The sequence below is a fragment of the Gordonia sp. NPDC127522 genome (assembly GCF_042672305.1).
In the GTDB taxonomy this organism is placed as follows: domain Bacteria; phylum Actinomycetota; class Actinomycetes; order Mycobacteriales; family Mycobacteriaceae; genus Gordonia; species Gordonia hongkongensis.
Map to the genome: position 1 here is coordinate 724,040 of NZ_JBHXVK010000001.1, position 56,714 is coordinate 780,753.

At 67.3% G+C, this 56,714-nt stretch carries 51 protein-coding genes and 4 tRNA genes (1 of these 55 cut by a window edge); 24 read left to right on the forward strand and 31 right to left on the reverse strand.

The annotated features are described in order from the left end of the window. The 5 genes from ACFVHY_RS03290 to ACFVHY_RS03310 all read right to left on the reverse strand — a co-directional run. Positions 1-794: the 5' portion of an SGNH/GDSL hydrolase family protein gene (locus ACFVHY_RS03290; RefSeq protein ID WP_390268299.1), read on the reverse strand. It extends 70 nt beyond the left edge of the window; the window shows 794 of its 864 coding nt (coding positions 1-794); its start codon is at positions 792-794; the stop codon falls past the left edge of the window. Between the two features lie 48 nt (positions 795-842). Next, on the reverse strand, positions 843-2,477 hold the full coding sequence (locus tag ACFVHY_RS03295; RefSeq protein ID WP_390268302.1) for a VWA domain-containing protein: 1,635 nt from the start codon (positions 2,475-2,477) through the stop codon (positions 843-845). A gap of 194 nt (positions 2,478-2,671) precedes the next feature. After that, positions 2,672-3,274, reverse strand: a complete 603-nt coding sequence (locus ACFVHY_RS03300; RefSeq protein WP_388055081.1) for a PadR family transcriptional regulator — start codon at positions 3,272-3,274, stop codon at positions 2,672-2,674. 30 nt (positions 3,275-3,304) lie between these two features. Continuing rightward, positions 3,305-4,756 (reverse strand): hypothetical protein, encoded by a 1,452-nt coding sequence (locus ACFVHY_RS03305; RefSeq protein ID WP_390268305.1) that lies wholly within the window; start codon positions 4,754-4,756, stop codon positions 3,305-3,307. Positions 4,757-5,237: 481 nt separating this feature from the next. After that, positions 5,238-5,313 (reverse strand) — tRNA-Lys (locus ACFVHY_RS03310). A 182-nt stretch (positions 5,314-5,495) separates the two neighbouring features. Here ACFVHY_RS03310 and ACFVHY_RS03315 point away from each other — a divergent pair. The 3 genes from ACFVHY_RS03315 to ACFVHY_RS03325 all read left to right on the forward strand — a co-directional run bounded on the left by ACFVHY_RS03315 (position 5,496) and on the right by ACFVHY_RS03325 (position 5,802). Then, positions 5,496-5,568 (forward strand) — tRNA-Glu (locus ACFVHY_RS03315). A gap of 47 nt (positions 5,569-5,615) precedes the next feature. After that, positions 5,616-5,692, forward strand: a tRNA-Asp gene (locus ACFVHY_RS03320). Between the two features lie 33 nt (positions 5,693-5,725). Next, positions 5,726-5,802: transfer RNA gene (locus ACFVHY_RS03325), tRNA-Phe, on the forward strand. 604 nt (positions 5,803-6,406) lie between these two features. Here ACFVHY_RS03325 and ACFVHY_RS03330 read toward each other — a convergent pair. Beyond that, on the reverse strand, positions 6,407-7,930 hold the full coding sequence (locus ACFVHY_RS03330) for a PE-PPE domain-containing protein (RefSeq protein WP_390268308.1): 1,524 nt from the start codon (positions 7,928-7,930) through the stop codon (positions 6,407-6,409). Positions 7,931-8,127: 197 nt separating this feature from the next. Next, positions 8,128-9,798 (reverse strand): DUF222 domain-containing protein, encoded by a 1,671-nt coding sequence (locus tag ACFVHY_RS03335; RefSeq protein ID WP_390268311.1) that lies wholly within the window; start codon positions 9,796-9,798, stop codon positions 8,128-8,130. A 755-nt stretch (positions 9,799-10,553) separates the two neighbouring features. Between ACFVHY_RS03335 and ACFVHY_RS03340 the strand changes: the two genes are divergently transcribed. After that, positions 10,554-11,600 carry a hypothetical protein gene (locus ACFVHY_RS03340; protein WP_390268819.1) on the forward strand — a complete coding sequence of 349 codons (1,047 nt, stop codon included), beginning with the start codon at positions 10,554-10,556 and terminating at the stop codon, positions 11,598-11,600. Next, positions 11,597-12,199: an NUDIX hydrolase gene (locus ACFVHY_RS03345; RefSeq protein ID WP_390268314.1), complete on the forward strand. Its 603-nt coding sequence runs from the start codon at positions 11,597-11,599 to the stop codon at positions 12,197-12,199. Before ACFVHY_RS03340 ends, ACFVHY_RS03345 begins: the two co-directional genes overlap by 4 nt. Positions 12,200-12,203: 4 nt before the next feature. On the opposite strand, the gene ACFVHY_RS03350 is transcribed toward ACFVHY_RS03345, so the two are convergent. Further along, on the reverse strand, positions 12,204-15,428 hold the full coding sequence (locus ACFVHY_RS03350; RefSeq protein WP_390268317.1) for a BTAD domain-containing putative transcriptional regulator: 3,225 nt from the start codon (positions 15,426-15,428) through the stop codon (positions 12,204-12,206). 74 nt (positions 15,429-15,502) lie between these two features. Here ACFVHY_RS03350 and ACFVHY_RS03355 point away from each other — a divergent pair, with 74 nt between their 5' ends. From ACFVHY_RS03355 to ACFVHY_RS03380, 6 genes are all read left to right on the forward strand, one after another. Next, entirely contained in the window at positions 15,503-16,198 is a 696-nt protein-coding gene (locus tag ACFVHY_RS03355) for a hypothetical protein (RefSeq protein ID WP_390268320.1), read from the forward strand. 125 nt (positions 16,199-16,323) lie between these two features. Next, positions 16,324-16,875 carry a YceI family protein gene (locus ACFVHY_RS03360; RefSeq protein ID WP_390268323.1) on the forward strand — a complete coding sequence of 184 codons (552 nt, stop codon included), beginning with the start codon at positions 16,324-16,326 and terminating at the stop codon, positions 16,873-16,875. Positions 16,876-17,037: 162 nt separating this feature from the next. Further along, positions 17,038-18,753, forward strand: a complete 1,716-nt coding sequence (locus ACFVHY_RS03365) for an adenylate/guanylate cyclase domain-containing protein (protein WP_390268326.1) — start codon at positions 17,038-17,040, stop codon at positions 18,751-18,753. 120 nt (positions 18,754-18,873) lie between these two features. Next, a complete protein-coding gene (locus ACFVHY_RS03370) occupies positions 18,874-19,764 on the forward strand; it encodes an oxidoreductase (RefSeq protein ID WP_390268329.1) in 891 nt (296 codons plus the stop codon). 91 nt (positions 19,765-19,855) lie between these two features. Next, the gene (locus ACFVHY_RS03375) at positions 19,856-20,194 is read left to right on the forward strand and encodes a hypothetical protein (RefSeq protein ID WP_390268332.1); all 339 of its coding nucleotides are present in this window, start codon (positions 19,856-19,858) and stop codon (positions 20,192-20,194) included. Between the two features lie 19 nt (positions 20,195-20,213). Continuing rightward, positions 20,214-20,531: a hypothetical protein gene (locus tag ACFVHY_RS03380; RefSeq protein WP_390268335.1), complete on the forward strand. Its 318-nt coding sequence runs from the start codon at positions 20,214-20,216 to the stop codon at positions 20,529-20,531. A 5-nt stretch (positions 20,532-20,536) separates the two neighbouring features. Here ACFVHY_RS03380 and ACFVHY_RS03385 read toward each other — a convergent pair whose 3' ends face one another. Together ACFVHY_RS03385 and ACFVHY_RS03390 are read right to left on the reverse strand one after the other, a co-directional pair. Then, positions 20,537-21,055, reverse strand: coding sequence for a hypothetical protein (locus ACFVHY_RS03385; protein ID WP_259936702.1), 519 nt, complete (start codon positions 21,053-21,055; stop codon positions 20,537-20,539). Between the two features lie 312 nt (positions 21,056-21,367). After that, entirely contained in the window at positions 21,368-22,753 is a 1,386-nt protein-coding gene (locus ACFVHY_RS03390) for an IS256 family transposase (RefSeq protein ID WP_390268338.1), read from the reverse strand. 153 nt (positions 22,754-22,906) lie between these two features. Between ACFVHY_RS03390 and ACFVHY_RS03395 the strand changes: the two genes are divergently transcribed. Both ACFVHY_RS03395 and ACFVHY_RS03400 read left to right on the forward strand, forming a co-directional pair. Further along, positions 22,907-23,191, forward strand: a complete 285-nt coding sequence (locus tag ACFVHY_RS03395; RefSeq protein WP_390268341.1) for a GIY-YIG nuclease family protein — start codon at positions 22,907-22,909, stop codon at positions 23,189-23,191. 41 nt (positions 23,192-23,232) lie between these two features. Continuing rightward, positions 23,233-23,862, forward strand: coding sequence for an alpha-ketoglutarate-dependent dioxygenase AlkB (locus ACFVHY_RS03400; RefSeq protein ID WP_390268344.1), 630 nt, complete (start codon positions 23,233-23,235; stop codon positions 23,860-23,862). A gap of 244 nt (positions 23,863-24,106) precedes the next feature. Here ACFVHY_RS03400 and ACFVHY_RS03405 read toward each other — a convergent pair whose 3' ends face one another. Genes ACFVHY_RS03405 through ACFVHY_RS03415 form a run of 3 tightly spaced genes read right to left on the reverse strand, consistent with a single transcriptional unit; the run spans position 24,107 to position 27,982 of the window. Beyond that, on the reverse strand, positions 24,107-25,825 hold the full coding sequence (locus tag ACFVHY_RS03405; protein WP_390268347.1) for a GMC family oxidoreductase N-terminal domain-containing protein: 1,719 nt from the start codon (positions 25,823-25,825) through the stop codon (positions 24,107-24,109). Next, entirely contained in the window at positions 25,822-27,408 is a 1,587-nt protein-coding gene (locus ACFVHY_RS03410; protein WP_390268350.1) for a flavin-containing monooxygenase, read from the reverse strand. The genes ACFVHY_RS03405 and ACFVHY_RS03410 overlap by 4 nt, the downstream gene beginning before the upstream one ends. After that, positions 27,401-27,982, reverse strand: coding sequence for a TetR/AcrR family transcriptional regulator (locus ACFVHY_RS03415; RefSeq protein WP_058251656.1), 582 nt, complete (start codon positions 27,980-27,982; stop codon positions 27,401-27,403). Before ACFVHY_RS03415 ends, ACFVHY_RS03410 begins: the two co-directional genes overlap by 8 nt. Positions 27,983-28,056: 74 nt before the next feature. Here ACFVHY_RS03415 and ACFVHY_RS03420 point away from each other — a divergent pair, with 74 nt between their 5' ends. Next, positions 28,057-29,040, forward strand: coding sequence for an LLM class F420-dependent oxidoreductase (locus tag ACFVHY_RS03420; protein WP_390268353.1), 984 nt, complete (start codon positions 28,057-28,059; stop codon positions 29,038-29,040). A 222-nt stretch (positions 29,041-29,262) separates the two neighbouring features. Here the strand turns inward: ACFVHY_RS03420 and ACFVHY_RS03425 are convergent, their stop codons facing one another. Next, positions 29,263-30,429, reverse strand: a complete 1,167-nt coding sequence (locus ACFVHY_RS03425; RefSeq protein ID WP_390268356.1) for a pyridoxal phosphate-dependent aminotransferase — start codon at positions 30,427-30,429, stop codon at positions 29,263-29,265. Positions 30,430-30,526: 97 nt separating this feature from the next. Between ACFVHY_RS03425 and ACFVHY_RS03430 the strand changes: the two genes are divergently transcribed. From ACFVHY_RS03430 to ACFVHY_RS03440, 3 genes are all read left to right on the forward strand, one after another. Continuing rightward, on the forward strand, positions 30,527-32,206 hold the full coding sequence (locus ACFVHY_RS03430; protein ID WP_390268359.1) for a protein kinase: 1,680 nt from the start codon (positions 30,527-30,529) through the stop codon (positions 32,204-32,206). 126 nt (positions 32,207-32,332) lie between these two features. After that, positions 32,333-32,605, forward strand: coding sequence for a type II toxin-antitoxin system Phd/YefM family antitoxin (locus ACFVHY_RS03435; RefSeq protein ID WP_065631750.1), 273 nt, complete (start codon positions 32,333-32,335; stop codon positions 32,603-32,605). Next, the gene (locus ACFVHY_RS03440) at positions 32,602-33,006 is read left to right on the forward strand and encodes a type II toxin-antitoxin system VapC family toxin (protein ID WP_374612718.1); all 405 of its coding nucleotides are present in this window, start codon (positions 32,602-32,604) and stop codon (positions 33,004-33,006) included. The genes ACFVHY_RS03435 and ACFVHY_RS03440 overlap by 4 nt, the downstream gene beginning before the upstream one ends. Position 33,007: 1 nt before the next feature. Here the strand turns inward: ACFVHY_RS03440 and ACFVHY_RS03445 are convergent, their stop codons facing one another. The 4 genes from ACFVHY_RS03445 to allB all read right to left on the reverse strand — a co-directional run bounded on the left by ACFVHY_RS03445 (position 33,008) and on the right by allB (position 39,480). After that, on the reverse strand, positions 33,008-34,675 hold the full coding sequence (locus ACFVHY_RS03445; protein WP_321179980.1) for a DNA repair helicase XPB: 1,668 nt from the start codon (positions 34,673-34,675) through the stop codon (positions 33,008-33,010). A gap of 75 nt (positions 34,676-34,750) precedes the next feature. After that, a complete protein-coding gene (locus ACFVHY_RS03450) occupies positions 34,751-35,680 on the reverse strand; it encodes an oxygenase MpaB family protein (protein ID WP_390268363.1) in 930 nt (309 codons plus the stop codon). A 55-nt stretch (positions 35,681-35,735) separates the two neighbouring features. Then, entirely contained in the window at positions 35,736-38,084 is a 2,349-nt protein-coding gene (locus ACFVHY_RS03455; protein ID WP_390268366.1) for a helicase-associated domain-containing protein, read from the reverse strand. A 22-nt stretch (positions 38,085-38,106) separates the two neighbouring features. Next, positions 38,107-39,480, reverse strand: a complete 1,374-nt coding sequence (gene allB / locus ACFVHY_RS03460) for an allantoinase AllB (RefSeq protein ID WP_065631755.1) — start codon at positions 39,478-39,480, stop codon at positions 38,107-38,109. 246 nt (positions 39,481-39,726) lie between these two features. Here allB and ACFVHY_RS03465 point away from each other — a divergent pair, with 246 nt between their 5' ends. Both ACFVHY_RS03465 and ACFVHY_RS03470 read left to right on the forward strand, forming a co-directional pair. Beyond that, entirely contained in the window at positions 39,727-41,238 is a 1,512-nt protein-coding gene (locus tag ACFVHY_RS03465; RefSeq protein WP_068970590.1) for an NCS1 family nucleobase:cation symporter-1, read from the forward strand. An 18-nt stretch (positions 41,239-41,256) separates the two neighbouring features. Continuing rightward, a complete protein-coding gene (locus tag ACFVHY_RS03470) occupies positions 41,257-41,979 on the forward strand; it encodes an aspartate/glutamate racemase family protein (protein WP_390268370.1) in 723 nt (240 codons plus the stop codon). Here the strand turns inward: ACFVHY_RS03470 and ACFVHY_RS03475 are convergent. Continuing rightward, positions 41,976-42,173: a maleylpyruvate isomerase N-terminal domain-containing protein gene (locus tag ACFVHY_RS03475; RefSeq protein ID WP_390268373.1), complete on the reverse strand. Its 198-nt coding sequence runs from the start codon at positions 42,171-42,173 to the stop codon at positions 41,976-41,978. The genes ACFVHY_RS03470 and ACFVHY_RS03475 overlap by 4 nt on opposite strands. Positions 42,174-42,267: 94 nt before the next feature. On the opposite strand from ACFVHY_RS03475, the gene ACFVHY_RS03480 reads away from it, so the two are divergent. Next, the gene (locus tag ACFVHY_RS03480) at positions 42,268-43,032 is read left to right on the forward strand and encodes an alpha/beta fold hydrolase (protein WP_390268376.1); all 765 of its coding nucleotides are present in this window, start codon (positions 42,268-42,270) and stop codon (positions 43,030-43,032) included. Positions 43,033-43,042: 10 nt separating this feature from the next. Here ACFVHY_RS03480 and ACFVHY_RS03485 read toward each other — a convergent pair whose 3' ends face one another. The 5 genes from ACFVHY_RS03485 to ACFVHY_RS03505 all read right to left on the reverse strand — a co-directional run bounded on the left by ACFVHY_RS03485 (position 43,043) and on the right by ACFVHY_RS03505 (position 46,423). Continuing rightward, positions 43,043-43,453, reverse strand: a complete 411-nt coding sequence (locus tag ACFVHY_RS03485; protein ID WP_390268379.1) for an STAS domain-containing protein — start codon at positions 43,451-43,453, stop codon at positions 43,043-43,045. 181 nt (positions 43,454-43,634) lie between these two features. Further along, the gene (locus ACFVHY_RS03490; protein ID WP_390268382.1) at positions 43,635-44,054 is read right to left on the reverse strand and encodes a helix-turn-helix domain-containing protein; all 420 of its coding nucleotides are present in this window, start codon (positions 44,052-44,054) and stop codon (positions 43,635-43,637) included. Beyond that, entirely contained in the window at positions 44,055-44,669 is a 615-nt protein-coding gene (locus ACFVHY_RS03495; RefSeq protein WP_390268385.1) for a hypothetical protein, read from the reverse strand. Continuing rightward, positions 44,662-45,615 carry an AraC family transcriptional regulator gene (locus ACFVHY_RS03500; protein WP_390268388.1) on the reverse strand — a complete coding sequence of 318 codons (954 nt, stop codon included), beginning with the start codon at positions 45,613-45,615 and terminating at the stop codon, positions 44,662-44,664. Before ACFVHY_RS03500 ends, ACFVHY_RS03495 begins: the two co-directional genes overlap by 8 nt. A 370-nt stretch (positions 45,616-45,985) precedes the next feature. Further along, positions 45,986-46,423, reverse strand: a complete 438-nt coding sequence (locus tag ACFVHY_RS03505; protein WP_390268391.1) for a hypothetical protein — start codon at positions 46,421-46,423, stop codon at positions 45,986-45,988. A gap of 95 nt (positions 46,424-46,518) precedes the next feature. On the opposite strand from ACFVHY_RS03505, the gene ACFVHY_RS03510 reads away from it, so the two are divergent. Both ACFVHY_RS03510 and ACFVHY_RS03515 read left to right on the forward strand, forming a co-directional pair. Beyond that, positions 46,519-46,911 (forward strand): winged helix-turn-helix transcriptional regulator, encoded by a 393-nt coding sequence (locus tag ACFVHY_RS03510; RefSeq protein ID WP_390268394.1) that lies wholly within the window; start codon positions 46,519-46,521, stop codon positions 46,909-46,911. Positions 46,912-47,071: 160 nt separating this feature from the next. Next, the gene (locus tag ACFVHY_RS03515; protein ID WP_390268397.1) at positions 47,072-48,478 is read left to right on the forward strand and encodes an HNH endonuclease; all 1,407 of its coding nucleotides are present in this window, start codon (positions 47,072-47,074) and stop codon (positions 48,476-48,478) included. Here the strand turns inward: ACFVHY_RS03515 and ACFVHY_RS03520 are convergent, their stop codons facing one another. The 7 genes from ACFVHY_RS03520 to ACFVHY_RS03550 all read right to left on the reverse strand — a co-directional run bounded on the left by ACFVHY_RS03520 (position 48,479) and on the right by ACFVHY_RS03550 (position 54,471). After that, positions 48,479-48,925 (reverse strand): alpha/beta hydrolase family protein, encoded by a 447-nt coding sequence (locus ACFVHY_RS03520; RefSeq protein ID WP_390268400.1) that lies wholly within the window; start codon positions 48,923-48,925, stop codon positions 48,479-48,481. Positions 48,926-48,946: 21 nt separating this feature from the next. Continuing rightward, a complete protein-coding gene (locus ACFVHY_RS03525) occupies positions 48,947-49,174 on the reverse strand; it encodes a hypothetical protein (RefSeq protein ID WP_390268403.1) in 228 nt (75 codons plus the stop codon). 3 nt (positions 49,175-49,177) lie between these two features. Continuing rightward, positions 49,178-49,834 carry an LGFP repeat-containing protein gene (locus tag ACFVHY_RS03530; protein ID WP_390268406.1) on the reverse strand — a complete coding sequence of 219 codons (657 nt, stop codon included), beginning with the start codon at positions 49,832-49,834 and terminating at the stop codon, positions 49,178-49,180. Positions 49,835-49,907: 73 nt separating this feature from the next. Then, entirely contained in the window at positions 49,908-50,846 is a 939-nt protein-coding gene (locus ACFVHY_RS03535) for a TAXI family TRAP transporter solute-binding subunit (protein WP_390268409.1), read from the reverse strand. Positions 50,847-50,855: 9 nt separating this feature from the next. After that, positions 50,856-52,247: an MFS transporter gene (locus ACFVHY_RS03540; protein WP_390268412.1), complete on the reverse strand. Its 1,392-nt coding sequence runs from the start codon at positions 52,245-52,247 to the stop codon at positions 50,856-50,858. Positions 52,248-52,362: 115 nt separating this feature from the next. Continuing rightward, a complete protein-coding gene (locus tag ACFVHY_RS03545; protein WP_390268415.1) occupies positions 52,363-53,805 on the reverse strand; it encodes a sensor histidine kinase in 1,443 nt (480 codons plus the stop codon). A gap of 3 nt (positions 53,806-53,808) precedes the next feature. Further along, entirely contained in the window at positions 53,809-54,471 is a 663-nt protein-coding gene (locus ACFVHY_RS03550; RefSeq protein WP_390268418.1) for a response regulator transcription factor, read from the reverse strand. A gap of 127 nt (positions 54,472-54,598) precedes the next feature. On the opposite strand from ACFVHY_RS03550, the gene ACFVHY_RS03555 reads away from it, so the two are divergent. Continuing rightward, positions 54,599-54,973 carry an ArsR/SmtB family transcription factor gene (locus ACFVHY_RS03555; protein ID WP_390268421.1) on the forward strand — a complete coding sequence of 125 codons (375 nt, stop codon included), beginning with the start codon at positions 54,599-54,601 and terminating at the stop codon, positions 54,971-54,973. A gap of 48 nt (positions 54,974-55,021) precedes the next feature. After that, a complete protein-coding gene (locus ACFVHY_RS03560; RefSeq protein WP_390268424.1) occupies positions 55,022-56,407 on the forward strand; it encodes an ABC transporter substrate-binding protein in 1,386 nt (461 codons plus the stop codon). Positions 56,408-56,714 lie beyond the last annotated feature (307 nt).

Here is a 56,714-nt window from a genome sequence, read left to right on the forward strand (position 1 = left end):
GCCGACCGCGAGATATTTCCCTCGAACCATCGAGCTGAACCTGCGCATGCGTCATGTCCGGCGGCACGCCCGGCCACGTCGACGAAAACAACCGAGTGTGCTCGAGCGGAGTCTCGGAGCACTGCGTTGAAGCGCTCGAAGAACCGTAGGACGAATGCAGCGTCAGCGGTGCTGATGTTCGCCTGACCGGGGCAGCCGTTCTGTCCGAAGTAACCGCCGTGACCGACGAGTACGACGCGTGCGTTCGGAGCGCGTCGGCCGACCTGGGTCAGTGTGGCGTCGATCTTGGGTGCGAGTGAGGCCAGACCGGAGTTGATTCGTCTTGTCACCGAGGCGTTGTCGCGGCAACGTGCGTCGGGGCCAAACGTCTTGGTGAAACAGGACGACACCAGCGACCACCACTGCAGATCGATACCGCCGATCGACAGAGTGACCAGCCGCGTCGACCGCGACAGCGCGTGTGTTTGAACGAGGCGCGGACCGTACAGCGTCAGCTGTGGCGTCGTCGTGACATTGGCGGTGGTGGCATTGACACAGGCGACGGACCGTAGGCTCAGTCCGAGGCGCGCGGCCACATGTACGGGGTAGCCGTCATCTGTGCGCCCGCATCCGTCTGGGCGCAGGCTGGATCCGTTCGTTGGCGCGGCAGCGCGCGAGTCGCCCAACGCGACGTATTCGGGGCCACTCGGGGTCGCTGTCGCGGGCACCGCCAGGACGGTGCTGAGCAGACAGACGAGGGCTGCGAAAGTCGCGGCTCGGACGCGGGACATCAGGGAGCTGTGGCCGTCGATCATGTTGGTATTCCGGTTCTTCTGTGGGCTGATCTGGAGTGGCGCAGTACCTCAGGCCCGGCAAAAGGCCTTCAGGTTCTGCTGCGAGGTGAAGGCGGAGATACTCACCGATCCGTTGGCCGCGAGCTCCGCCAGGTATGTGCCCTCGTACTGAACGGCTTCGTCCGGGTACCTCGTGGCGAGGTCGCCAAGTTCGGCAATAGCTTCGAGGCCACCTGCAGGACCACGGGAGTTGATCAGAGTCCTGGTTCGGTACAGGTCCGAGACTTTCTGCCACGCATCGCAGACGTCCTGCTTCGTCGGGGCCGTGTTCTCCGTCGAAGCGCCTCTGGGTTCCTCGACCGTGACCTGTGCGCCGTCGGGTCGGGTGCACCGGATGACCGGCTCGCCCGCCTCGGTTTCCGCGGCGCCGAGGATGTTGCATCCCCACGAATCGAGTTGCGCGCCGCGATCACCGCGTTGGGTGCGGGGATCGTCGACGTAGCGTTCGACGAGACGGAGGGCGCTCTGGCAGTCAACGCCCCTGGCGACGACCCGAAGCTTCGGGAAATCGGCTGTGGGCCCGCAGTTGTCGGCCTCGTCCTGTGAAGCCGGGTTCGGCAGGCACGTGCACAGGGTGAGAGTCTTGACGGTACCGCTGGCGACATCGCCGTCGTAGGAAACCTTGAGCGCGATGCCGCGGGGTTCATCTGCTGCGAAATATGCTGTGGACGTGGCCTTGTCGTCACGAACCGGCTTGCCGAACAGTTCGACGACGCGACTCATCGGAGTGCCGACCGTCACCCCGTCGACTGTCGTGACCGCCGATCCGAGCGGGCGGATCTCGACCAGTACGCCCTCGGCGAATACCCACTCGCAGTCGCGCCAGCGCACGACCACGCGGTCGCCGTCCACAGTTCCCGTGGACAGTTCCGGGAAGCCTGGCGTCCTGGCTCTGATCTCGTCGGCCCGAGACCCCAGGTTCACCCCGGCCAGTCCGGTATTGGTCAGCTTCGTCGACGCCGAGTCGGCGTCACGGGCGGCGGCGATCCGTGCGGCGAGCTGTTGCGAGTTGTCTGCCGTGATGTACACACCGCTGCCCTCGCGGGCGATGCACTCCAGCTGGGTGTTCGTCGCACGAAAGCCGATGGTGCTGATCGTGACGTCGGGGTAGCGAGCGCGCAGCTGCTGGGCCGTGTCGCAGGGATCGGGCGGGCAGTTTGCCTCTCCGTCGGAGACCAGAACGACGGACCCTCCGCTGCCCGCCAGCAGCTCGACACCTTGGGTGAGAGCCTTCGACAGTGGGGTCCATCCCTGGGCCTCGACACCGGCGATGGCTTCGGTTGCTGCCCCCTTGTCTATGGGCGCCAGATCCATGATCGTCGTGACGTCCTGGCAGCCGGCCGCCTGGCGCGTCGTCTTCGCGCTGAGCGTGTTCCCGTAGGCGACGAGTCCGAACGGTGTGCCGTCGGGGAGGCCCGTCGCAAAATCCGTCACGGCGGCGCGTGCAGCGTCGATGCGGGGGCCGGGAGCGTCGGCAGTCAGCATCGACTCTGATCCGTCGAGCACGACCACGACAGGGGAGGTGTCGGCGGACGCGGTCGTGCTCTCCGACGGGGAGCTCGGACTGCCGTCGCCCGACGTGCTACATGCGGCCACAAGGAGACAGAGGATGGCCAGAGAGCCCAACCGGGCGGATAGCGTCACCAGCGGATAGTAGGTAGTCGACGACCTCGCCGGAACCTTCACCGGCCGAGTTCACCCGATCGGGTGACACTCGGTTCTGTTGTGCCGCAGAGGATCATGTCCGTGCAGGATCACAAACTCGTTTTCGTCATGGGTTTATTACGTACCGGGGCCTCGATGGTCCCCCCGCGTCACGGGTCGCTTCAACCCGGTGCTTATTCGTCGACCTGTGCGACGGTGCGTCGACCCTCGGCGGTGAGGGCGAAGTACTTACGGCGCCGATCTGAGCCCGGACCCGGCTGCGAAGGCGCCACAAGACCCTCATTGAAGAGGTCGCCCAAGGCACGCGATATCTCGTCAAGGCGAACGTCAGTGCCGTTGTCGGCGATCCGCTTCTTCAACTCTGAAGGTGAGAGAGTTTCATCGACGGCGACGTTGCTCAGAACGAGTGCCCTGATCTGGCCGCGACGAGTAAGGCCCCCCGAGATGAACGCGGTTCCGAGCTGTTCCAGCCGAACGGTCATGAGCTCGTTGATCGCCCACAAGGCCCCGGCGAGGTATGCCTGTCGTTCTTTTCCGAGCAGAGCTTTCTCCGGGGTATTGATGGCGTGATCGCCGACCTCGAGCTGCTCCCGCGCTCCCGCGACAGCGGCCTGGGCCAGCCGAATGTCGGCCTCCGCTCCAGCGGCGACAAGCCGGCCGAGGTCGTAGACCAAGCCGATCGCGGGCCGCAGGTCAGGTTCCTTGCTTTGGTCTCTTGTGCGTTCTGCGAGGTCGTTCAGAAGCGACACGAGTGAAGCAGCGGCGACTGACGGCATTGACACAACCTAGCACGGGCGCAACTATTGTCAATCATTGTCTCCCGTTCGGCGGACGAGTCGCTCATCGAAGGAGAAGGTCCACAGGCCCGGCTCTCGCCCGGGCGTGCTGTTGTTGTTCTCCGACACGGCCCAGTAGCGATCTGGCTGTTCGGCGTACGGACCGGCGAAAACGGCTTCTGCCCTGCTGACTGCCGTCGCCTGCGATGCGTCGACCGGTGACTTGTCGTCAGCCCAGTGCGCAGGGCCGTTGGCGATGACGACGAAAGCTTGGCTTCGGCGACACAGTGAGGCGGCAGTGTCGGTCAGCGAGGCTGTTTTAGGGCTCATGGCGGGAACCAGGAGGAGATTCACTCCGATCGCCGCCAGCTGACTCAAAACTGCGTCGTCCATCCCGTCACGGCAGATCAACACACACAGCGTCCACCGTTCACTGGCGAAGACGCGAACCTCGGTGCCAGACCGTATTTGTTCGATTGCATCGCCGATGTATGCGGGATGCAGCTTGCGAGGCGTCGACACAGAATGATCCCGGGCGAAATCGGGAGTATGCACTACGAGTCTGCCCTCGTTGGTCATGAACCCTTCGTCGTCAGGGCCGCTTCCGAGACCAGTGCACACCACTGTGGGCCGCGGCTCCCGCGGCTCACGGGCGAGAAGAGCGGTGTGGACCGCCTCGGTGAGCGTGTACTCCGGCATGACAAGAATATCGGCGCCACGTCCCGCTGCGCGCGAGCTCAATCGTGCGATTCGGTCAGCCTGGGCTGCAACATCTTTCGGGCCAAAGTTTGCGAAAGTGCGACGCGGCAGATCATCGAACGCGATATCGAACTCGGTGAGGTCACTGTTGGGTTGACCAACCGCCACCGTCAATCGGCCTGATGCCCCCACGGGGCTCAGCCGATTCCAGCTGTCGAAATCGATGACGTAGATGTACGGTGCCGCGCCGGCAATCCGTAGGCGCCGCGTTTGTGCCAGATCACGGTCGGGAAGATTGGCCGGCTTTGTGTTGGCGGCATGTGGTCCCAGCCAGCGTCGGGGGTCATGCCGGCATACCGGGTATGGTTCGCCCGGCGACAGGACCACTTCACCACGTGCTCGAAACCAGTGGAGGTACGTATCGCCGGCAAGTTCGTCAAGACACTCGGCCATCCCGCGCGCGACCGCGAGCGCGTGCATGCGACGCGTATTCGAGCTCTTTTGGCCGACCGCGTGTCTACCGAACTCACACAGAGCTTTTCGAGATGCGCGAGACATGAAGGACAATGGACGGACGTCACCCGAGTCCTGTGTGGCCAGCACTCGCAACGTGGGATCGGCGGCAAACATTGCGGCGAGGGCTCCCGCGTGGATCGAAGCGATTGTGTCGAAGGGTTCGCCGGGATCGAGGTTCGCCCACGTATCGGAGCCCGCCGTGTTGTCGCTGCAGTACTTCAACAGTTCGACTGCGACGTTGAGCCACGTCGCGTCGAGGTCGGGCATTGCGAGGATGCGATCGATCGTTGCATCAAACGAATCTGTGTCGTTTGGTGACATTCGTGCGGCCTCCGAATCGGAACCAGGCTGGAACGCTCCGCAATGCCATATCCGGCCATGTTTCCCGGCAGCGAGCTCTGCACAGTGTAGTCAGGTTCGGCGGCTCGGTGTCGCAATTCTGTTGCGCGGCTGTGTTCGTCCGAGCTCTGGTGTTCCTTGCCAAGTTGCCCCGCCGAAAAGTCACTACAAGAGCTTGGGTGGTCTCAGGGGGCGACTCGATGACGGGCGCAGTGCCGCCACCCGGTCTGCCGATTGGCCCGAGAAGATTCGTAGAAACCGGAGGAAGGTCCCGCGCTCAAGAGCTGATGCGGGCCGGTTCCACGACGGCTCTGTTGACTCCGATGAACGCCTGGCTCGATCACCCGCCGTGTCGTCCGCGATGAGAGCGCGGGGGAGTATGCGGCCACCCGCAAGCGAACAGTCGCGATGGTGCCCCCACCAGGGCTCGAACCTGGGACCTGCGGATTAAAAGTCCGTAGCTCTACCAACTGAGCTATAGGGGCAGGGCCCCGGCGAGCCGGGGCGTCGATGAGTTTACAACGTGTGCAAACGGTGCGAACGTGACCCTCGGTGTGCGTGTCGTCGAGCTGGTCGCGATGCTTCGTTTATGGGTCTGACCAGTCGATTTGTGGTTTGCGCGAGACCTGTCATAAGCTATGCGAGCTCCCAACGGAGAACACGACCGGCCCCCTTCGTCTAGCGGCCTAGGACGCCGCCCTTTCAAGGCGGTAGCGCGGGTTCGAATCCCGTAGGGGGTACGCCTGCGCGGCACTCGGTAACGAGGACCGCGCAGATAATTTAACAAGGCCCTGTGGCGCAGTTGGTTAGCGCGCCGCCCTGTCACGGCGGAGGTCGCGGGTTCGAGTCCCGTCAGGGTCGCCAAAGGTTTCGGTTCATCGTCAACCGGTACCTTCCGGCCAGGTAGCTCAGTTGGTACGAGCGTCCGCCTGAAAAGCGGAAGGTCGTCGGTTCGATCCCGACTCTGGCCACCACAACGATCCCCAGCAGTCGGAGACTGCTGGGGTTTCTTGTTTCGACAGATGCGGCGGTGTGGGCAGTGCTGGTTCGGGCTGCTGTTGGCTGAATCACTCACGGCGACAACGGATTCACCCGAACAGACGACCTCTGGCGGGCTGCAGAACCGAGATCTACCTGGCATGATGGTCCGGTGAACGCGATACCGGGGGGTACGCCGCGTCTACCCTCACATGACCAATTCCCGGAACAACCCAGCCACGGCTCGGCGCGGCATGCTACCGACGCCGAGAGTTCCAGCCCACCGACCTACCGGTACGAGTACAAAGACCCGTACGCACCCATGTCGACCGCCAAACAAGTGGTGCTCGGGTGCGCGATCTCGTTGGTGCTCATCGCTTTTGCCGTGGCGGCATTCCTCATCGGGCAGGGGTGAGGGGGACGTCGCAAGGCGCGGCTCTGATCGTCGAATAGAGCCCGGCGCGGGGCCGAGGGGGTGAGTTGACTCGGCCCCGCGCCGGGACTCGTAGCCGGTCCCTGCGGAGGCGGGGGAGCGGCGATACCGCCAGAGTGGTCTCTTCGGTGACGCCGAACGCTGCGTCGCGCGGTGGGTGTCAGCTGTTAGGCTGCTGCGCTGGACTCGCCGTCACCCGAGTCGGAAGACGAATCGCTTTCGGTCTCCGTGTTCGACACGTCCGACGAATCCTCCTCGGACGTGAGCGTGTCGGTGGAATCGCCGTCGGCAGAATCGGTGTCAGCGGCATCGGTGTCGGCTGCGTGCCGCCCGCTGCCCGTGAGGCGATGCCGGCCGCCCTCTGACGGGGTCGCCTCGGGGGTTGATGTGTCAGCGTCGGCAGTCTCAGGCGCGCGATGACGACCGCCCGACGAGACTTCGGTGTCAGCGGCCGGGACGTCGGCGTCAATAGTGGGCGCCGGCGCCGGCGATTCGGCCGGCGGATCTTCGGAGTCGGCAGAGTCCACAAGACGGGCGACGGCTGGTAAGTCGTCCTCAGACGACGACTCGACCGGCACCGCGGCGTTCGACTTTGTCGGCGTCACCAGCGGGTAGAAAGCGTTGTTGACCGCGTCCCACCGCTCGAGATCGGCCTCGCTCGGTTCGATACCCACCGCGTCGTTGAGGATCATCGCGACCAACGTCAGCGGGTGGTGTTTCGGCTGATAGACGACGTACGTCATGTTGCCGTCGCGGCTTTTCATCGTCGTCGGCGCTGTGGTGTAGTCGATGAGATTGCCGTAGTTCTCTTCGCCCAGGCCCGAATGGATCGCGATGAATCCGGCCGCGTTCACGAGCAGCGAACTCACCGGCCTGAGCGTTCGCCACTGAAAGTTGGCAACCGGATCGCCGACCACGATGACGGACACCACGGGGAGATCGTCGCCGGTGGCGCCGGGATCGCGCGCTCCGTTGCTCTCGGCGCCGAATAGTTCGAACACGGAACCGACGACGTTGTTGTCGGCCCAGGCCTTCAGGCCCCACGGGCTCCGCGGATCGGAGATGAGCAGGATCATCGAGTTGTCGACGTCGATCTCCCCGGCGGCATACGCCTTTTCCGCAGCGTCGCCGAGTGCGTCGGCTCCCTGGGAGTACCCGGTGTAGACGATGTACGGCTGCCCCCCGGTCTGCTGCGCGAACGCCCGCATGACTGTGACATTGTTGTCGACGGCGACATCACGAGAAGCGTCGTAAGTCGGGGCGAAGATCGGCAGGATGGCACCAGACCGGCCAGACACCAATGGGCCCAGCGCTTCCGGGTAGTCGACGACCAGAACCTGGCGGCCGGCACGGAGTCCCCTGATGCGCGGATACAAGGTGCCGTCGTCGGTCCCCGGCGTCACGACCACGATAGTGTTCCCGTCGACGCGCGGGAACGTTGTCGACAGCCAGTCCGGACCGAGCCCGTCGTCGGGTTCCGCGGGGCGGAACACGCCGTCGTCGTTCAGTTCCTCGATGGTGGCCAGCGTCTCGGCCGACAGGACCGGCGCGGCCGCAGCGGTCGTGGGCAGTGCCGTCGGGATGACCATGCCGAGGCACAACGCACAACCCACCGTGGACGCGCGCAGCGTTCGTCGAAAACCGTTCATGTGTCCCGCCCCTAGGTGCGTGCCGACCTGCTCATCGGTCATTGGCATGCTTGATCTGATCTCAAGGATCTTGAAAACTCGACCAAGTCTCTGTGGGCGAAGGCGATCGACACAAGTTACCGCTCGGTTTTCACCCGTTCGGGTGAACGAGGGCCGCGTCGCTCACTCGTGTACTCGCTGAACGTATTTGACGACCGTATGCGTCCAGGTTCTTTCCTTCGTTTAACGAACAGCTGGCCTCAGAACGGCGGTGGGTCGATGCGGTCGAGTTCTTCGCGGGCTCGTTTGTTGCGGGCGCGTTCTTGTCGCCGGCGGGCCAGTTTGGCGTCCCGTCGGCTGTGTGTGCGCTCCGGGTTGTCGGAGGCGATGACCCGTGGGGTGGGTGGGGCTTGGGCGGCTTGTTCGAACCGGATACGCCGCAGGTTGGGGAAGGTGTCTTCCAGCGTTTCGGCGTCGCCGGGCAGGGTGACCCCTTCGGGGGTCTCGTATTCGGTGACCAGGCGACCGTCGTCGTCGCGGTACTGCACATCGACCCAGTCCCCGTGGGTTTTCAACAGGTGACTAGGTCGGCATTTGGCGTTGAGGTTCTCACTCGACGTCGCCCCACCCCGGGAAGGGTCGGTGTGGTCGTACTCGGTGACATGGTCGAGATCGCACGCGAACGCTGAACGAGTGCAGCCGGGTTCGGTGCAGTAGCCGTCCCGCACCCGCACGAAATCGGCGCACGACGTGGTGGGCCGGTACCCGTTGCCGGGGTGCGTTGCCGGGTAGACCACTGCGACCGACGCGGCGGTGACATCGGCCGAGTCATCGGATCGCGCCGCGGTGGAATGATTCTCGCTGTCGGCTCGGGTGTCCTCGGCTGGTGCCGGGCGCTGGGCGCTCCGCCGCTGGTCATCGTCGTTGGTGCTGCGGGCCACGTAGGTCGGTTGGGTGCGGGCCGGGGTCACCGGGGACAGGGTGGCGTCCGGGCGGGCGGCGAGGTCACGGACATGCTCATCGGAGATGATGCCGTGTTCGTCGAGGAACCCCACCCCGGGCGCCCCGGCCAGGGTCGCGGCATCGGTGACCACATGGATCACCACTTCGGCGCGGACCGCGTCGAGCACATCCTGCGGGTCCGGAATGTCGGCGGCGCACGGCTGTTCGTCGTCGCACTGGCACTCGAATGCCGTGCGGGTCAACAGCGCGAACATCGCATCGGATCGCCGTATCCCCTGGGTGCGGCCATCCCGCTTACAGACCGAGTCAGCGAGGATGGCGACGGCTTCGGCCGAGATCCGCACATTCTCCGCCGACATCACCGCAGTGAGTTCGGCAGTCCCATCGGGCAGTTCGTGGGTCCACACCCCACGCTGATCCATCGCGTCTTTGCGGCGTTGGCGTACCGCATCCGGATCGTGGCGGAACACCAGGCGGTCGACCATGTCCCGCAACCGCGCCCGATCCCACACACCTGTGCGGCGGCGCACAGTGTCGGCGATCTCGGCATCCAATGCGGGGGTGATGGGGTCATCGGCGGGGATCAGCTCGGTGCGGGAGATGACCAACCGGATCTGCCACTGCGCCAAGACCCCGACACGCAGGGTGTCGGCGGTGTCGGGGAGCCGATCCCGCAGCGCGAGGGCCTCATCGATCAGGGTTTCGGCGTGCCGGCGGGACACCCCGGCTTGGCGGGCGATGCGGGCCGCGCAGTCGGCGTGGCCGTCCATCACGAACCCCGATGCGCTGGTGGTGACCAGGCGGTCGGTCATCGCCGCGATCGTCTGATAGCGGTGCCAGGCGAGGTAGGACTCGCCGCGTCGTGTGGCGTCGAGGCCGGCCATCAACATGACCATGTCGGTCTCGGCGGCGTGGGCAGGATCGACTCCGGCGATGTACTCGCTCGGTAGATCGGTCCACGCCCGCACAACGCCCCCCGACGCCTACTCTGCCACCCGCCCCGAGCTGGGTGAACTGTTACGACCAATGTAAACCCGACCACCGACAAAACCTGGATGAGTCTCCACAGCAGATGACATCGTCGTAGACGAAATATTCTCTGGGCGTTGCGGTATGGTGCCGGCCGGGTCGGTGGTGGCTGAGTTGTTCGGGTCGCCAGGTGGTTTCGACACGGCGACTCGCCTAGCGGCTCGTTGCCGGCTCAACCAGCGGGGGAAGAGGTGGTCGCCAGGTGGCTTCGACACGGCGACTCGCCTAGCGGCTCGTTGCCGGCTCAACCAGCGGAGTGGGCGGTTCAACCAGCGGAGTGGGCGGTTCAACGAGCGGAGGGGGTATCGGCTCGACCAGCGGAGGGTGTCGGTTCGACCAGCGGGGGAAGGGGTGGTCGCCAGGTGGTTTCGACACGGCGACTCGCCTAGCGGCTCGTTGCCGGCTCAACCAGCGGAGGGGGGTGCCGGCTCAACCAGCGGAGGGGGTGCCGGCTCGACCAGCGGAGGGTGTCGGTTCGACCAGCGGGGGAAGGGGTGGTCGCCAGGTGGTTTCGACACGGCGCCTCGCTCCGCTCGGTGCCGGCTCAACCAGCGGGGGTGGGCGACTCGCCTAGCGGCTCGTTGCCGGCTCAACCAGCGGAGGGTGCCGGCTCAACCAGCGGCAACGGCGCAATCGTGCCGCTTCCGTTCGTCGGTCCGGCCATACTCATTCGATGAGAACTCGCACGACCAGGGTGGTCGTCCGCAGCGTGTACGGCACCGCCGCCGTCGAGTGGTTCTTGATCCTCGCGATCGCGACGATCATCGTCACGCGTCTGTATCTGCACCTCACCGGGTATCCGCAGGTCGGCAGCGGAACACTGCACATCGCACACGCGCTGTGGGGTGGCGCGCTGATGATGCTGGCGCTCATCACCGGATGGCTGTTCCTCGGGGCGACGGCGCGGATCATCGCGATCGTGCTGGGCGGTATGGGTTTCGGGTTGTTTCTCGACGAGGTCGGCAAGTTCGTCACCCGCACCAACGACTACTTCTACGGGCCGTCGGCCGAGATCATGTACGTGCTCGTCGTGATGATCCTGTTGATCAGCCGCGTCGTTCGGGATGTCAAGCGGCCCACCGGCGCCGAGGCGCTCGCCAATGCGGCGGTCATCGCGGCCGACGGTGTCGCGCACGGGCTTCCGGAACGACGTCGACGCCAGGCCGAAGAGTTTCTCGTGGTGGCCGAGAGCAAGGGGCTCGACGCCGAGACGATCGGTCACATCCGAGCGCTCCTCGAATCCAGCGAGGGTACGCCGGACCGGTTGATGCGACTCCGCGACCGGGCGGTCGCCCTGATCCCGGACTTCTTCCGCAGTCCCCGATGGATTCCGGTCGTCGGGTGGGGGTTGGTCATCGCGTCCGCACTCACCGTCATCGTCGGCGTGCTGAGCTTCTACTTCTCCGGAGACCGCAGCGAAGAACTCGACATCTACATCGAGCTCACCGGCAGCACGCCCGCCACCTGGATCCTGTTGATCAGCGGGATCGCGACACTCGCCCTGGCGCTTCCGGCGATGGTCGCGCGCCGGCGCGGTGTGGAGCCGGCCGGGCCGCTACGAGGGCTGCGTATCGCCGCCCTGGTGTTCATGCTGTCGAACGCTCTCGTCGACTTCGCGCTCGAGGGCTTCGGCGCCCTGTTCAACCTCGCCCTGGGTTTGTTCGCCCTCAGCATCGTGAGTTACCACCTCGCGCAGGCGTCCGTCGCGTCGGACGGCAGTCGTGATCAACTGAGGGTGTGACTCATCTCGATCGGACTGTGGCTGCCGCGCGTGTCGAGGGCTTCGACCGGCGGACCGCGGACGTCCCGGGCGCACGGGCCGCCTCGGTCGTCCTCGCGGTAGCGGAGAAGGACGGCCGTCAGGGGATCTGGCTGTGCAAGCGTCCCACGACGATGCGACGCCACGCCGCCCAGTTCGCACTCCCCGGTGGCCGGCTCGACCCCGGCGAGGACTACATCACGGCCGGCCTGCGCGAACTCGACGAAGAACTCGGCATCCAGCTGCCGCCGAGCTCGGTGCTCGGGGCGCTCGACGACTATCCGACGCGCTCGGGGTTCGTGATCACCCCGATCGTCTGCTGGGCCGAGGAATACCAGGAGCCGACGCCCAATCCCGACGAGGTGGCGCTGCTGTTCTTCGTCACCTTCGAGGAGCTGCTCGTCGAACCGCGGTTCCTCACGATCCCGCAGTCCGATCTCCCGGTCATCCAGCTGCCCATCGTCGGGTCCCTCGTCCACGCGCCGACCGCCGCGGTGATCTACCAGTTCGCCGAGGTGGTCCTGCGGGATCGCCAGACGCGGGTCGACGGCTTCGAGCAGCCGGTCTTCGCCTGGAAGTAGCCGCTCAGCCGGTGACGAGTCGCTGCTCGGCCCGACGCACGTAGGGCCGGGCGCCGGTGTCGCGGGCCAGGCGGACGGCATCCTGCAGGTCGGCGGTTCCATCCAGCCCGACGACCTCGCGCGCGGTTCCGCGATACAGCGTCGCGGGTCCCAGACACACGAGTCCGGGCCATTGCACCACCAGGCCCGACGACCAGTCGGCGGTGAACGGCTCGATGCGGCGGCAGATCTCACCCGCGGCGTCGCGGTGACGGGGATCGCGTGAGACCGCGTAGAGCGTCTCGACGAGCAGTGGAACGCGCGCCACCACGCGCGAACCGGCCCACTGGTCGGCGTCCGCGGTCAGCTCCGTCGCGAGCTCGAGGGCACGGTCGAGGTCGCCGCTCTCGGCGGCGCCCAGTGCGATCACCAGGGTGAAATCCTCGTCCACCTCTTCCGCGAGCGCATCGAACGGCGGCAACGCCGAGGCGAGCTCGCCGCGGTGCCACGCGGCGATCGACGCGCTGGTCGCCATCGACGACTCGACGAGAAGTCGCGCACGGTCGGACAGCCCGCCGACCGTCGCGGCGAACCTCTCGGTCAGTGCTGCGCTGGTGTCGTAGTCGCCACGCAACAGCGCGATCATCACCTGCCACCACAACTGCATGGTCTCCACATCGGTGCCGCCGATACGTCCGGCGAGCCGGGTGAACTCGGTGGACAGGCGTCGCGCCAGACGCAGATCACCCGCCTCCAACGCGCAGACGCGTTGCAGATGCAGCGCGGTGGCGCGTTTGTGGAGGTCGCCTGCCGACAGTTCGTACAGCTCCCGCGCGATCTTGCGTCGATCTGCCAGACGGTCGGGAACCCACCGGACGAGGAACTCGGCGAGGGCGATCTCGAAATCCACGGCACCGCTGTGGTGGACGACCCGTGCGGCACCGAGATGGTCGTCGGCGCCCGGCAAGCCGAGGACGGTCAACCGGGCTGCCTCCGACGCATGAAGGCGCGCAACCACTTCGGGGTCCAGGGCCTCGCCGTGCGTCAGTGCCTCGCGGGCGAGTGCGGCATGGTCGGCCTGGACGACGCCGTAACCGGACCAGTAGCCCGCGACCCCGTTCGGTGCCGACAGCAGTGCGGTCTCGGCGAGTGCGGGCCAATCCCGCGTCAGCCGACTCACGGTCGCCGCCGATTCGAAAGAGTCCGCAGCCGAATCGAACTCCCCGATGCGCAGCGCGGCGGTGCCGGCGATCCGACGCAATTCGACGGTCGAGTGGGGGTCGAGTCCGGGCAGACCGAGCCCACGTCGTGCCAGGTCGAGCGCACGATGATCGGCCGTTGCCGTGAGCGCGCGGTGAGCCGCCCCGATGCATGTGCGAGCGGCGACGGCGGTCGAGTCCTCGTCGACGGCGCACTCGACGCGGTGCGCGGCCGCCGACTCGAGATCGTCGGGACGCACCGCTTCGAACGCAGCGGCGAGCCGCGCGTGCGCCTCGATCCGTTGCTCGCGCGAGAAGTTGTCGGCGAGACCCTTCGTGACGCTCGCAAGCTCGCTCCTCAGGGGGCTGGTGGTGACGCTCGCAAGCTCGCTCCTCAGGGGGCTGATCAGCCCGCTGCGGACTGCCTCGTCGGCCACGCCCTGACCGAGGGTGCGGGCCACCTCGGTGAACACATCGTCGGGGAGATCGCCGCCCGCGATCGTCACGGCCGTGACGATCGCACGGGCGCCAGGGGAGAGATCGTCGAATCGCGTCGAGTACATCGATCGGGCGGGATGGTCCCGGTCCGGCGGCGCCCCGGTCCTGGCGATGGCGCACAGTTGTTGCGCCACAGCGGGATTGCCGAATGACTGTGCGACCAGCGCGTCAGCGTCGACCCGGCCCGTGTCACCGAGCTGCTCGAGACGCCGAACGATCAGCGCGCGCATGTCGTCGGAGCCGAGTTCGGTCAGACGCACCTCGGCGACCGGCCCGTGCCGGTTCAGTGTCGACCGGAGGATCTCGACGGGCTCGGCGTCGGGGTCGCGGCAGGTGACCAGGACCGTCATCGGTGCCTGCCCGATACCTGCAAGCACGCGTCCCAGCACAAGAGCCGAGTCGGCGTCGAGCCACTGGGCGTCGTCGACGAGTAACACCGATCGCCCGTGCTCGGCGACGTCGGACCAGATGCGGGCGGTGAGGTCGACGACGATTCGCGTCGTCGGTACGGAGACCGGGGACTCGCCGAAGAGTTCTTCGAGGCCGCCGAACGTCGGTCCGGGCGGGCCGGGTCGGCCGATGAAACGGCGGGCCGCGGCACTGTGCCGTGCGATGAGGTGCTCGACCAGCGCGGTCTTCCCGATGCCCGACGGGCCGATGAGGACCACACCCGCGGGACGGTCCGCGCCGGTTTGCCAGACCTGTTCGAGCACTGCGTGTTCGGCGACTCGGCCGATGGGTTCACGTACCGGCTGCGGCGTGGCGGAGGTGGCGGAGGTGGCGGAGAGCGGCGAGACCGCGGGAGACGGGTCGAGCAGGTCGTCTTCAAGCGCGACCGTGTCGGGATGCGGATCGAGACCCAGGTCGTCACGGAGGGCCTGCCGGAGTCGGCGCAGTACGCCGAGGGCGTCGACCGTGCGTCCGTCGTCGTGCAGCGCACGAGCGAGGGTCCGCGCGGCGCCCTCGCGGTAGGGGTCCCGTTGACACAGCGGCGTCAGCAACGCGACCGAGCGACGGTACTCGCCGACCGTGCGCAGCGCGTCGGCTGCGGTCTCGGTGAACTCGGCACGTATCTCCGCGAGCCGGACGAGTTCGGGTGCGATGTCGGCGATGTCGGCGATCTCCGGAAGCGGTTCGCCCCGCCATAGTTCGAGCGCTCGGCACAACACCTCTGCGCCGGCCCGGGGATCAGACCGGACGAGCTGCAATCCCTCCTGGCCGAACTGGTCCAGCAGATCGAGGTCGGTGACTGCGCCGTCGCAGTGCAGTAGGTATCCCGCGGGGACGGTGTCGATGCGGACGACGCCGGTCGGGGCCAGCGAGCGTCGAAGCCGGGACACGTACCCGTGCAGCGTGCTCGCCGCCGACGCCGGTGGACGACCACGCCACAGGAGCTCGGTCACCCGCTCAGGCGAGCACGCGGTCCGTTCCGCGGCGAGGATGGCAAGAAGCTCGGCGTGCTTGCGGGCTGTCATCGGGATCGGCGACCCGTCGGCAGCGGTGACCGACAGTGGACCCAGGACCCGGATCGCCAGATGTGGTTCAGAAGCCAACTCACGCGCCGTTCGTCGGGTCGCACCAGTCGCGCACAAGGCTAACACCAGCGCGGGTTGTCAGCGTTGCCGTCATGACAACCACTGCACACACCCAGAACCAGAACCACGACGCGTCGGATGGCGACACACCCGGCCCGTTCCGCAGCCCGAGCTGGCCGGTCCTACGCCGTCTCAGCGGCGGGGCCCTGACCCTCGGCGGAGTCGCCTGCATCGCCGGCGGGACGTTGCATCCCATCGTCGACGGCGAGGCCCACTCCGTGGAGGCGCTGCAAGCGGTGGGCTCACCGTGGGCGCAGATCCTGCTCGCCGTCGGCACGACGCTGCTGCTGCTCGGCCTGCCCGGGATGTACGCGTGGCTGGCACCCCGGATCGGGATCGCCGGGCTGATCGGCCTCGTCGCCTACGCGGTCGGCAATCTCGTCACCGCGACCGGGCACCTCATCGTCGAGCTGTTCGTCGCGTACCCGTTCGCGAATGACCCGGACAAGGCCGCGCTCATCGCCGCCGACGACTCGATGCTGGGCACCACCGCTTTCGAGCTACTCAACACGGTCGGCGGGCTCGTGATGCTGGTCGGTATGGGGATGTTCGGCGCCAGCCTCATCCGCAACCGGGCTGTCCCGCTCTGGGTCGGCATCCTCACCGTCGTCGGCATGGTCGGTTTCATGCTGCCGATTCCCGCGGTCGCCGGGATCTCGGGATTCATCTACGAGGCGCCGCGTGGAATCGCCATCGCCGCGATCGGCGCACTGATGGTTCGCCGGTGATGTAGATCACAACGCCGGTGGGGATGAAATCGGACCGCGGTCCGGTTAGTGTCTGGTGATGGGTCGCGAAGGCCCACCAGCCATCGATCGAGACCCGAACCGAAAATTTCTGGAAGGACCACGACATGACCTCCGCCACCACCGTCAAGGCACCCATCCCCGCCGGCACCTGGACCATCGACACCGTGCACTCCGCGGTGAACTTCTCCGTGAAGCACCTCATGGTCAGCAAGGTCCGCGGCAGCTTCGACACCTTCTCCGGCACCATCACCGTCGACGAGAACGGCGCCCCCGCCGTCCAGGCCGAGATCGACGTCACCTCGATCAACACCCGCAACGAGCAGCGCGACGGCCACATCAAGTCCGCTGACTTCTTCGACGCCGAGAAGTACCCGAAGGCCACCTTCGTCTCCACCGGCGTCCGCCAGAACGGCGACGACTACCTGCTCGACGGCGACTTCACCCTCAAGGGCGTCACCAAGCCCGTCACGCTCGAGCTCGAGTTCGAGGGCACCAACCCCGGCATGGGCCAGGGCGCCGTCGCCGGCTTCGAGGCGAAGGTCGTCATCAACCGCAAGGACTTCGGCATCGACATCGAGATGCCGCTCGAGGGCGGTGGCGTCGTCGTCGGCGACAAGATCACCATCACGCTCGAGATCGAGGCCCTGCAGGCCTGATCCGCACGATCCTCGATGGACCGGCATCGTGAGGTGCCGGTCCATTTGTGGTTTCGACACGCCGCGTGGCCGCTTCGCGTCCGCGTGGCGGCTCAACCAGCGGGGGATGGTCGGCTCTCCCTTGGGTAGGCTTCGGGGAACGCCGTCAGGCAGGAGAAGCCGATGGGACGACCACGCCGGACCCGTCGTGGTGTGCCGTGGACACGTCTGCGTCGACGCACCGCGGGTTTCTTGTGGGGTACCTCGACGGTTCCGAGCCCCCGGGGATGGGCCCGGATCGGCCCGCCCATGCGCAGCAAGATCGCCCTGCACGCCACCGTCACCGCGATGACCGCCGTGATCGCCAGCAATACGGTGATCGGCGTCGAGACCTTCTTGCTCGTCCAGCTCGCCTTCAACGGTGGCCAACTCACCTTCGACGAGACGCTGGGCGCGCCGAATTTTCCCGTGGTCGTGGGTGCGATCATCGTCGGCATCCTCACGAATCTGCTGCTGGGGATGCTGGCGGTCCGGCCCCAGCTGCGCTGGTTCATCAGCTGCCAACCCGCCGACCATGCCCGTCGACGCGCCGTACAGCGGATACCGATCGTGCAGCTCGGAGTCACGGTCGTCTCCTGGAGCGCGGCGGCGCTGTTCTACGTGTTCATCGCCGAAGAGCTCACGACCGCGACCGTGGCGGGCGTCGCCGTGGCCTTCGCGCTGGCCGGTATGTCGAGTGCCTGTCTCACCTATCTGTTCGCCGAACGCGCCGCCCGCCCCCTGGCCGTCGTCGTCCTCGAGGACTTCCCCACGAACCACGTCATGAACGGTGTGCGCGTGCGGATGCTGGCCGTGTGGGCGGTGAGCTCGGCGGTGCCGATGGTCGGTTTGTTGACGGTCAACGCGGGGCGCTGGACCGGTCTGCTGCCCGATGTCTACGGCGCGGTCGACTGGACGACCGTGATCCTCTGCCTGGTGGGCCTCGCATCCGGAGCCCGTGTCATCGCGCTTGTGGGGCAGGCGATCACCGATCCGCTGACGGAGATGCGCCGGGCGGTGCACCGCGTGGACCACGGCGACTACAAGGCTCGCGTGCCCGTTTACGACTCCTCGGAACTCGGTGTGCTGCAACACGGTTTCAACAGGATGGTCGAGGGTCTCGCCGAACGGGACCGCATGCGTGAGATATTCGCGCGACACGTCGGCGACACCGTGGCCGAGCTCGCGATCTCCGACGGTGTCGGCATGCACGGCACCAATACCCGCGTCGGCGTCCTGTTCGTCGACATCGTCGGATCGACGGGGCTGGCGCAGCAGCGTAGTCCCGACGACACCGCAGCCCTGCTCAATGCCTTCTTCAGCATCGTCGCCGACGTCGTCGATCAACATTCCGGCTTCGTCAACAAATTCGAGGGCGACGCCGCGCTCGCCGTCTTCGGTGCGCCCGTCGAGATCGACGACCCCGCGGGCGCCGCGCTCGGCGCCGCCCGCGACCTCGCCGATCGGCTGGCCAGCAGCCTCGACATCCGTTGGGGGATCGGCGTTTCCTACGGCGAGGCGTTCGCCGGCAACATCGGCGCCGAACGACGCTACGAGTACACCGTCATCGGCGACCCGGTCAACGAGTGCGCTCGACTGTCCGACATGGCCAAGACCGGACGCATCCCGGCTCTGGCCAGCGGCGCGGCGATCGACGCCGCCGGCGAGGAAGCGCAGGAGTGGAAGCTGCTCGGCACGCGGATCATGCGCGGCCGCTCCGAGCCCACCGCCTTTTATGCGCCGATCGAACTCGTCGAGCGGTTGGGGACGTCGACCAACCTCATCGCGGAATTGCTACGGCCCGCACGTCGGATCGTCGGCGCCAACCCGTTGCGGCTGACCACATTCTTCGGCGGGTGAAGCCTTCGCTGCGCTCGGCGGAAGAGATGAATCGTTGACGCCGTCCCTATGCGTCAATAGCGTGGGCCGCACGGTCCCGGTTAGGTTGCCGGGCATGACGACGCATCTCAGGGGGTCGCGATGAGTGGTTGGACGACAGCGGACGTGACGGACCAGACGGGCCGGACGTTCGTGGTGACCGGTGCCAACAGCGGACTCGGGTATCAGACCGCGAAGGTGCTCGTCCGCGCCGGTGCCGAGGTGGTGCTGGCGTGCCGCAACACTGCCAAGGCCGATGCCGTGGCGTCGGAGCTGGGGCCGAAGGCGACCGTCGCCAAACTGGACCTCGCCGACCTCGAATCCGTGCGCGCCTTCGCCGCCGGGGTGACCGGCGCCGACGTGCTGATCAACAACGCGGGACTGATGGCGGTCCCGTTCCGACGCACCACCGACGGTTTCGAGATGCAGATCGGCACCAATCATCTCGGGCATTTCGCTCTCACGGCGCTGCTGCTGCCGAAGATCACCGAACGGGTGGTCACCGTGTCGTCGACGATGCACCAGATCGGCGACATCCAGCTCGACGACCTGAACTGGGAACAACGCCGCTACCGGCGCTGGCGGGCCTACGGCGACTCCAAGATGGCCAACCTCATGTTCGGCAAGGAGCTCGCCGCGCGGCTGGCGGCGGCCGGGTCGTCGAAGAAGTCGTTGATCGCCCATCCGGGTTACGCCTCAACGGAATTGCAGGGCAGGAGCGAGAACTTCTCCGACTTTTTCGCGAAACTGGGCAACAAGCTGCCGATCGCCCAGCCGGCGGCCGACGGGGCGCTGCCCCAGCTGTACGCGGCGACCCTGCCGGATGCGAAATCCGGGACGTTCTACGGGCCGACGCAGTTCTTCGGGATGCGGGGCGCCCCCGGACGCAGCGGTTACAAGAAGGCCGCCGACGACGCCGAGTTCCGGACCGCGCTCTGGGAGGAATCGGAGCGGCTCACGGGAGAGAAGTTCGACGTCGGGGCCGCTGGCTGAGGGCGGAGTCACCGCCTCGTCCGTTCCCATGATCGGACGAATGATGTTCGAGATAGAGAACTTCGGACGCTGCATGCCTTAAGTTTCCGGCATGACTCTTTCCAAGTGTTCGTTGCGAATCGTGGTCGCCGGCGCTCTGTGCGCCGGCGGCGCCGCCCTGTCGGCGGTGTCCGCCGCCCCAGCATCGGCCGAGCCGACCGGCTGCGTCGCCGGGGCGGCCGTCGTCGTCGCCGCGTCGTACTGCAGCGGCGGCACCGGGGAGCATCGGGTGCAGGGGGGATGCCTGGATTCGACTCTCTACGCGACGCTCGGCACGGCCCATGGTCCGTGGCGTGCGCCGGGGCAGTTGTCGGTCGTCACTATCGGCGCGCCGACGAACCTGGGCGGGAACTGCCTTCTTCCCGTACTCGCGCTCCCCCAGGTGCGATGACGTAACGTTTCGGACCGTCATGGCGCGCACCGTGATCACCTGCGCGATGTGCGCAGGGGGCGCTGCGCTGGCGACTATCTCCGCTGCGCCCGCGTCGGCTGAACCCACCGGTTGCGTCGCGGGGTCGGCGATCGTCGTCTCGGCGTCGTACTGCAGTGGTGGTACCGGTGAGCACCGGGTGGAGGCGGGCTGCATCGTTCCGTCGCTCGCCGCCACGACCTTCGGTGCGTACGGGCCCTGGAGAAGCCCTGGCCAACTGTCGGTCGTGACCATCGGGGCGCCCACGAGAGCGGGGGAGTGCATTCTCCCCATCCAGGTCTTTGTCGGGGTGCGCTGAGGCGACTACTGCACGCTGAACGCGATGCTGTTCGACGCGCCCGAGATGGTGTCGGTGACGCGGATCGTGAAATCGCCTGCGCCCTTGAAGAAGTAGGACTTCACCGCGGTGCAGTCCTGGGTCTTGAACAGCGAGGCCTGCTTGGGGACCTTGGGTCCGGACAGGCGGACCTCCATACGGCACTCGTTGCCGTCGACGATCGGCCCGGCGTCGATGATCGAGTTCCAGCGCACACCCAGACGCGAGTTCTTCGGATAGGTGTTGGGCACGACGGCCGCGGTGTTGTTCGGTGTGTACACCCAGACGTTGATCGACTTGATGCCGTTCGGTGCGCCGGGGCGGCCGAGCTTGCCGTAGTGCGTGACCTTGTCGCCGCCGGACGAGCCGAGCGCGGCGCTGCCGGAGTCGAGACTGCCGCTCGCGCTTCCGAAGAGTGTGTCGAGCGGGCTGGCGGTCGCCGGTGCGACGGGCAGTGCCAGTGCGGCGGTGGCGAGCAGGGCGGCGGCGATACGGGTGCGCTTCATCGACTTCTCTCGGTCCTCACGGTTTATAACGAAATGATTAAAGCACGAGGATCGGCGTGTGCGTAGACAACTGCCCCCGCTGGTTGAGCCGGCCCCGAGCGGAGCCGCCGGGCCGAGCAAGCGACGAAGGAGCGCGTCGAGGTCGAGGCGCCGTGTCGAAGCCACTTGGTGACCGCCCCTGCTGGTTGAGCCGGCTCCGAGCGGAGCGAGGCGCCGTGTCGAAGCCACTTGGCGAACCGATCCGCGGAAGAGCTTGTCAAGATGTCTGTGTAAGAACGTGACTCCTGGGTTTCGTGTGGTTGCTGGTTGGGTCTAGTTGAGGTGGGGTTCGATGCGGTCGGGGTAGGCCAGGGCTAGTTGCCCGAGGGCCTGTTTCCAGTTCGTCACGACTTGGCCCTCGACGAGCCTGCCGGGGGCTCTGCGCGTGGCGGCGGGCTTGCCGCGTTCCTTCTCGCGTTGCCGGGCACGTTTGTCCTCGATGTCGCAGATCGCCAGCCACAGCAGTTTGCGCGCCGCGAGATCGTTGGGGAAGTGTCCCCGGTTCTTGATGACCTTGCGGAGCTGGTAGTTCAGCGACTCGATCGAGTTGGTGGTGTAGATGACTTTGCGGAGCTCGGGCGGGAACGCCAAGAACGGAATGAACCGGTCCCACGCTCGATCGAAAGCTGCTGCGGCACTCGGATATTTGGTCCCCAGTTCCGAGTCTCGGAAGGCTTCCCATTCGCGGCGGGCGGTCTCGGCGTCGGGGGCGGTGTAGATCGGTTTGATCGCCCGCGCGACGTCTTTGCGGTCCTTGTAGTTCACGAACCGCATCGAGTTGCGAATCAGATGCACCACACACGTTTGCACCGTGGCCAATGGCCAGGTCGCCTCGATCGCTTCGGGGAACCCGGTCAACCCGTCGCAGCACACGATGAGCACGTCCTTGACGCCGCGGTTGGCCAGATTCGCACACACCCCGGCCCAGAACTTCGCGCCTTCCTCGGCTTGTATCCAGATGCCCAGCACATGCTTGACGCCGGCCATGTCGATACCAATAGCGATGTGGGCGTGTCTGTTTCGGACATGACCACCGTCTTTGACCTTCACCACCAGGGCGTCGAGGTAGATGACGGGATACAAGGCCTCCAGCGGCCGGTTCTGCCATTCATCGACCGCGTCGAGGACCTCGTCGCAGATCTTCGAGATCGTCTCATGCGACAGATCGGTGCCGATCGTCGAGGCCAGATGATGCTGAATGTCGCGCAACGTCATGCCGCCGGCATACAGCGAGATGATCATGTCATCGAGGCCGCCGAGCCGGCGGGAACCCTTCGGTACCAAGCGTGGGGTGAACGTGCCCTCACGGTCACGAGGAACGTTCAACTCGACCGGCCCGGCCGCGGAGTCCACCGTTTTCGGGCTCGACCCGTTGCGGGCGTTGGGCAGTTGCCGACCGGCCGGATCGCCCTTGGCATAGCCGAGGTGATCGGTCAGCTCGGCCTTCAGGCCGCGTTCGAGGGCGAGTTTGATCAGACCCGGGATCAGGCCGCCGTCGCCGGTGATCTGGACCTGGCCGGTATCGATCTGGGCCAACAACTCATCGACCATGCCCGAGGCCTCCAGCGCCTCGGCCACCTCCGCGGTCGAACGCGGCTCAGCCAACTCAGGCAGCTGCTGACCGTCGTCGTGCTGCTTATCGTCTAACGCCATGCTCATAGATTGTCCTCTCACTGATGAGCACTGGACTTACACAGACCATCTGACACCCCCCCGCGGAACCTGCCAACGACCCTGTGGACAGACTCGCCACGATCCGCTGGCTGTGGAGACCACGACCGATTTGTCGCAGCAATCCTCGACAGTCACACCATGAGTGGCTTTCTCTACATCCTCGAATGCTCCGACGGCACGCTGTACGTCGGGAGTACTCGGAACGTCGAGCATCGAGTCGACCAGCACCAGACCGGAAACGGCTCGCGCTACACGCGTCCTCGTCGTCCCGTCCGGCTCGTATTCCAGCAGAAGTTTCCCAACATCGGCGAGGCTTACGCGGCCGAGCGCCGTCTCCACGGTTGGTCTCGCGCGAAACGGTCCGCCCTCGTCGAAGGACGGTTCGACCTGCTTCCGGAAGTGTCGCGCACAGATCCCGGATAATGTACTCGAACACACGTGCGATCTAGGTGTAGCCTGAATCCATGTTTCTCGGCACCCAAGGCTCCTTGTTCTCCGAGCAGGCAGCGGAGCCGACGCTCGGCGACCTGTCGACATCGATCTCGCGCCGTCCGCTGACCGAGGGGGCGTGGGTCGATCTGTGTCCCGGTTGGATCAGCGGTGCCGACGAGCTCTTCGACCGCCTCCGCGAATGCGTCCCCTGGCGGGCCGAGCGTCGTCGAATGTACGAGCGGGTGGTCGAGGTCCCGCGGCTCGTCTCGATCTACCAGGCCGATGACCGATTCCCCGACCCGATCATCACCGGCGCACGCGCCGCACTGACCGAGCACTACCGCGACGAACTGCCCGAGGGTTTCGCGACCGCCGGGATCAGCCTGTACCGCGACGGCAACGACTCGGTTGCGTGGCACGGCGACCGCATCGGTCGGGCGTCCACACACGACACGATGGTCGCCATCATCTCGCTCGGTTCACCTCGGCCACTCATGCTCAGACCCCGCGGTGGCGGTCGGTCTCTGAAGTTCACCCTGTCGTCGGGCGACCTACTCGTCATGGGTGGCAGTTGTCAGCGCACCTGGGAGCACGCCGTGCCCAAGGTGCGCGGCGTCGGTGCCCGTATCAGCATTCAACTGAGGCCGCCCGGAGTGTGGTGATCTGGCCGATCAACACCGACCGGGCGCGGCGCGGACGCCGCGTGCGTTGAGGTCACCTCGCATGATCGGTCGCCAGGTGGCTTCGACTCGGCGCCTCGCTTCGCTCGGTGCCGGCTCAACCAGCGGGGGTGGGCTCTGCTCGCCGAATGGCTTCGACTCGGCGCCTCGACCTCGACGCGCTCCTTCGTCGCTTGCTCGGCCCGGCGGCTTCGCACGGTGCCGGCTCAACCCGCGGGGGTGGGGGTCAGCCGGCGCGAGTGGCGTCGGAGACCGGCGTGATCGGGAGGCGCAGCGCGCCGGGCGCGTGGGCGGGGACCGTCGGGCGGTGGGGCTCCACCGGCTCGACGGGCCGGTACGACGCACCGAGCTCGGGACGCGGGTCGGCCTCGCCGGCATTGGGCCACATCGCCAGGGCGCGTTCGGCCTGCGCGGTGATGGTCAGCGACGGGTTGACGCCGAGGTTGGCCGAGACGGTCGCACCGTCGACCACGTGCAGCCCCGGGTGGTTGAACACCCGGTGGTACGGGTCCACCACGCCGTCGGCCGCCGACCGTCCGATCGAGCAACCACCTAGGAAGTGCGCGGTCATCGGGATGTTCAGTAGGTCGACGATGGAACCGCCGGCGTCGCCGTCGATCTCGCGTGCGACGGCGCGCACCGCCTCGTGCCCCTCCGGAATCCACGTCGGCGGGGGATCGCCCTCGCCCTGCCGGCTGCGCAGCATCGGGCCGAAACGACCTCGGCGGGAGAACAACTCGAGCGAGTTGTCGGCGGTCTGCATGACGAGTGCGATGATGGTGCGCTCCGACCAGCGTCGTACCGAAAGGCCGCGCAGCGTGATCACCGGGTGACGGACCATCTCGATCAGCGCCTGCAGCAGTCGCGGCAGCGGACCGCCACCGTCGACGAGAATGGCCTGCAACATGCCGATGAGGTTGCTGCCCTTGCCATATCGCACGGGTTCGATGTGTGTGTGGTCGTTGGGGTGGAACGACGACGTGATCGCGACACCCTCGGTGTAGTCGATGTCGAGATCGCGTGCGGTCGCGGCCAGGACCGCCTCGGAGTTGGTGCGGACCACCTTGCCCAGGCGCGACGACAGCCCGGGCAGGTGGCCGCCCTGCTGCATGTCCAGCAGCAGCTTGTTGGTGCCGTACGTCCCGGCGGCGAACACCACGTGATCGGCGGTGAAGGTGCGGCGCCCACGGCGCGACCAGCGTCGGCCCGACCGGTGCGACTCCACGACGTACCCGTCGCCGGAACGCGGCCGGACGGTGTCCACGGTCGTCATCGGGATGATCTCGGCACCGGCCTGTTCGGCCAGGTAGAGGTAGTTCTTGACGAGCGTGTTCTTCGCTCCCACCGGACATCCCGTCATGCAGGCGCCGCAGTCGGTGCACCCGGTGCGTGCCGGGCCGGCGCCGCCGAAGAACGGGTCGTCGACCGTCTTGCCCGCCTCGCCGAAGAACACGCCGACCGGGGTGTGGACGAAGGTGTCGCCGACGCCCATCTCCTCGGCGACCTTGCGGATCACGCGGTCGGCGGGCGTCACCTTCGGATACGTGGTCACGCCGAGCATGCGTGAGGCCTGGTCGTAATACGGGTCGAGCTCGGACGCCCAGTCGGTGATCGACCCCCAATGCGGGTCGTCGAAGAACGCGGGCAGCGGACGGTACAGGGTGTTCGCGTAGTTCAGCGAACCACCGCCGACGCCCGCACCGGCCATCACGAGCACGTCGCGCAGCAGGTGCATGCGCTGCACCCCGAACAATCCGAGCGCGGGTGCCCAGACGTAGTCCTTGAGGCGCCAGCTCGTCTTGGGCAGGTCGCCGTCGGAGAAACGCCGACCGGACTCGACGACCGCGACGCGGTAGCCCTTCTCGGTGAGTCGCAGGGCCGCAACCGATCCGCCGAAACCGGAGCCGATGACGATGGCGTCGTAATGGTCAGGGGTGGAACTCACGGTGCGACGGTCCTCTCGGTGTCGGATTCGGTGGCGTCGGATGCAGTGTCTGATCCGGTGGTGACGGCCTGGTCGACGGGTGCGGCGGGGATCGCGGCGTCGAAGCGGTGGTCGGTGGGTTCGAAGGACGACATCATCCGGCGGAAGTCGCTCGTGAACTTCGGCCACATCACCGAGTTGCGACCGGTGGAGTCGAGGTACCAGCTCGAGCAGCCACCCGAATTCCAGACGGTGCGTTCGAGTTCGGGATCGAGTTCGGAGTTGTAGCGGTCCTGTGCATCCTCGGTGACCTCGAAGGTCGACCGGCCGCTACGCGAGAGTTCGGCGAGGGCCTTGCTCATGTAGTACGCCTGCGGCTCCAGCATCAGCACGATCGAGCTGTGACCGAGATTCGTGTTGGGGCCGTACAGGAAGAACAGATTGGGGAAGCCGTGGACCTCGACCCCGCGGTAGGCGCGCGGTGAACCCCTCCACGCCTGGGCCAGCGTGCGGCCGTCGCGCCCGGTGATCGCCGACGCGATGGGCGGCTCGGTGGGGGTGAACCCGGTCGCGAAGACGACCGTGTCGACCTCGTGCTCGCGACCCTGGTCGTCGACGGCGCCGCGTGCGGTGAGGCGGGTGATCGCGCCGGTGACGGTCGCGTTGTCATGCTGGAGGGCGGGGAACCACTTGTTGGTCAACAACATCCGCTTGCAGCCGATGGTGTAGTCGGGGGTGAGCCGACGACGCAACGCGCGGTCGCGGACCTGGACACGCAGCTGGGCCAGCGCGATGGTCTTCGCGATCGGCAGCAGCTTGGGGTTGCGGGCCATCATGAGGACGTAGGCCTCGCGATAGGTCCACACCATCCGCCGGACCAGTCGGTGGATGCCGGGAACCCGACGATAGAGCGCGCGTTCGAGGGTGCCGATGTTGCGGTCCAGACGCGGGACGACCCAGGCGGGGGTGCGCTGGAAGACCGTGAGATGCCCGACCTCGTCCACGATCTCGGGCACGATCTGGATCGCCGACGCGCCGGTGCCGACGATCGCGACGCGTCGACCGTGCAGGTCGTGGGAATGGTCCCAGTCGGCGGAGTGGAACATCGTGCCGGTGAACTCGTCGGCGCCGGGGACGGTCGGCAGGCCGGGTTCGGACAGCGCACCGGGCGCCGCGACCAGGTAGCGGCACCGGATCTCACCGTCGGTGGTGTCGACGACCCACTCCTGCGTGCCACCGTCCCAGCGCGCCGACGTCAGCGCACAGTTGTATCGGATCTGATCGGCGAAATCGACTGCGACCGAGCGTAGATACCGATGGATCTCGTCGCGACGCCCGTAGGTGTGCGACCACTCCGGGTTCGGCGCGAACGACAGCGAGTACAGCGACGTCGGGACGTCGCAGGCCGCGCCCGGGTAGTCGTTCTCGCGCCAGACGCCACCCGCGCCGTCGCCGCGCTCGATTGCCAGGGTCTGCAGCTGCGGATGGTCCTTTCGCAGACGATGCAGGGCGGCGAGGCCGCCGAATCCGACGCCGACGACGAGGACGTCGACGCGCCGGGGCAGCGTGTTCTGCTGCGGGAGAGTCGGACTGAGTTCAGTCATGAGACAGGAGTTCCTTCCATACGGGCAGGAGTCGGTCGAGCAGCGCGCGGTCGGCGTCGGGCGAGCGCAGGATGCGCGACACCGCGAGTCCGCGTGCGAGTTCGATGGAGAGTTCGAGTTCCGCGGCGGTGTATCGGTCGCCGAACAACTCGGCACAACCGACGGCGAGGGCGTCGGAGACCTGTTGTTCGAGCGGGATGATTGCGGTTCGTAGCCCGACGTCGCAGCGGGCGGCGACCCACAACTCGAGAGCGGCGTCGAACAGCGGGCCGCTGAAAGCCTCGACGAGGATCTCGAGTCCCTCGTCGCCCGTGCGGGGCCGCGACAGGATCTCTGCCAGTCGACGTTCGACGAGGTGCCCGACAGCGGCGACCACCAGTGATTCCCGGGTGGGGAAGTGATGCAGAAGCGCCCCGCGCGAGATGCCGGCGCGGCGGTTCACCTCCTGCGTGGTGGTGGCTGCGTAGCCGACGTCGACGAGGGCGTCGACGGCCGCGTCGAGGATGAGCGCACGGGTGGTCGCGGTGCGTTCGGCCTGCGTACGACGACGTGGGGCTCGGGTGGGCTCGGTCACATCAGCGACGATAGCACAAACAGTCCGGACTGCTTGTAAGTTTCTCATGGATCGCGGCGCGTAAGTTGGACCGCATGCGATTCGGACTCTTCATTCCCCAGGGCTGGCGTCTCGATCTCGTGGGTGTGGAACCCGCGGACCAGTGGGGGGTGATGTCGTCGGTCGCCGACCGCGCCGAGTCGGGCGGCTGGGACTCGATCTGGGTGTACGACCACTTCCACACCGTCCCGCTGCCGACCGACGAGGCCACACACGAGGCGTGGACGCTCGTCGCAGCACTCGCCGCGACCACCAGCCGGGTCGACATCGGGCAGATGTGCACCGCGATGAGCTACCGCAACCCGATGTACCTCGCCAAGGTCGCCGCCACCGCCGACCTGATCTCCGGCGGTCGCGTCCAGATGGGCATCGGTGGCGGCTGGTACGAACACGAATGGCGTGCATACGGTTACGGATTCCCGGCGGCGGGGGAGCGGCTGGCGCGGCTCGACGAGGGCGTGCAGATCATGAAGCAGGCCTGGGAGACCGGACGGGCGACGCTCGACGGCAAGCACTACACCGTCGACGACGCCATCTGCGCCCCGCAGCCCACGGCTGGGCAGCTGCCACTATGGATCGCCGGCGGCGGGGAGAAGAAGACGCTGCGGATCGCGGCGAAGTACGCCGACTACACCAACTTCGACGGCACGCCGGACGGGTTCGCGCACAAATCGTCGGTCCTGCAACAACATTGCGCCGACCTCGGACGCGACTTCGAGTCGATCACCCGCTCGGCCAATTACAACGTGATGCTCGGCGAGACCGAGGCCGACGTGGAGCGCAAGCTCACCGACCTCGAGGCGCGGTTGAGCAAGATCGTCGGGCCCGACGCGGCGTCCGGTAGTTTGGGCGCGTTCCGGGGGATGCCCGCGGTCGGGACGCCCGAACAGGTCGCCGAGAACCTTCGCGGGCTCGCCGACGCCGGAATGTCTTATGGGATCTGCTACTTCCCGAACATCGCCGTCGATCGCGAGGACCTCGAGATGTTCGAAGAGCGGGTGATCCCGGCGTTGCGCTGAGCCGCACTGCCCCGCCCGCTGGCCGAGCCTCCTTCCGCTGGCCGAGCTTGTCGAGGTCACCAAGTGGCTTCGACTCGGCGCCTCGACCTCGACGCGCTCCTTCGTCGCTTGCTCGGCCCGGCGGCTGCGCTCGGGGCCGGCTCAACCAGCGGGGTGGTCGCCAAGTGGCTTCGACTCGGCGCCTCGCTCCGCTCGGTGCCGGCTCAACCAGCGGAGGGGGAATCAGAGCCGGCGCAACCGCTGGGCGGCTTCGGCGATCACCTCGTCGCGTTTGGCGAAGGCGAACCGGAGCATGTGGTGCCAGGGTTCGCGGTCGTCGGTGAACACACTGACCGGCACCGCGGCCACGCCGATGCGTTCGGGCAGCGATCGGCAGAACTCGATGCCGTCGTCGACGCCGAGGGGACGAGGGTCGGCGCAGACGAAATAGGTTGCCTCGCTGCGGTGTACGGCGAAACCGGCGTCGGACAGCGCGGTCGAGATCAGGTCGCGTTTGGCCTGCAGCCCCCGCGCCGACTCGCGGACCCAGTCCAACTCATGCTCCAGCCCGTGCGCCACCGCGGGTTGGAACGGCCCGGAGCCGACATAGGACATGTATTGCTTCGCCGTCCGCGCCGCGGCGACGAGTTCGGGCGGACCGCTCACCCAGCCGACCTTCCAACCGGTGCAGTTGAAGGTCTTGCCGGAGCTGGAGATACGCAGCGTGCGTTCCCGCATACCCGGCAGCGCCGCGAGCGGAGTGTGCGTCCGTCCATCGAAGACGAGGTATTCGTAGACCTCGTCGGTGACGGCGATGACGTCGTGCGCGACGCACAGCCGTGCGATCTCGGCGAGGTCGTCGGTCGACAGCACGGTCCCCGTCGGATTGTGTGGGCTGTTCACCACCACCATCGACGTCTTCGGTCCGAAGGCCGTGGCGAGACGGTCGCGATCCAAGCGGAAGCCGTCGCCGTCGGGGACCAGCGGCACGACGCGCCGCACACCCCCGGCCATCGCGACAGCGGCGGCGTAGGCGTCGTAGTAGGGCTCGATCATGATGACCTCGTCACCCGGCTCCACCAGACCGACGACGGCACCGGCGATCGCCTCGGTCGCGCCGACCGTGATCAGCACCTCGCGATCGGGGTCGTACTCCAGGCCATACCGGTCACGCTGCTGCCGCGCGACCGCGTGCCGCAACTCCGGCACACCGATACCGGGCGGGTACTGATTGCGACCGTCACTGATGGCCTCGCGCGCGGCATCGAGCATCGATGCCGGCCCGTCGGTGTCGGGAAAGCCCTGTCCGAGGTTCACGGCGTCGTGCTCGACGGCAAGCGCCGACATCTCGGCGAAGATCGTCGTGGTGAACGGACGCAGGCGGTCGACTGTCCGGTTCGCGGATGACATGTTCCAACAGTGGCACAGGTCCTCTCTTCAACGGTCGCGGTGGGCGCAGCGGGGGTGACAGACTGACCCCAGTCGCCGACACGGATGAGGAGGAGCGATGCCGCGCAATCCCGGCGAGCACTTCGCCGGCTACACCATCATCCGACTCGTCGGCCGGGGTGGCATGGGCGAGATCTACCTCGCGCGGCATCCCCACCTGCCGCGGAACGAGGCACTGAAGGTGTTGCCCGCCGATCTCAGTCGCGACCCGATGTACCGGCAGCGGTTCGTCAAAGAGGCCGAGCACGCGTCGAGCGTCGTCCATCCGTCGATCGTGACGATCTTCAATTCCGGTGAGTACGACGGCCACCTGTGGATCGCGATGGAGTACATCGACGGCATCGATGCGCTGAAGCTGCTTCGGCAGAACCCGCGGGGACTCGACACCGCGACGGTGATCGCGATCGTGCGCGCGGTGGGCGCCGCGCTCGACCGGGCCCACGCGACGGGGCTGCTCCATCGCGACGTCAAGCCGGCCAACATCCTGCTGCAGGGCGCGGGTGGTCCGGAGCCGCGAGTGTTGCTCGCGGACTTCGGGATCGCCAAGTCGGAGCAGGACGTCAGTCATCTCACCTCGACCAACGTCTTCCTCGGCACCGTCGCGTATGCCTCACCCGAACAACTGCTGGGCGATCCGGTCGACGGCCGCGCCGACCAGTACGCGCTCGCGGCCACCGTCTTCGAACTCCTCACCGGGCGGCCGCCGTTCCAGGGTGCCGGCACCGCGTCGATCATCGCCGGCCACCTGCAGGCGATGCCGCCGCGACCGTCGACCCTGCGCCCGGGTATCTCGGGCGACGTCGACGCGGTGTTCGGTCGCGCCCTCGCGAAAGAGCCGGACCGCCGGTACGGGTCGTGCCGCGACTTCGCCGTCGACCTCGAACGCGCGCTCACCGTTCCACAGCTGTCCAAGGAGCCGACGGTGCGCGCACCGTCGCCCGTGCCGCCGGTTCCGGTGGCCCCGCCCGTTCCGGTGAACCCCCTGTCCTATCCGCAAGGGCCGCAGCAGTATTCGCCGTACCAGTCGCAACCGGGGACCTACCCCGGCGGGTTCCCCTCGCAGGGTGGCTACGCACCACCACCACCGCCGAAGAAGCGGTCCGGGCTGCTGATCGCACTGGGGTCACTCGCGGCCGTCCTCGTGCTCGCGATCGTGGCCGGGGTCGTCTACGTCGCGACGCAGGTGTCGAGCGCCCCGACCGCGAGCGACACCTCGACGTCGCGCCCCATTACGGCCGCCGAGCCGGAGACCCCGACATCCGGCGCCGGCACGTCTGCTCCCCGCACCACCGACTCCTCCACGTCGCCGGTCAACGGACCGGGTGACGTGCAGGTCGGCGAGTGCATCGGCATCGCGACCGACTCCGGGTCGGCGACGAGCGTGAACGCGTCGAAAGTCGACTGCGACTCGGCCGGTCTCAACTTCTACACCGCCTCGAAGATCGCCGCGTCGTCGTCGTGCGCGAGCCCGCAGAACTCGACGCTCACCTTCCCGGGTAGCTCCGACAAGGTCTGTCTCACACCGAATTTCTACGAGAATCTGTGCTACCTGGTGCCGCTGTCGGGCGGCTCCCTCGCCGACTACCGGGAAGCCCCCTGCACGAGCGCCGCAACGGCGCAGACCGTCCTCGCCCGTGTCACGACACGGTCGGATGCGTCGGTGACTTGCACGGGCGGGGAGACGACATGGGTCTTCTACGAGCCGGAGTCGATCGGGTACTGCCTCGTCGAGATCTGACCCTTCGAGGCTCGTCGCTATCGCTCCTCGCACCTCAGGGAGCGGAAAGTGAGGCTCCTCCGCAAGCTCCGGGCGCTCCTCCGAGAGCACGGGGTCAAGTAGCACTTCAGGTGCTACCCTGCAGGAATGAGGACGATCGGTATCCGCGAGCTCAGGCAGCACGCCTCGCAGTATCTGGCGCAAGTCGAGGCCGGGGAAGAGTTGGCCATCACCAACCGAGGCCGCACGGTTGCGCGGTTGGTCCCGGTGTCTGCGGGGGAAAGAAGTAGAGACGCGCTCATCGAGGCCGGGATACTCGTGCCGGCCCGCAGTGCGGGCGGCATAACCGGGCTGCACCCCGAGACGTTGCCGACGCGCGCGCTCACCGAAGTCCTCGACCAGGTTCGCGAGGATCGTTGATCTATCTCGACACCTCAGCGATGGTGAAACTCGTGGTGCGCGAGGCCGAGACCGCACCGCTGATCGAGTGGTTCGCGCTGCATCCAGGGGTCCCGACCGTGACGAGTGCGCTGGGACGAGTCGAATTGATGCGCACCGCGTTGCGTGATGGCAGCCCGGGCCTTCATGAGCGAGCGCGTGATCTCCTCGATGCTCTGGACGTGATCCCGCTGAGCGCCGCCGTCATCGACATCGCCGAATCGATCGGCCCGTCCTCGCTGCGCTCGCTCGACGCCTTGCACTTGGCCTCGGCAACCGTGATCCGCGCCGAGATGACCGCGTTCGTCGCCTACGACCAACGACTCACGGCGGGTGCGTCTGCGCTCGGTTATCCGGTGGTCGCTCCAGGCGCCGAGTTGTGACTCAGCCGGCTGAACCCTCACCGATCGTCGGGCCGAGGAGGTCGTCGGCGTCGGTGATGCGGTAGGCGTATCCCTGCTCGGCGAGGAACCGTTGGCGGTGCGCGGCGTAGTCGGCGTCGAGGGTGTCGCGCGACACCACGGAGTAGAAATGCGCCTGTCCGCCATCGCGTTTCGGTCGCAACAACCGGCCGAGGCGTTGGGCCTCCTCCTGGCGTGACCCGAAGGTCCCGGACACCTGCACCGCCACCGAGGCCTCGGGGAGGTCGATGGAGAAGTTCGCGACCTTGGACACCACTAGGGTCTGCAGCTCGCCGGACCGGAACCGGTCGAACAGGACCTCGCGCTCCTTGTTCTTCGTCGACCCCTGGATGACCGGCGCGTCGAGTTCGCGGCCGAGTTCCTCGAGCTGGTCGATGTAGGCGCCGATGATCAGCGTCTGCTGACCGCGGTGCTTGTCGAGGATCGCCTTCACGACATTGACCTTGGTGTGGGCCGTCGAGCAGAGCTTGTACTTCTCCTCGGGCTCGGCGACCGCGTACTGCAGACGCTCCTCGTCGGTCAGCGTCACCCGGACCTCGACGCAGTCGGCCGGCGCGATCCACCCCTGCGCCTCGATGTCCTTCCACGGGGCGTCGTAGCGCTTGGGTCCGATCAGGCTGAAGACGTCGCCCTCGCGGCCGTCCTCGCGGACCAGGGTCGCGGTGAGGCCGAGTCGACGACGTGATTGCAGGTCGGCGGTCATCCGGAAGACGGGTGCGGGGAGGAGATGGACCTCGTCGTAGATGATCAGACCCCAGTCGCGGGAGTCGAACAGGTCGAGATTCTTGTACTCGCCCTTCGACTTCCGCGTCATCACCTGGTACGTGGCGATGGTGACGGGACGGATCTCCTTGCGCTCGCCCGAGTACTCGCCGATCTCCTCCTCGGTGAGCGTCGTGCGCGCGATGAGTTCACGTTTCCACTGGCGGCCGGCGACCGTGTTGGTCACCAGGATCAGCGTCGTCGCGCCGGCCTTGGCCATCGCCGCCGCGCCGACCATCGTCTTACCGGCACCGCAGGGGAGCACCACCACACCCGAGCCGCCGGCCCAGAACGAGTCGGCTGCCATCTCCTGGTAGTCACGCAGCTGCCAGTCGTCCTGGGCGAGGTCGATGGCGTGTGCCTCGCCGTCGACGTACCCGGCGAGGTCCTCGGCCGGCCAGCCGACCTTCAGCAGCACCTGCTTGAGGCGACCCCGCTCGGACGGGTGCACGATCACCGTGTCGTCGTCGATGCGCGCACCCAGCATCGGGGCGACCTTCTTGTTGCGCATCACCTCGATGAGGACCGCCTGGTCGAGGCTGACGAGGGTCAACCCGTGCGCCGGATGCTTGACCAGTTGCAGGCGACCGAACCGGCCCATGGTGTCCACGACGTCCATCAGCAGCGGCTGGGGCACCGCGTACCGCGAGTACGTCACGAGTGCATCGACGACCTGTTCGGCGTCGTGACCTGCGGCGCGGGCGTTCCACAGCGCCAGCGGGGTGACCCGGTAGGTGTGGACGTGCTCGGGGGCGCGTTCGAGTTCGGCGAAGGGTGCGATCGCCGCGCGCGCCGCCGCGGCGTCGGGGTGATCCACCTCGAGCAGCAGCGTCTTGTCGGATTGCACGATCAGGGGTCCATCGGTCACCCGCTCCATTGTCCAGATCGCACCGACGATTGTCAGCGTCGGGCCTGCGCTGTGACGCGAGAGACCCCGGCGAAGTCAGAAGACGGGGATGCCGAGCTTGCGACGGACCCGCAGGTCGATGATGTTGAGCCGGAAGATCCCGCGCAGAACAGGTGCCACCAGAGGGTCGACGCGGCGGAAGCCGGCAAGCGCCCGCTGATAGCGGCGTTCGTCGCGTTCGGTCCACCGCCACCGCATCATCGTGCGGAACTCCGGTGGCAACCCGGCCTTGATCGCGTAGGCGAGCGACGGCCCGATCGTGGCGTGGAGCAGCGTGCCGAGCTTTCCGACCCGGTACTCCAGGAAGGACAGGTCGGCGAGGCTGCGGAGCTCGTCGCGCACCGGGTCGTCGATGCGCAGCGAGGACAGTTCGGCGTTCCAGTAGACGAGCAGATCGTCGTAGGTCGCCGGCCACTTGTCCCGGGGAACGTTGAGTGCGGTGCCCAGCGGGTGCGCCTCGGTGAGCACCATCTGCTTCTCCTCGGCGCTCAGCGGACCGTAGAGCAGTTCGTACTGGTCGATGAAGTACTTGAGCAGACACACCGCGACCCACAGCTGCAGACGCGAGTCGTTCCCGCTGTAGCGGACGGGACTCGACTGGGTGGAGTAAACCTGGTCGTGGATGCGGCCGACGGCCTCGTGTATGTAGGCCTTGTCGTCGTCGGAGCCCATCAGTGCGACGGCGAGGAATGTGCCGGTGGTGCGCCCCCGTTTGATGGGTCGCTTGATCGCATTGCCCGACGGCACACGGCTCTCGTGGACGCCGTACCCGACCTTCGGATTGGCGAGCTGCATGATCACGTTGGTGCCGGCGAGAGAAGGCCCGATGGCGGTGACCAGATCGACCGGCCGCTTCACTCGGCGACGCTTCGGCGCGGGTTTCATCCGCGCGACGAGGTCGTGCTGGTAGGTGTCGGCGACGAGGCCGAGATGTTCGCGAGCGGGGAGTTTCGGTGCCGCGGTCATACCCGAGGCTACCAAGGATGAGACGTCTTTCACAGGATGTCTCTACCCGCTGGACTCAGGCGTCGAGCAGCTCGACGCTGGTGAGGCGGTGCAGCGAGAACCGCTGCTCGTCATCGCTGCCCTCCTCGACGGCCACGAGCTGGCCGGCGCCGAGGATCTTCGGGGTCACCACATGCCGGCTCGCCGATCCCTGTGCGTCGACGTATCCCACGCGCAGCCTGCGGTTGGCGCGCAGTGCGAGCTGGATGAGCGCGGTGGCGGATTCGCCTCCGCCGCTCGCCCGCACCGGGGTCGTCGTGACGGCGCCGCGCACCGGGGTCGCCGCCGCCGCCCGGTCGGTCGAGCGGATGCGGGTCACCACCGACCGCAGCTGTGCCTCCGACGGCGCGTTCCGGCGTGGCTGGGCCTGCCGACGTGCCCGCGACACCGAAACCCGGCTGCCGCGTTCGCGGAGGTCGACCAGGGCTCCGGACGAATCTTCGCCCGCCGGAGCGAATCCCGCCGCCCGCAGCTGATCGATCACGTCGCGGACCTCCGACGGAGACACCGCGACCGTGGGGGCCAGCGCGCGAAGCGCGAGCGGTTCGGCGGCTGCGCTGCGCAGCACGGCGGCCAGCACCGTCGGGTCCTCGCAGCGGATGAACGCCGACGCGACGCCCACGCGCAACTGGCCGTGGCGTCGTGCGACGTCGTCGATGAGATACGTGAGTGACTGTGGCACCGGGGTTCTCGAGTGTTTCGTGAACATCGAGAGCAATTCGTTGCTGCTGCGGCCCGCGTCGAGCGCCCGGCGCACGCTCTCCGGCGAGACCCGATAGACCGACGCCGCACCACCGGACTCCAGATCGGCGACGAGCTCCACCTGTTCGGCGAGTTCGGGTGTCATCGGGCCGGGGACGGTCAGCGTGAGATCGGCCTGGGTCAGGAAGTGGTCCACCGGTTCGGGCAGGGCCTTGCGCATCGCGGCGAGCACCGCTGCGTCGACGTCGGCGGGGTCGGAGTCCGGCGACTCCTCGATGGTGTACGCGCGACCGACGGTGGTCAGGGCGTCGTGCGCGACCAGGCCCAATTCCCGTGCCTCACGCAGGGTCTCGGCGACGACGCGGCGGCTGAAGCGCCGGATCTGACGGGGGCGGTGCCAGTGCAGGTTCGCGTGGAGGGTGTCGGCGGGGACTCCCACCGCGGGGTCGGCGTGGGCGAGGGTGGACAGGATGAGCTGACGCTGCACCGGGGCGTAGGCGTCGTGGAGGTCGGAGCCGAGCGTCGGCAGCGCGTTGCCGTCCCGATCGGGTTCGCCGACCTGCCAGGCGCGGCGCGGCATGTGCATCCAGGCGTCGGCCAGCGCGAGCCACTGGCGCTCGCGCGGTTGGTGCAGCCAGGTGTCGGCGGCGGAGGTGGGCGCGAAGGACTGTTCGCCGGAACCGTTGGGCGGCGGGGGATCCGGGAAGCCCGCGTCGATGAGCCGGAGATAGGCGGCGAGTTCGACGAGGAACGCCACCCGCTGTGTCTCGAGACCGGTCAGCTTCGCCAGACGACGCAGCTCGCGGACGCCGAGCGCGCCGGAGCGGAGCACCGCCGCCGGCGTCGCGCCGAGGACCGCGATCAGCTGGGTGAGGTGACGGATGAGTTCGAGTGCCTCGCCGCCGGCTGCGGCGTCGACCGCCTTGGCCCCGAAACGTGGCTTCGCGCCGGGTTCGTGGAGCGGTGGCGGCTCCAACACGTCTGTGCGCCAAGCGGGTTCCTCGCGGAGCACGGCGCCCACCATCGGCGGTAGCTCGACGGTCTGATCGTCGATGCGCGCGAGGAGGCCCGACGAGATCAGTCGGGCGACCGGGGAGGACGGGTCGGCGTCGTGGGCCGCATCGCGACTGCGGCCCAGGGCCGGACCGCGGGCGAGGGTGTGCAGCAGACCGAGGGGTCGCTCGTCGAGATCGGCGATCATCGCCGCGATCTCCTCGCCCGACCGCCCGACGAGCGGACCACTGAGGTGCTTGGCCTTCCACGGCATCGCGGAGTCGACGTGTTCACCGGCGCCGAGGGAGGAGTCCTCGCCCCAGAGGATCGCGCGGCGTCGGAGGAGATCGAGACGGGCGCGGACGGCGGCCGCATCGGCGCGGCCGGACAGGGCCTTGACGATCGTGGTGACCGACGGACGCCGCGACTTCTTCGGGCTGCGGCTGTGGCGGGCGGCAACCTCTTCCAGAACCGCGACGGCAAGGACGTCGAGATCCTCGCCGGCCAGGGCCAACGACGCCGCCGACAGCGCCCGTTGCGCCAGTACCCGAGTCCCCGACGGCGTCGGTGAGGCGAGGTCGGGGCGTTCGAGGAGGAGCTCGGTCAGCGCGTCGTCGGAACGCGCGGCCAACTCATCGGCCAGGCCGGTGTGCTGGTCATCCGAACTCATTCGGCCCAGCTTACCGGGGGAGTCAGACGTCGCCGCGGCGGAGCATGCGACCGCGGGCGGTCTCGAAGTCGACCTTCTGCCCGCGCACCCAGGTCCCCTTGACCACACCGGCGAGTGCCCGGCCGTCGTACGGGCTGACCGGGTTCTTGTGGTGGAGGCGATTGACGTCGACGATCTGCGCGGATTCCGGCTCGAAGACGGCGAAGTCGGCGTCGCAGCCGAGGGCGATGCGACCCTTGGTCGGCAGGCCGGCGAGGTCGGCGGGTTTCGACGCCATCCACTCGATGACCTGCGGCAGGTCGATGCCGCGCTTCTTTGCCTCGGACCAGATGAGCGACAGCCCGAGCTGAAGCGAGGCGACCCCACCCCATGCGACGCCGAAGTCGCCGTTCTCGGGGTCCTTGAGGTCGACGGTCGAGGGCGAGTGGTCGGAGACGATGCAGTCGATGGTGCCGGCCAGCAGCCCCTCCCACAGCAGTTCACGGTTGCCGGCCTCGCGGATGGGCGGGCAGCACTTGAAGGCCGTCGCGCCGTTGGGTACCTCTTCGGCCAGCAGGGTGAGGTAATGCGGGCAGGTCTCGACAGTGATCTTCACACCGTCGCGCTTCGCGCTGGCCAGCATCGGCAGCGCGTCCGACGACGACAGGTGGAGGACATGGGCGCGGACGCCGGTCCAGCGCGCCCGCTCGATGACCTCCGCGATCGCCAGGTTCTCGGCGCCGCGCGGACGGGACGCGAGGAAGCGGGTGTACTCATCGCCCTCGGGGGAGGGGGCCTTGTCGATGGCGCGGGAGTCCTCGGCGTGGACGATCATCAGCGAGTCGAACTCGGCGAGTTTGGCCATGTCGGCTTCCATCTCGTCGGCCGTCAGGTGCGGGAACTCGTCCACTCCCGAGTGCAGCAGGAAGCACTTGAAGCCGAACACACCCGCGTCGTGCAGGCCGCGCAGGTCGTCCTCGTTGCCCGGGATGGCGCCACCCCAGAATCCGACGTCGATGTGCGTCTTACCTTGTGCCGCAGCACGTTTCTCGGCCAACGCGTCGACGTTCACGGTCGGTGGGATCGAGTTGAGCGGCATGTCGATGAGCGTGGTGACACCACCCGCGGCCGCCGCCCGGGTGGCCGAGTCGAAACCCTCCCACTCGGTGCGCCCGGGCTCGTTGACGTGTACGTGGGTGTCCACGAGTCCGGGGATCATGACCTGATCGTCGGCGAGCTCGATGACCTCGGCCCCGGTCAGCCCGCTGCCGAGGGGCTCGATCGCGACGATCCGACCGTCGCGGATACCGATCTCGCGGGCCACGATGCCAGCCGTGGTGAGAGTCTGTTCGCCCCGCACGACCAGGTCGAACGGTGCGTCGGAAGTAGCGGCCGGGGCATCGGGTGCTGCGGTCATGGGGCGGGACTCCTTGCTGGTGCCGTGTCCGGTGTCGTTCCAGAGACTAACCCAGGTTATTCCTCATCATGGAATGAAGCCGTGTCATTTCGGAACTCAACTCGCGAGTAGGCCGGTGTCGTGCTATTGACAACGGCCTCGATCGTCAGGCTAACTGTCACGAACGCGGAAACTTCATTCCACATCACGGAACTCCGCGAGTGTAGGAGCGCGGTCATCGATGACCGTCCGACCGAAAGTGCAGACATGAGCACTGAGCAGCACACAGCCCCCGTCGACGGACCGGTTTCCGAGGTCACCGGCACCGTCCCGGCCGGGCTGAGTCCGAAGCTGTACAACGACGACCTGGCACCGACCAGCCGCGTCGGACGACGATGGAACACCTACAACATCTTCACGTTGTGGGCCAACGACGTACACAGTCTCGGCAACTACGCCTTCGCCATCGGTCTGTTCGCGCTCGGGCTCGGCGGGTGGCAGATCCTGACCGCCCTGGTGCTGGGTGGGGTGTTCCTCTTCCTGCTGCTGAATCTCTCCGGCTTCATGGGGGAGAAGACCGGGGTGCCGTTCCCGGTCATGAGCCGCATCTCGTTCGGGTTCCGCGGCGCGCAGATCCCCGCCCTCATCCGCGGCGGGGTGGCGATCGCGTGGTTCGGCATCCAGACCTACCTCGCGTCGGTCGTCCTGCGAATCATGCTGGTGGCGCTGTTCCCCGGCGCCGCCGACCTGGACACCAACCGTTTCCTCGGGCTCTCCACCCTGGGCTGGATCTCGTTCGTCTCGCTGTGGGTGATCCAGGTGATCATCGTCAGTTACGGCATGGAGATGATCCGTCGCTACGAGGCCTTCGCCGGTCCGGTCATCCTGGTCACCATGGTCGCACTGGCCGTCTGGATGCTGAGCAACGCCGACTGGACCATCGCGTGGTCGACGCCCGATTCGCTGACCGGCGTGGACATGTGGCTCCAGATCATCGGCGGCGCGAGCCTGTGGGTGGCGATCTACGGCACCTTCGTCCTCAACTTCTGCGACTTCACCCGCAACGCGGAATCGCGAAAAGCAATCGTGCGCGGCAACTTCTGGGGCATCCCGCTGAACATGCTGCTCTTCGGCGCCATCGTGATCACCCTCGCCGGAGCCCAGTTCCGCATCAACGGCACCGTCATCGAGTCGCCGTCGGACATCGTCCAGACCGTTCCCAACACCTTCCTGCTGGTGCTGGCCTGCCTCGCGCTGCTGATCCTCACCGTCGCCGTGAACCTCATGGCCAACTTCGTCGCGCCGATCTACGCGCTGTCCAACCTGTTCCCGCGCCACCTCGACTTCCGGCGCGCGGCGCTGGTCGCCGCGATCATCGGCTTGGTCATCCTGCCGTGGAACCTCTACAACTCGCCGGCGGTGATCAACTACTTCCTCGGCGGACTCGGTGCCCTTCTCGGCCCGCTGTTCGGTATCGTCATGGCCGATTACTGGCTCGTCCGCCGTTCGCGAATCGACGTGCCCGCGTTGTTCACCGAGGCGCCGGGTGCCGCGTACCACTACCGGAACGGGGTCAACATGCGGGCGATCCTCGCGCTCGTCCCGACTGCAGCCATCGCCCTGGTGATGGCCTTCGTCCCGGCCTTCGAGGTGATCTCGGAGTTCTCCTGGTTCATCGGCGCCGGTCTCGGTGCGATCGTGTACCTGGCGGTCGCCGACCGTCGCGGTCCGTTCGCCGAGGTGTCGGGCGAGTCGATCTCCGTCGCCAGCACTCACTGACCCACAAAGGACATCACCGTGCGCATCCTGGTCGCCAACGTCAACACCACCGTGTCGATGACCGAGGCCATCGCCGACTCGGCCCGCTCGGTCGCCTCCCCGGGGACCGAGATCGTGGGGATCACACCGCGTTTCGGCGCCGACTCGTGTGAGGGGAACTTCGAGTCCTACCTCGCCGCGATCGCCGTGATGGACGCGATCCTCGCCTACCCCGAACCGTATGACGCGGTCATCCAGGCCGGTTACGGCGAACACGGCCGAGAGGGACTCCAGGAGCTCCTCGAGGTGCCGGTCGTCGACATCACCGAGGCCGCGGCGTCGACGGCGATGTATCTGGGACACCGCTTCTCGGTGGTGACGACCCTGGACCGGACGGTCCCGCTCATCGAGGACCGGCTCAAGCTGGCCGGCCTCGACCAGCGGTGTGCGTCGGTGCGGGCGTCGGGACTCGGTGTGCTGGAACTCGAGTCGGACCCGGCGCGGGCGGTGAAAGCGATCGTGGAACAGTCCACGCGTGCGGTCACCGACGACCACGCCGAGGTGATCTGCCTCGGGTGCGGCGGGATGGCCGAACTCGAGGAGCAGGTCCGCGAGGCGACCGGGGTACCGATCGTCGACGGCGTGCGGGCGGCGGTCACGATCGCCGAAGGTCTTGTCCGAATGGGGCTCTCGACGTCGAAGATCCGGACCTACGCCCCGCCGCGGGAGAAGAAGATCACCGGCTGGCCGTTCAACCGCTAGTCCGCCTTCGCCGCCCGCGGCCACCGGGGATCCCGTCCGGTCAGGCCGTCGAGGTGGGCGACCAGCGCGGCGAGGTCCATGTCGCCGCAGGGGGTCGGACGGTCCAGGTCGGCGTCGGCGACTGTGGCGGTCAGAGCGAGCATGTGATCGGCGGCCGCCGATATCGATCGTGCCTGCGTGGTGTCGGTGGGCATGGGACTCCCTCTCGTCGTGTGTGCACTCGACAGGGCTGACCCGCTCGACGCCGGTTTCTCATCGGCCGCACCGATGCACCCGTACGGTGGTCACGTGACCTCTCCGATCCGCGAGTACACGACCATCAGTCATCCGACGCCGAGTACCCGTGTCTGGCACGAGATCCAGGGCGACGGGCAACCGCTCGTGCTGCTGCACGGCGCCTTCTCGGGTGCGTCGTCGTGGGGCGGGCAGGTGCCGGCCCTGGTGGACGCGGGGTGGAAGGTGTTCTGTCCGGAACGTCACGGCCACGGCCACAGCCCGGACGTGACCGACGAGTTCCACTACGCGGACATGGCCGAGGAGACGATCGCCTACCTCGACGAGGTGGTCGGGGGTCCCGCCGAGATCGTCGGGTGGAGCGATGGCGCGGTGGTGGGTGTGCTGGTCGCGCTGCGGCGGCCCGACCTGGTCCGGCATCTGGTCCTGATCGGCCAGTACTACAACAGTTCGGGCCGGGCGGTCGGCGGCATCCTCGACGCGCTCGATTCCGCCGACGACGAGCTGATGGAGTTCTTCGCTGCCGATTACGCGTCCGAATCCCCGGACGGCGCAGAGCATTTCCAGGTCGTCTTCGACAAGACGATGGCGATGATCAACTCCGAACCAGAGATCGATCTCGGTGATCTGGCCGCGATCACCGCGCCGACCCTGGTCATGCAGGGGGACCGCGACGAGGTGACCCTCGAGCACAGCCGCGACGTCGTCGCCGCCATTCCGGGTGCCCGGCTGGCCGTGATCCCCGGGACGCACCTCATCCCGATCGAGGCGCCGCAGGCGATGAACGCGATCCTCGTCCAGTTTCTCGGCGCGGAGTGACCCGGCGCCCTCAGTCCGGGACCATCGCCGAGAACGCGTCGGCCAGGGTGGGGTAGAGGTCGAGAGTGTCATCCAGGCCCGTCAGCCGCAGGGGCCGAGTGATGGCGGGATGCCCGCCGACGACGCCGAACCGGCCGCCATCCGGGGTGACGGCCGCGTGTGCGGCGAGGAGCGCGGCGATGCCGGACGACGCGAGGAAGTCGGTGGCGGTGAGATCGACGATCAGCCCCCGGGGTTGCTCGCTCACCGCTTCCAGAACGGCCGCACCCAACTGCGGGGCGGTGAGCAGGTCGATGCTGCCGTGCACGGTCAGGACGATGAGTTGATCGCGCTGCGTCGAGACCACCGCCAGAGCCCGACCTGCCGGGGACGCGTCCTGGTCATCGTCGACGACCACCGGTTCGAAGCTGTCTGCCCTCATCTAGCCCTGCCTCCCTATTCGTTCGAAGTCGCCCGTCGATCAGATGGCAGCGCTTCGAGAATCGCCGGTGCGGCTTCGGCAGTTGGCTTCGCCGGTGCCTTCCTGTCTCTCGGTATGACGTTCGGCGCGGTAGACGAGACGGATGGCTGCGGCGGCGCACGACGTGAGTCTGCAGGTGCGGTCACGACTGCGCTTCGCAATCGGAGACTGTGGGGGCCTGGGGCATCGCCGTCGGTCGCGCCCGTCGGTAGGCGTCCGGTGTTTCGCCGTACTTGCTTCGGAATCGGTTGCGGAAAGCCGCTGTCGAAGTGAAGCCCGCGGCGTGCGCAATGCTGTCGAGGTGCCGGTTCTCGGGGAGTAACAGCCTCGCTCGCGCCCACTCGAGTCGCCGGTCCGCGATCATGTCGTTCAGGGAGGAGCGGTCGGATCCCTCGAACTGTCTGTACAGGTGGCGTCTGCTGATGTGCAGTTTGGCGGCGATCGTGTCGACTGTGAAGGCGGGATCGCGGAAGTGGCGGTCGATGAGTACGGCGACGGCCTGACGGATCACTGCCGGATGGTCGACGAGCTGTTCGCTCGAGGTGCCCTGATCCAGGGTCAACTAGATGATGTCGATGACCGTCTGTTCGGCGTCGGCGTCGATGTCGGCACCGCCGATGATCGTGTCGCGTGCGAACTGGGTCACCAACGCGGTGCATGCGTCGGTGAGTGCACTCTCGGGTGGATTCGGCGCGACGGTTGCGCCGCCGGCGATGGCTTCGCCGAGCAGTTCGGTCGGCACCCAGAGCCCCAGGGCGTCCGAGACGCCATGGGTGGTGAGATCGTAGGGGAGGCGACTGTCGGTGACGGTGAGTCCCTCAGGCCGAGAACGGAAGTCATGACCGTTGGCGGTGCCGGTGGTCGACCCGATCGTCTGACTGGTCACGATCATGAAATCGGATGGAAAGTCTCGGATACGGCCAGGCGTGCGGCGGGTTCGCACCGGGGTCTGCAGATAACAGAAGCCGAACAGCTTCGTCATCGGCCGCCAGTAACAGATCTGTTCAAAGACCTCCGGGACGTCGGCCTCCAGCTCGACGAGTTCCGCGAAGAGTTCGATCCCTTCTCGTCCGCGGGTGCGGACTTGACGCGATCGGTGGGCGCCGAGTTCGCCTATGCGTCCGTTGCGTTGCCGCCACTCATCGACCACGACCGGGTCCAGTCCGGAATCAGACATCAGCTGGATCCACAACCTCGCCGGGCTCACGCCCGGGCGGTGTCGGCGTCGCCGGGTGTACGGGGACGGGTGGGCCGGCCGCTCGGGCCTCCGAGAGCGAGATTCCGAACACTGCTCGAAGACGCTGACGCATCGTCGGCACGGACGAGAAACCGGACGCGAGAGCCACATCTGGCAGCGGCATGTCGGGAACGGCGGTGAGCAGTCGTCGGACCTCGGTCAGACGTCGCATCGCGATCAGATCGGCCGGCGATTCGTCCACCTCGGAGAAGTGGCGATAGAGCTGCCTTCGACTCAACCCCAACGCGTCTGCGACAGCTTGCGCCCCGAGGTCAGGGTCCCGGAACTCGCGGTCGATGATCGTCCGCACTGCTTCGCGAACAGTCTGCGACGGCACCTCCACCGGGGCCACCCGGTAACGCTGTTGCGCAGCAATCGACGTCACCAGTCTGGTGAGGGCGTCCTGGGTGAGTGCGTCGGATTTGTCAGACGGCGGCCGCCCGGGATCGTCCCTCACCACGCTGTTGATGAACGTGGTGGCCGCGCGCACCAGGGCGGTGTCGGGTGGGACCGGCTCCAGCCTGGCGGCCGCCTCACGAAGATCGATGTCGATCGCTGCGAGGGGGATGTTGACGAGGACTCCGGCGCTCACGGTATCCATCGAGACCGCGGCGTTCGTCGTGTTCGTCAACACGATGAGCTGACCGGCGCGGACCTCGTGGTGGCTGAAGTCGTGATCGACCGACACCCGTTCCGGCGATGAAAAGGTCAACACCGACAGTGCAGGACCGGCATGGCGCGTCGCCGAACGCGCCCGCGCCAGGGAAAACGGTGTGGCGAGCCAGTGGGTGATGGTGATCGTGCCGATGCGGGTCGACCGCACAGCGGCATCGAATGCCTCCGGCCGGGCCGCATCGGCCCGAAGTGGGAAAAGGAACTGGGACAAGCCATCGCGTCCGCGGAGCCGGCCCGACTCGGTCGAGTGATGCAGGCCTGTTCGTGTTCGCCAGTCGATGACATGGGCTGGGTTCAGTCCGTGCGTTGGTCTCATCGCAGCGTGTCTCTGCTCCTGGTGGTGTGCGGGATCTCGCGGCTGAAAAGCCCGTCACGTAAGCCGATGGTCGTCGAGCCGACTGCTCCCACACTAGAGTCCTGCGGCCCTACGCGGGGGGCGCGATCCAGGTCCGCGCATTGCCTCGGTGGGCGATAGGCCGCTGGCTTCAGACAGTGCGAACACCTGTTGGCCGCCGAGCTCAATCGCGGACCGGTCCCGACCACGCCCTCGAACGTGAGCACCATGTGCAACTGGGCCACCGTCACCAGTATGTTGAGTTTGCTCGACGGCTGACCGCCGCGTTGGGTGCGCCCGTCCCGAGAGCCGCGACATACCCGGCGACAGCTACTGAGCTGATGAGGAGCAGATACCAGCCGGCAGCGTGATCGAAGGCCAGCAGGTAGAGCGCGGTCAGTGTCGCGGCGCAGATCGCCGCGGCCGGCAGTGCCGGAAGCCACCGTCTGTCTCGCAGGACGAGTATCGCCGCCTGACATTGCACGGCGATCTGCATCAGGGCCAGGAGCACCCCGGCGCCGGCCATCCCGATCAACCCCGGCAGTGTTCCGGTGTCGGAGAGGGCCGCAGTCGCGACGGTCGCGAGAATCGCGACCGAGCCCAGGCCCGCTCCGACCGTCGGCGAGGTGAAGCGCGCGAAGTCGTGCTCTACGGCGTTCTCGCTGTGGTCGATGGATAGGTGCATGACTTCTGTCTATCGCTTAATAGGCCCCGCCGGTAGTATGCACAATATTGTCCATATGGACGAGAGTGTCCACGATCGACGGTAGGGGTCCGACGATGGAGAACCAGGACGTGTCCGTCCTACGGGACCCGGTTCGACGCGCCTACGAGGTGTGCCCGGTCGAGGTGAGCGTCGCCGTGCTCGGCGGCTCCTGGAAGATGACCATCGTCAAGAACCTCCTCGAGGGGCCGATGCGATACGGCGCCCTCGGGCGGGCAGTCGGTCCGGTCACGCCACGGGTCCTCACCCGCCAGCTACGTGAACTCGAATGTGACGGCATCGTGCAGCGTACGGCCTATCCCGAAGTCCCACCGAGGGTTGAGTATTCGCTCACCGAACAGGGACGGGCGCTGCGCCCCTTCGTCACCGCCCTCAACGAGTGGGGGAAGACCTACGCGACCGAGGTGATCGAACCCAAGGTCGCGCAGCGAGGGAGTGCGGCGAGCTGAGTGGAGGCTGCCGCCAAGCGTTCCGCGGAACACTCGTGACCTCGGGCTGAGGCCCGAAGATTGTCGGTGCCGGGCGATACCTTGTTCCTGTACCTTTCGTTCGGTTCAGGGGGTTGCGGTGGGAATCAGTGCTTTTCGTTCCGGTGGGGATGTGTCGTCGATGTTCGATTATGCGGATCCGGAGTCGCTGACGGATGAGGTGCTCGAGGGTCGGGTGCTGGGGTACGCCGCGCAGATCACGGCGCTGACAGCGGACTTCCTTGTCCTGGTGGCAGAACTGGATGAGCGGGAGTCGTGGCGGGGGCCGGGGATTCACTCGCTGGCGCACTGGTTGTCGTGGAAGGCCGGCATCGCACCGCGAACGGCGCATGAGCAGTTGAGGGTCGCCAAGGCGCTACGAGAATTGCCGATGATCCGCACGGCCTTTGGCGAAGGTCGGCTGACGTATTCGAAGGTCCGCGCGTTGACGCGAGTCGCCACGCCTGAACGTGAGCAGGAGTTGGTGAATCTGGCGTTGTCGGCGACGGCGAGTCAGTTGGATCGGGCGGTACGGGCGATGGGCCAGATCGACCGCAACCGGGGTGTCGAGGAGGAAAGCCGGCCGCCGGTGGAGTCGACGGGCCGGTGGAAGTGGAACGATGACGGGTCGTTGTCGGTGTCGTTGCGGTTGAGTCCGTTGGATGGGGCACGGTTCCTGGCTGGGACGGTGCGGGCAGAGTATGAACGCACCCGGACCTGCGACGATCCGGATCCACCGTCAGCTGAGAGTGTTCCGCGGAACACTGAACCCGGTCCGGTCGGGGAGGATGCCGTGGTGGATTCGGAGGTGGTTCCGTCTCGGCGGCGGGATCTGTGGCGGCAGGTGCCGTCGAATGTGGCGCCGGCGGTGGTGGCGATGGCCGACATGGTGCATGAGGGGATCGCGATGCCCGATCTTGCTCCGGGTGCGGAGATCCTGATCCATGCCGGTGACGGGGTGGAGTCGGCTCATCTCGATGATGGGCCGGCGTTGTCGGAGGCCGAGGTGGCCGAAGCCCGGTGCGGGGCGTCGACGCGGAATGTGGTGAGCCGCAGGGTTGCTGGTCAACCGGGGAAGCTGGCGTTGTTGGGGGTGGGTCGTCGGAAGCGGGCGCCGAACAAGGCGTTGGTGCGGGCGTTGTTCGTGCGGGATCGGTGCTGTCAGGTGCCGGGGTGTGGGCGTACGCGTCATCTGCATGCCCATCATGTGGTGTTCTGGTCGGCGGGTGGGCGGACCGATCCGGACAATCTGATCTTGTTGTGTGGGTCGTGTCATCGGTCGTTGCATCGGGGCGAGTTCGCGATCACCGCACATAGGAAGCAGCGGTTCACGTTTCATCGGCCTGACGGTTCGGAGATCGAGGTGGCGCCGCCGACGTCGAAACCGTCGGAGTGGCAACCAAACCCTCGTATCAGCACCGACGCGACGGTGCCGATCGGTGGTGGCCGGATGGACCTGGGGTACACGACCGAGGTGCTCTATGCGGTGTGGGAGTGGAAGCAGCGCAACGAGACTCGCTCAGCACCAGTCGTCCGAGAGGCGGCGTAGCTATTCCTCGCGCAGCTCATCGATGTCGGTCCGCGCGATCTCGGTGAGCCGGTCGAGGATTCGGGTGTAGGACGGGGACTGGCGGTGGACGAGGGAGGTGTGGGTCTCGCCGTCGAACATGTGCAGCTCGGCCGAGCCGCCGGCGGCGTCGAGAGCGGTCGCGTAGCGGCGGGAGTTGGTCGGATCGACATCGTCGTCGGCCAGTCCGTGGAACAAGGTGACCGGTAGCGCCGGATCGAGATTGCGGATGGGGTCGACCGAGTCATAGCGCGCGGGGACCTGTCGTGGTGTGCCACCCAGGACATGGGTGATCACCCGGTTGTTGCCGTGGTCGGCGGCGAAACGCATGTCGAGCGGGCCGGAGATGGACACCGCCCGAGAGGGCACGAAGGCAGGACGCGAGCCCACCTCGTCGTCGATTCGCAACTGCGGGTAGGTCTCGGCCATCGCGGGCACGTGGTCGAGTGCTCAGTTCTCGGCGGGGTCGGCATCGTCGGAATCGAGATACTCGACGCGGACGACGTCGAAGGATTCGGTCCCCGCGGGGACCCGGGGAGCCGTCGCGGGTCCGTGCGCAGCCGACGGCGTACCGGAAGACGGTGACGGCGTTGACGACTGCTGGTCCGGCGGCGTCGAGCAACCACCGGCCACGAGCGCGATCACGCCGACAGCCACCGCGACAATCCGACGTCTCATCGGTTATCGCAGACCGGAGGGCACGATCTTGCCGTTGACCGTCACGGTCACCTCGCCGGTCTCGGTGTTCTCGGAGATCTCGCCGTGCTCGAAGGTGACGACTTCGAGGTCACCGTCGATGGTCACGTCGCTCGTGGGCACACCGAGCGGTCCGGCCGAGCCGTTGGTGCCGAGGAGCAACGGGGTGCCGTCCGGGGCGCGCTCGGTGTTCCAGGCGTCCCGGATCTTGCCGGATGTGACGATGTACCCGGGCGTTGCGGGATCGCTGTTCTTCGCGATGGTCACGCCACCGCGGAACTGTTGGTAGACAACGCCACTCTCTCGCGTCCCCGCGTTGTGATCCCCGGTCAACGGCTTGCCCAGGGCGGCCCGCTGTGCCTCGGTCGCCGACGCGTACTTCACCGCGATCGGGCCGGTGAGGGTCACCTGCACGTCGTCCTCGCCCGTCACCGTCGTCTCGGTGGGTTCCGGCGCGGCGTTCTCCGCGACAGGGGAGGGCGGCGCTGTGTCGCTGGGCTCTGCGGTCGACGTCGACGTGCCGGTGGCCGAGGCACTCGCCGACGCGTCATCGACGTCAGAGCTGCCGCAGCCGGCGGCGAGCAACATGATCGCGAACAATCCGACGATCAACTCGGAGCGGCGGGATGCCACCAATCTCATGTGATCCTCTCGACCCTCGACTCGTCGGCCCAGGTGTATCACGGACCGCGACCCGTCGCCGGGCGGCTGCGGTTCACCCGTGCCGACGGCGGTATTCTCCCGCGGCACCCGGATGCAGGGGGATGGGTCCGGTGAGGATCAACGACTGCGCGTCGAGGAACTGGCTGCCGACCGCCTGTGCGGGCACGAGGTGAGCTGCCTGGTCGAGCAGCACGTCGACGATGGCCGCGGCGGTCGCATCCGGAACATCCCGACGGGCGAGCAGGAGATTCGCCACCCCGACGGTGGTGACCGCCGGGTGCCGGCCGTAGATGTCGGCCGGGATGCGTACGGGCTCGTACGCGGGTCCGAACCGCCGTCTCAAGCCCGCGACCACGTCACCGAGGTCGAGCAGGACGATCGGCACGCGCGGGTCGGTGAACGCCGGGGTCGGCAGACCGCCCGCCCACATGACGGCGTCGACCTCTCCCGCGGCGAGGGCGGCGCCGGCGTCGGCCATCGTCTGCTGGACCGGCCGGATGTCACGGCCGGCATCGAGGCCGGCCGCGGCGAGTACCCGCTCGGAGAGCCCGGCGGCGCCGGACCCCGGTGCTCCGACACTCACCGACCGCCCGCGCAGGTCGGCGACCGTCGCGATCCCGGACCCTGTGCGGACCGCCACCTGGAAGTAGTTCTCGTAGACGCAGCCGAGTGCCGTCAGCTGTGGGCCCGCGCGCTCGATGGCCGTGTCGCTGAGGCTGATCGCGAGTTCGGCGGAACCGTCCGTCAGGGCGTCGAGGTTCTCGGCCGAGCCGCCGGATTGCCGCGGGCGGATCTCCGGCGCGCCGGACCGGTCGGCTGCCGCCGCGAGGAGACCGGCGAACTCCCAGAAGAAGCCACCGGGCTCGCCCGCCGCGAGGCGGACCGGTGCACCCCGCTCTGTTCCGCACGCGGTCAGGAGAAGCAGCGCGCCCAGGCCGGTGGCCCCGCGGAGCATGGTCCGCCGGTCCACCGGCCCGCGCGCGAACGACATGGTGACACCTTAGGCCCGCCGGGCAACTGTCTCTGCGTCGAGGAAGGCCCGCCCCTGCTCGCGATCGAGCGGGGTCTCCGCCTTGTTGCGCAAGACGAAGATGTACACCATCAGCGATACCGCGATCACGACGGTGACGTAGGCGATGAACCACGGGACATGACCGCCGTTCTTCGCGGCCTGATAGATCAGCGGCGCGGTGCCGCCGAAAGCCGAGTTCGCGAGCGCGTAGCCCAGACCCACGCCCAGCGCGCGGACGTGAGAGGGGAAGAGCTCCGCCTTCACGATCGCGTTGATGGAGGTGTAGCCGGTGAGGATGATGTAGCCGATGGCAAGCAGGGTCAACGACGTTGCCACCGAGGTGGTCTGGGGCAGGTAGGTGATCAGGACGTAGGTGTACAGGACACCGCCGACGCCGAAGAAGATGAGGACGGGTTTGCGTCCGACCTTGTCGCTGATCATCCCGCCGATCGGCTGCAACACCATCAGGAAGATCAAACCGATGAGGTTGATCCAGGTCCCGGTGCGACCGTGGTCCTCGTAGGCGGTCTTGACGATGGCCGGCGCGTTGACGCTGTAGGTGTAAAACGCGATGGTGCCGCCGATGGTGACCAGGAAGCAGACCAGCAGAGGGCGCCAGTAGTTCAGGACGAGTTCGCGGATCGAGCCGGACTCGGAGTCGGCCCCGCTGCGGACGGCCTCCAACTGCTCCGGGGTGAGCGACTCGTCCATGCTGCGGCGCAGCCAGAAGACGACCACGGCGGCCACACCGCCGATGAGGAACGCGATGCGCCAACCGAAGTCGGAGATCTGGTCCTTGTCGAGGAAGCCCTGCATCACCAGCAGGGTGAGCTGCGCCAGCACGTGTCCGCCGATGAGCGTGACGTACTGGAACGACGAGAAGAAGCCGCGACGCTCCCGGGTGGCCGCCTCGGACATGTAGGTGGCCGACGCGCCGTACTCGCCACCGGTCGCGAATCCCTGCACCAGGCGGCAGAGCACCAGGACGACCGCCGCCCACACGCCGATCGACTCGCGACCCGGTGTCAGCGCGATGACCAATGAGCACGCCGCCATCAGCGACACGCTGAAGGTCAACGCGGCCCGGCGGCCCCGACGGTCGGCGTACCGACCGAAGAACCAGGAGCCGACCGGCCGCATCAGGAAGGTGACGGCGAAGATGGCGTACACGTAGACGGTCGAGTTCTTGTCGGCCGAGTCGAAGAACTGGCTCTCGAAGTACGTCGCGAAGACGGTGTAGACGTAGACGTCGTACCACTCGACGAGGTTGCCGGAGGACCCGCGCAGGGTGTTGAGCACGGCACGGCGCGTCGCCGCGGCCGACGACGTCGGCGGTTCGCTCCGGGCGTCCGCGGGGTGCCGGGTGGGCGAGTCGGTCATCAGGGTCCTCCAGGTCGTCGAACGTGCAACCGACCCGGTCCGGCGTCGGTGCCCCTAACACTGTGAACGCAGTCACAGGCGGAACGGAAGCCGATCGCCGTTTCCTAACACTCCCTTAGGACAGGTCGTCCACGGCTTCGTGGAACGGGACGTCGGCCGCCGGGATCCAGAGGTCCACCCGCAGTCCCGCGGGGCGTCCGGCGGTCACCTCCAGTTCGCCTCCGACTCCTTCGACAAGAGCCGCCGCGATGGCCAATCCGAGTCCGGAGCCGGGCCCGCTGTTCTCCGACGCGCGGAAGAACCGCTCCGTGATCCGTGGCAAGTCGTCCGCCGTCACGCCACGGCCGGTGTCGGCGACCCAGACCCGGATACGCGCTCCCTCGGATCGACAGCCCAGCTCTACGTGGGCACCCTCCCCGGCGTGGTTGACCGCGTTGCTCATCAGGACGTCCATCGCCCGGATGAGGTCGTCCTCGTCGAGCGCCGCGATCACCGACCCGGGCCGGGGCGGCGAAGCGATCGACGCCGACATCCCCGCGTCGGCGAGCGCGTCCGCCCAGAAATCGTGGCGCTCGACCAGCACGGCGGCGACGTCGCATACCCCCGTGGTGGAACCGGCGGGCCGCGACTCGGCGGTGGCGAGGACGAGTAGGTCGTCGACGATGCGGTCGAGCCGGTCGATCTCCAAGACGGTCTTCTGGTGCGATTCGAGCGAGCGGCCGGTCAATCCGAGGCCGAGGGTGTCGAGGCGAAAGCGGACCGCCGCCAACGGATTACGAAGTGCGTGCGCGGTGTCGGCGACCAGGCGGCGCTGGGCGGCGGTGGCGTTCTCGACGTCGTCCGCCATCGCGTCGAAGATCCGGGCCAGCTCGCGGACCTCCGGTGGGCCGGTGTGCCGTTGGCCGGGCGGCCCACCCAGGGGCGCTTCGTGCGCTGACGGGCCGCTGTCGATGATCGAGGCGCGCAGCGAGCGCACCCGTGCCGACAACGCCGTGAGTGGGCGAACGGTCCACCGCGACAACGCAACCGCGATCATCGACCCGATCACGAGCATCGCGAGGGCCCCGGCGGCGATCACGGCCCACGTTCTGACGACGTCGCGTTTCGCCGCCGTCGTCGACGCCTCGATGACGACCGCGCCGTCGACCTGGGTGCCCGTGCCGATCGGCAAGGCCACCAGTACCGAGTCGGGCGACCAGGGCGTCAGCCCCGACGCGATCCGCGTGCGCTGATTGCGCAATGCCTCCGAGACGGCCTCGGCCACCTTCGGTGACCGGGCTGCGAGGCCGGCCGACGCGCGCGTCGTGCCGGCCCGATCGACCACCACGACACCTTCGTCGTAGAGGTCGCGGTAGCGCTCGGCGGCCCGCTGGAGTTCCGTACCCCGCATCTCCGGATCCCGATCCGCGAGGTCGGCGAAATAGACCGCGGACGCGGTCCGGCTCTCGGTGAACCGTTGCAGCCGTTCACGACTCGCCGTCGTCGCGAGGGGCACCGCCAGGCCCAGGACCACGATCGCCGAATAGACGACGAGCACGAGCAACACGCGCCGCCACATCGTTCAGGTACCCCAGCGGTAGCCGTACCCGCGGATCGTCTCGATCACGCCGGGCCTGCCGAGCTTCGCCCGGAGCGCGGTCATGTGGACGTCGAGGCTTCGCGAGATGGCGACGTAGGCGTCGCCCCAGATCGCATCCATCAACTGTTCGCGGCTCACCGCCTCACCCCGGCGGGCGACGAGGTGCGCGAGGAGTTCGAACTCCTTGGGAGTGAGGGCGACGTCGGTGCCGCCCACGGTCACCAGTCGCGCGTCGAGATCGACGACGATGTCGCCGGTGGCGATCTGTCGCGCCGCCGGTGCCGGTGCGTCGGCGGTGCGCCGACGGGCGGCCACCTCCAGGCGCGCCATCAGCTCGCCGAGGCGCGCCGGTTTCACCACATAGTCGTCGGCGCCCCCGCGGAGCGCCCGCACCACCGACCTCTCGTCCTGCCGCGCGGTGAGCACCACGACCGGCATCTCACTCACCGCCCGCAACCTGCGCAGCACGGTCAGCCCGTCCTCATCGGGCAGCCCCAGGTCCAGCAGCGCGAGGTCGAATTCCCGGTGCCCGAGGAGGAGATCGGCGCCGCGGCGCATGCGACGGGGCTCGTGCCCGACCTCGTTCAGGGCGTCCACGAGCGCGTCGCCGACCCCGTCGTCGTCTTCCACCACCGCGATACGCATCGTCTCTCACGGTACGACTCACCGGACAGGCGCGTGCCCAGCGTCACGGCGGCGTCGCGGTTTGCTCACCGATACGATATGTTGATACTTACTGACGTATCAGTTCCGGGGCAGACGGGTAACCAGCATGAGTGTGACCAATGACCAGCAGAGTCGTGAATTGGTCTTCGCCGCCCTTGCCGACCAGGTTCGCCGCCAGATCCTGGACACACTCGCGTCCCACGGCGAATGCAGTGCCGGGTTCATCAGCGACCAGATCTCCTCGGTCGGTCGCACCACCGTGTCGACTCATCTCAAGGCACTGAAGATGTCCGGGGTCGTCGTCGAGCGGCGTGCGGGGCGGCACCGCTACTTCTCCATCGACCCAGCCGGCCCGGCCAACGACGCCCTGCAGTTCTTGCAAGGAGTGCTCGAGCGGGCCTTGGAGGCGGGAGAAGCCGCGAGTGACGCCGCCGTCCCCGAAATCCGTGAAGACAGGGCAAAGTCGCGGCGGCAAGCCTAGTCTGGCGCTGGTCCGGCTATCCGGAGGTGTTGTGTGCCGACTCTTTCCGTGACTGCCCAGATCCCTACCGCTGATCCGCCCGACATCGCGTTCGGTCGATTCGCGGCCGGCCAGTTACTCGATCTGGAATGCACCAGGTTGGCTGTGGGCGCGGCCGTGTCGGTATCCCTGCCGGTCGGCGGCGGTCAGGGTGTCGCGGGAATGCCGATCACCCTGCTGGGACATGTTGCCTCGGTTCGATGGGGCAGGTCAGTGGTGATCGTGCACCATCAGCCATGGCGTGGTCGGCTGACCGTGCGGTTCTTCGCCGACGGCAGTGGCTCGCGCGTGGTCGTGGAGTCCAGTCTGGATCAGGATGGTGTGACGTGGCTGGCCCACAAGCGCGGTTTCGGTCCGCCCGAGCCGTTGCGGCCGGACCGACACCGCATCGGATTGCTGGTCAGCAAATCCGGTTCCGCGGCGGTCTTCGCCCAGGCGACCGAGACGTTGGCCCAATTGGCGGTGGACGAGATCAATGCTGGGGGCGGCATCGGGGGTGTTCCCGTCGAATTGCTGGTCGGTGACGATGCCTCGGAGTCGCTGGCGGGAGCAACGGCGGCCACCCGGTTGCTGCGCAGTGGTTGCCGGGTCATCTTCGCATGTGTTACGTCGGCCACCTTCAACGCTGCTGCCTCCGTGCTGCAGGGCAAGGATGCGCTGCTGGTGCACACCGTCCTGAACGAGGGTGGTAGACCCAGTCCCACGACGGTGCGACTGGGGGAGCGGCCGCTGGCCCAAGCGCGCGCCGCCGTGCCTGCGCTGATGGCGGAAACAGGTAGCCGTAGATGGTTTTTCGTGGGCCACCGCTACTCGTGGTCCTATGGTGCGCACTGGGCGGTTCGGCGCGTGGTGGCCGAGAACCACGGGTCTGTTCTGGGCGACGCCTACCTCCCGCTGGGGACTCAGGACTTCACCTCGACCATCGCGGCGATCGAGGCTTCCGGCGCGGAGCTGATCCTGTCGTCGCTGGTTGGCCGGGACGAGGTCGTCTTCGAACGGCAATGCGCCCAGCGGGGACTGCGGGCCCGGACCAGAACGCTTGCGCTCGTGCTCGATGAGGCAACGTTGCAGCTGATCGGCGATACCGCTGCCGACGGTGTCTGGGCGGCCTTCGCGTACTTTCAGGGTGCTCTCGACGTCCATCGCGATCTCGAGAGTCGCTACCGGCACGAGCTGCACGATCTGATGCCACCGATGAGCTCGTTGTCCGAGACGACCTACGAAGCCATCAAGGCGTACGGGCAGGAGATGTCGACTGATCCCGACATGGACAGAGAACGGTTGCGGCGCAGACTGATAACCAGTACTGCAACCGCCGGCAACTCGCCGTCCCGTCCCATCATCCTGGCCGAATCGCGGCAGGGGACCCTGCGCCCCCGCCAGGCTACGAGTTAATGCGTCGCCACTCATTGACATATGTAGACCGGGGTACTACGTTCTGACTATGTGACGCGCGCCACGGTGGTGTCTGGCCGGGCCGCAGCGGCGGGCCCCCGAGGCGGCGGGTGGCGTGTCGTAGTGCGCTGTCGCGCAGTCGCATTCGACCGGTCGTCGGATCTCGGGAGGTGGGTGACATTGGCGAAACACAGTCTTAACGCGTCAATACGTCGATACCCATTGACCTATTGGCCGGCCGTTTCCTAGACTCGGGTTCGTTCATCAGCGAGAAGGCGCAACTGGCGGGGGAGTTGGTCTCGCATTC

Excerpts from the sequence above, each read along its gene's own strand:
- ACFVHY_RS03375 (WP_390268332.1), top strand. The coding sequence starts at position 19,856 with ATGACTCTTTCCAAGTGTTCGTTGCGAATCGTGGTCGCCGGCGCTCTG.
- ACFVHY_RS03400 (WP_390268344.1), top strand. The coding sequence starts at position 23,233 with ATGTTTCTCGGCACCCAAGGCTCCTTGTTCTCCGAGCAGGCAGCGGAG.
- ACFVHY_RS03525 (WP_390268403.1), bottom strand. The coding sequence starts at position 49,174 with ATGAGACGTCGGATTGTCGCGGTGGCTGTCGGCGTGATCGCGCTCGTG.
- ACFVHY_RS03425 (WP_390268356.1), bottom strand. The coding sequence starts at position 30,429 with ATGTCATCCGCGAACCGGACAGTCGACCGCCTGCGTCCGTTCACCACG.
- ACFVHY_RS03365 (WP_390268326.1), top strand. The coding sequence starts at position 17,038 with ATGGGACGACCACGCCGGACCCGTCGTGGTGTGCCGTGGACACGTCTG.
- ACFVHY_RS03360 (WP_390268323.1), top strand. The coding sequence starts at position 16,324 with ATGACCTCCGCCACCACCGTCAAGGCACCCATCCCCGCCGGCACCTGG.
- ACFVHY_RS03535 (WP_390268409.1), bottom strand. The coding sequence starts at position 50,846 with ATGTCGTTCGCGCGCGGGCCGGTGGACCGGCGGACCATGCTCCGCGGG.
- ACFVHY_RS03410 (WP_390268350.1), bottom strand. The coding sequence starts at position 27,408 with ATGACTGAACTCAGTCCGACTCTCCCGCAGCAGAACACGCTGCCCCGG.
- ACFVHY_RS03380 (WP_390268335.1), top strand. The coding sequence starts at position 20,214 with ATGGCGCGCACCGTGATCACCTGCGCGATGTGCGCAGGGGGCGCTGCG.
- ACFVHY_RS03455 (WP_390268366.1), bottom strand. The coding sequence starts at position 38,084 with ATGAGTTCGGATGACCAGCACACCGGCCTGGCCGATGAGTTGGCCGCG.
- ACFVHY_RS03330 (WP_390268308.1), bottom strand. The coding sequence starts at position 7,930 with ATGACCGATGAGCAGGTCGGCACGCACCTAGGGGCGGGACACATGAAC.
- allB (WP_065631755.1), bottom strand. The coding sequence starts at position 39,480 with ATGACCGCAGCACCCGATGCCCCGGCCGCTACTTCCGACGCACCGTTC.
- ACFVHY_RS03555 (WP_390268421.1), top strand. The coding sequence starts at position 54,599 with ATGAGTGTGACCAATGACCAGCAGAGTCGTGAATTGGTCTTCGCCGCC.
- ACFVHY_RS03435 (WP_065631750.1), top strand. The coding sequence starts at position 32,333 with ATGAGGACGATCGGTATCCGCGAGCTCAGGCAGCACGCCTCGCAGTAT.
- ACFVHY_RS03505 (WP_390268391.1), bottom strand. The coding sequence starts at position 46,423 with ATGCACCTATCCATCGACCACAGCGAGAACGCCGTAGAGCACGACTTC.
- ACFVHY_RS03450 (WP_390268363.1), bottom strand. The coding sequence starts at position 35,680 with ATGACCGCGGCACCGAAACTCCCCGCTCGCGAACATCTCGGCCTCGTC.
- ACFVHY_RS03485 (WP_390268379.1), bottom strand. The coding sequence starts at position 43,453 with ATGAGGGCAGACAGCTTCGAACCGGTGGTCGTCGACGATGACCAGGAC.
- ACFVHY_RS03305 (WP_390268305.1), bottom strand. The coding sequence starts at position 4,756 with ATGCCCGACCTCGACGCGACGTGGCTCAACGTCGCAGTCGAACTGTTG.
- ACFVHY_RS03385 (WP_259936702.1), bottom strand. The coding sequence starts at position 21,055 with ATGAAGCGCACCCGTATCGCCGCCGCCCTGCTCGCCACCGCCGCACTG.
- ACFVHY_RS03545 (WP_390268415.1), bottom strand. The coding sequence starts at position 53,805 with ATGTGGCGGCGCGTGTTGCTCGTGCTCGTCGTCTATTCGGCGATCGTG.
- ACFVHY_RS03370 (WP_390268329.1), top strand. The coding sequence starts at position 18,874 with ATGAGTGGTTGGACGACAGCGGACGTGACGGACCAGACGGGCCGGACG.
- ACFVHY_RS03510 (WP_390268394.1), top strand. The coding sequence starts at position 46,519 with ATGGAGAACCAGGACGTGTCCGTCCTACGGGACCCGGTTCGACGCGCC.
- ACFVHY_RS03390 (WP_390268338.1), bottom strand. The coding sequence starts at position 22,753 with ATGAGCATGGCGTTAGACGATAAGCAGCACGACGACGGTCAGCAGCTG.
- ACFVHY_RS03530 (WP_390268406.1), bottom strand. The coding sequence starts at position 49,834 with ATGAGATTGGTGGCATCCCGCCGCTCCGAGTTGATCGTCGGATTGTTC.
- ACFVHY_RS03355 (WP_390268320.1), top strand. The coding sequence starts at position 15,503 with ATGACAACCACTGCACACACCCAGAACCAGAACCACGACGCGTCGGAT.
- ACFVHY_RS03430 (WP_390268359.1), top strand. The coding sequence starts at position 30,527 with ATGCCGCGCAATCCCGGCGAGCACTTCGCCGGCTACACCATCATCCGA.
- ACFVHY_RS03540 (WP_390268412.1), bottom strand. The coding sequence starts at position 52,247 with ATGACCGACTCGCCCACCCGGCACCCCGCGGACGCCCGGAGCGAACCG.
- ACFVHY_RS03420 (WP_390268353.1), top strand. The coding sequence starts at position 28,057 with ATGCGATTCGGACTCTTCATTCCCCAGGGCTGGCGTCTCGATCTCGTG.
- ACFVHY_RS03465 (WP_068970590.1), top strand. The coding sequence starts at position 39,727 with ATGAGCACTGAGCAGCACACAGCCCCCGTCGACGGACCGGTTTCCGAG.
- ACFVHY_RS03515 (WP_390268397.1), top strand. The coding sequence starts at position 47,072 with ATGTTCGATTATGCGGATCCGGAGTCGCTGACGGATGAGGTGCTCGAG.
- ACFVHY_RS03475 (WP_390268373.1), bottom strand. The coding sequence starts at position 42,173 with ATGCCCACCGACACCACGCAGGCACGATCGATATCGGCGGCCGCCGAT.
- ACFVHY_RS03395 (WP_390268341.1), top strand. The coding sequence starts at position 22,907 with ATGAGTGGCTTTCTCTACATCCTCGAATGCTCCGACGGCACGCTGTAC.
- ACFVHY_RS03495 (WP_390268385.1), bottom strand. The coding sequence starts at position 44,669 with ATGTCTGATTCCGGACTGGACCCGGTCGTGGTCGATGAGTGGCGGCAA.
- ACFVHY_RS03550 (WP_390268418.1), bottom strand. The coding sequence starts at position 54,471 with ATGCGTATCGCGGTGGTGGAAGACGACGACGGGGTCGGCGACGCGCTC.
- ACFVHY_RS03300 (WP_388055081.1), bottom strand. The coding sequence starts at position 3,274 with ATGCCGTCAGTCGCCGCTGCTTCACTCGTGTCGCTTCTGAACGACCTC.
- ACFVHY_RS03520 (WP_390268400.1), bottom strand. The coding sequence starts at position 48,925 with ATGGCCGAGACCTACCCGCAGTTGCGAATCGACGACGAGGTGGGCTCG.